Here is a 52,614-nt window from a genome sequence, read left to right as displayed (position 1 = left end):
CACCCGGATGTGCTCCGGGGTGGTGCCGCAGCAGCCGCCGACCAGCCCCACGCCGTACTCGGTGATGAACCGCTCCAGGGCCTCGGCCAGCTCCACGGGAGTCAACGGGAAGTACGCCCCGTCGGCGGTCAGCACCGGCAGGCCGGCGTTCGGCATCACCGACAGCGGGATGCGGGAGTGCTGCGACAGGTACCGCAGGTGCTCGCTCATCTCCGCCGGGCCGGTCGAGCAGTTGAGCCCGATCAGGTCCACCCCGAGCGGCTCGATCGCTGCCAGGGCCGCACCGATCTCGCTGCCCACCAGCATCGTGCCGGTGGTCTCGACCGCCACGTGGCAGATGATCGGCACCGACTGGCCCAGTTCGGCCATCGCCCGCTTCGACCCGACCACGGCCGCCTTGACCTGGAGCAGGTCCTGGCAGGTCTCGATGATCAGCGCATCCGCGCCACCCTCGATGAGGCCGGCGGCGTTCTCCTGGTACGCGTCGCGCAGGGTCGCGTAGGCGGCGTGCCCGAGGGTGGGCAGTTTGGTGCCCGGCCCGATCGACCCGAGCACGAACCGGGGCCGCTGCGGGGTGCTGGCCGCGTCGGCGGCCTCCCGGGCGATGCGGGCGCCCGCCTCGGACAGCTCCCGGATGCGCTGCGGGATGTCGTACTCGGCGAGGTTGGCCAGGTTGGCGCCGAACGTGTTGGTCTCCACGCAGTCCGCGCCGGCGGCCAGGTAGGCGTCGTGCACCCCACGCACCACGTCCGGCCGGGTGACGTTGAGGATCTCGTTGCACCCTTCGAGGCCGTCGAAGTCGTCGAGCGTGAGGTCCGCGGCCTGCAGCATCGTGCCCATCGCCCCGTCGGCGATGAGAATCCGGTCGGCCAGCACATCCATCAACGAAGTCCGCACCCGTTCAGGTTAGTGCCGTCCCCACCGCACCCAGCGCCCCTCGGCACCCGATCCCATATTGTGTCAGCGGGATCACCCTGTCTGGTTCGTTCGTGTATGACCGGTCGTCGGTCCGGTGGACCGGCGCGGCCGACGGGCCGCATCCCTGCCCGGCACGTAGGCTGGCGGACGTGAAGGACAACAGGGACGCCGCTGTGCCACACGGTATGACGACCGGGCGCGATCCCGGCGCCGACCGCGACGAGCAGGGTGAGGTGACGGCGTGACCGAGTTCGACGGACTGCCGGTGCTGCGGTCCCCGGTGGCCATCGCCGCCTTCGAGGGCTGGAACGACGCCGCCGACGCGTCCACCGCGGCCGTCGAGCACCTGGAACAGGTCTGGAACGCGCGGCAGATCGCCGAGCTGGACCCGGAGGACTTCTACGACTTCCAGGTCAGCCGGCCCACCATCACCATGGCCGACGGGGAGACGCGCCGCGTGGAGTGGCCGACGACCAGGTTCATGGTGGCCAGCCCGGAGGGCACCGACCGCGACGTGGTGCTGATCCGCGGCATCGAGCCGAGCATGCGCTGGCGGACGTTCTGCGAGCAGGTGCTGGAGATCTGCCACAGCCTCGAGGTCGAACGGGTGGTGCTGCTCGGCGCACTGCTGGCCGATGTTCCCTACACCCGGCCGCTGCCGATCAGCGGCAGTGCGTCCGACGCGCAGGCCGCCGAGCGCTACCAGCTCACCCCCACCCGCTACGACGGGCCGACAGGCATCGTCGGTGTGCTGCACGACGCCTGCACCCGCGCCGAGGTCGACGCCGTGTCGTTCTGGGTGCACGTGCCGCACTACGCCAACAACCCGCCCTGCCCCAAGGCCACCCTCGCCCTGCTGCACCGGGTCGAGGAGGTCGTCGACCTGCCGGTGCCGATGGCCGACCTGGCCGAGGAGTCCGCCGAGTGGGAGCAGCGGGTGCGCAGCGCCGCCGAGCAGGACGCCGAGCTGGGCGAATACGTCCGTGAGCTGGAGGAACGGGTCGGCGACGAGGGCATCACCCCGTTGACCGGCGACGAGATCGCCCAGGAGTTCGAGAAGTACCTGCGCCGACGGGGCGGTTCAGCCGGCCCGACCGCCGGCTCCTGGTAGCCAACTGTTCACTGCGGGCCCTCGGACCTTCTCTGGTCCGAGGGCCCGTTTTTTGGCGTGTCCGGGGTGGCGCCGTCACACCCGCTAGGGCATCCTAGGAACCTAGATGTGATCAAGGAGGCGGGTGTGCAGATCAATCCCGGGGCCGCCGAGTTCCCGCACCGACAGATTGCCACGCAGCTCAAGGCCCAGGTCCGCCGCGGCGACTGGGGACCCGGCGAGCGACTGCCGTCCATCCCGGCCATCGCCGAGATGTTCGGCGTCGCCAAGCAGACCGTGCAACGCGCCGTCGACCAGCTGCGGGTCGAGGGCATCCTGATCACCAAACCCGGCTCCGGTACGTACGTCCGGGGCACCCGCCGCCGACTCAACCGACTCTCCCGAGGGCGGTACGGCGGCTTCCGCGGCTACCACACCGACCTGGCCGCCCGGTACCGCCAACAACTCGTCTCGGTCGGCCACTCCCCCGCCCCCGCCGAGGTCGCCGACGCGTTCGGGGTGCCCGACGGCACCAACCTGCTCTGCCGGCGACACCTCGTCCGCACCGACGACTCCCCCGTCGAGGTCGGCGCGTCCTGGTTCCTGCCCCGCGACACCGCCGGCACCTCGCTGGAGCGCACCGAGGCCTTCGGCCGCCCCCTCTATCAGGAGGCGGAGGAAGCCACCGGGCGGCGGTACGTCTCCGCCACCGACACGATCAGCGCCCGCCAGCCCAGCCGGGAGGAGGCCGAGACACTCCAGATCCGGCCGGACACCCCGGTGCTGCACCTGCTGCACGTCGCGTACGACACGCACCACAAGCCGATCGAGGTGGCCCAGGCCACCTGGCCCGGCCCGATGACGACCCTCACCGAGGAATACAAGATCCCCGCCCCGACCCCCGACCCGGAGCCCGACCCCGGCCTGGTCCTGGGCTGACCCCACCAATCCCGCCCACGCCCCGCGCGATCCGCGCCCATCCCGTTGATCATGAGGTTGACGGGTCCGGCGGAGATCAAACCGCCCGTCAACCTCATGATCGACGGGGGCGTCGCGGTGATCGACTCTGGTTGCAGGAAATCGGGGCATCACACCGGCCCGGACACCGCGACTTCCTGAAAGCCGAGTCGATCACGCCCGCTGCGGCGAGGCGCGCGGCGCCGCAGCGAGTCGATCACGCCCGCCGCGGCGAGGCGCGCGGCGCTGCGGCACGCGTGCCGTCTGCCGGGAGAGGTGTCAGAGGCGGATGCCCAGGAGGGCGTCCACCGTGTTCGCGAAGAGGGCGGGCGCTTCGGCGTCGTCCGTGGCGCCGGCGAGGGTCGCCTCGACCCAGCGGTCGGCGACCGCCAGGGCACCGGGAGTGTCGAGGTCGTCGGCCAGGCGCTCGCGTACGCCGGCCAGCAGCTCGGCCCCGGACGGCCCGGCCGGCGCGGCGGCGGCCCGCCGCCAACGGTCCAGGCGCTCCTTGGCGGTCGTGAGCAGCTCGTCGGTCCAGGTGCGGTCGCTGCGGTAGTGCCCGGAGATCAACGCCAGGCGGACCGCCATCGGGTCGACCTTGTCGGCGCGCAGCCGGGACACGAAGACCAGGTTGCCGCGGGACTTGGACATCTTCTCGCCGTCCAGGCCGATCATCCCGGCGTGCACGTAGTGCTCGGCGAACGGCGCCTGACCGGTGAGCCGCTCGGCGTGCGCGGCGGACGCCTCGTGGTGCGGGAACAGCAGGTCGTTGCCGCCGCCCTGGACGTCGATCCGGTCGCCGAGCAGGTTCAGCGCGATGACCGCGCACTCGATGTGCCATCCCGGGCGGCCCGGGCCCAGCTCCCCGCCCGGCCAGGACGGCTCCCCCTCGCGGGCGCCACGCCACAGCAGCGGGTCCAGTGGGTCGCGCTTGCCGGCGCGGTCGGGGTCACCGCCGCGCTCGGGGAAGATCTCCAGCATCTGCTCGCGGGTCAGGTTCGACTCGTAGCCGAACCGGCCCGTGGCGGAGATGTCGAAGTAGACGTCGCCGGTGCCGTCGTCGAGGCGGTACGCGGCGCCGTCCTTGAGCAGCACCTCGACCTTGTCGGCGATGTCCGGGATGGACTCGACAGCGCCCACGTAGTGCTCCGGCGGGATGATCCGCAGCGCCTCCATGTCCTCGCGGAACAGCGCCGTCTCCCGCATCGCCAGGACCACCCAGTCCTCGCCGTCGCGGGCGGCCCGCTCCAGCAGCGGGTCGTCGATGTCGGTGACGTTCTGCACGTAGCGCACCGGGCGGCCGGCGTCCCGCCACATCCGCTGCACCAGGTCGAACGTGATCATGGTGGCGGCGTGGCCGAGGTGGGTGGCGTCGTACGGGGTGATGCCGCAGACGTACATGCTCCCCGCGTCGGCCGGTTCGCTCGGGTGGACACCCTGCCGCGCCGAGTCGTACAGCGCCAACGGCTTGCCCCTGCCCGGCAGCCGTGGCACCTCGTGTCCCGCCCAAGACTCCATGGGATCAGCCTAGCCAGCCCGACGACGAGGTCGGAGCGCCTCACGGGTGATCAAGATGACAACGGGTCACATGGGTGGCCAGGGGATCGCCGGCCAGTCCTCCGGTGGCTGCGGGAAGCGACCGGTCTCGCGCAACCGGTCGATCCGGGAGGCCACCTCGGTCACCTCACTGATGGTGAGGTGGTCGGCCAACTCCGCGCCGAGCGCGCCGGCGATCTGCCCGGCGAGCCCGTCGAGCATCTCCACGGCGTCCGCGGGCAGCTGCTTGCCGGCCCAACCCCAGAGCACCGTACGTAGCTTGTCCTCCACGTGGAAGCTCACCCCGTGGTCCACGCCGTAGATCCGGTCGTCGGCACCGACCAGCACGTGAGCGCCCTTGCGGTCCGCGTTGTTGATCACTGCGTCGAGCACCGCGAGGCGGGCCAGCCGCGGGTCGTCGGCGTGCGCGAGGGCGTACGCGGCGCCGTCGTCGTCGCGGGCCGCGGCGATCGGGAACCAGCGTGGCGGCAGCTCACCGGCCGGCAGGAACCCGACCAGCGGCTCGGCGTCCTCCGGCTCGTCGATCCACAGCTGGCAGGAGCCGGGGCCGAACGGGCCGTCGCGCAGCACGGTGGGCGGCACCAGGTCCCAACCGGTCGCCCTGGAGACCAGGTATGCCGAGACCTCCCGGCCGGCCAGCGTGCCGTCGGGGAAGTCCCACAGTGGGCGCTCGCCCCGGACCGGTTTGTAGACGCAGCGGGCGGTGACGCCCTCCAGGGTCAGGATGCCGCGCAGGGTCGTGTTGGACGCGTCGACCAGCCGACCTTCCAGGTCGAGCACGCCGTCACGCAGCAGCCGCAGCGCGGCGTCGCCGTCCTGGCGAGGCTGGAGGCCGGACGAGGTCACCGGTGATAACCGTTGTGCCGCGGGCACAGGTGCCCGGCGGGGTCCAACGGTTGGCCGCAGAGCGGGCACGGCGGCCGGCCCGCGTTGACCACTCGCCGGGCCCGCTCGATGAACTGGCGGGTCGCCTGCGGGGTGAGCCGGACCCGGAGCCGGTCCAGGTCCTCGTCCGGCTCTTCGTCCTCGTCGTCGTCTTCGTCCTCGTCGTCCTCGTCGCCCAGCTCGACCTCGGGCTCCACCTCGCCCGCGGCGATCGCCTCGATCACCACGGTCGCGGTGTCCACGTCGAAGGCCAGCCCGAGGGTCCCGACCCGGAACTCCTCGTCGACCGGAGTGTCCAGTGGCTCGTTGTCGCCGATCACCGGCGCCAGCTCGGGCAGATCCACCCCGAAGCGACGTTGTGCCTCGGTGAGCAGCTCCTCCAGCTTCTCGGCGAGCAGGGACACCTGGACCTTCTCCAGCGCGACGCTGACCAGCCGGCCGCCGCCGCGAGCCTGCAGGAAGAACGTGCGCTCCCCCGGCGGCCCGACAGTCCCGGCGACGAACCGCTCCGGCGGTTCGAAGGCGTGCACCTGGTGGGTCATACCCACGACCCTATCCGGCCCGCCATGGCACCGCGCACCCCACCGACCCGAATCACCGTGGTCCCCGCCACGCCCGGCGCACCGGCCCTTGCACCCGGGCGTGGCGCACTCCGGCTCACCGGCCGGCCCCCGCGCCGCCGCCCACCGGGGCGTCGGAGTCGGCCGCGCTCGTCGCCGCCCGCGCCGCCCGACGGCGCTTGCGTGGCGGCGGCGCGAGTGCGGCCAGGTCGCCCCCGGTGTCGTTGAGCCGCAGCAGGAACGGCCGCAGCGTCGTATACCGGATCGCCGTCACCGACGCCGGGTCGGCCACGATCCGCTGAAAAAGATCAAGGTGTACGCCGAGCGCGTCGGCCACGATCGCCTTGATCACGTCGCCATGGCTGCACGCCAGCCAGACCGCCTCCGGGCCGTGCTCGGAGGCGATCCGCGCATCCCATGCGCGCACCGCCGCGACCGCCCGTGCGGCCATCGCCGCCATCGCCTCACCCTGCGGGAAGACCACGGCGCTGGGGTGCTGCTGGACCACCGGCCAGAGCGGCTCCTTCGCCAGCTTCTTCAGTGGCTGTCCCTCCCAGGCTCCGTAGCCGCACTCGATCAAGCCCTCCTCCACGAGCGGGTCGGCGTCGGGCAGCGCGAGCTCCAGGGTCTGCCGGCACCGGATGAGCGGGCTGGTCACCACCGCGGCGAGCGGCACCGACCGCAGCCGCTCGCCGACCGCGGCCGCCTGGGCCCGGCCCGTCTCGTCCAGCTCGACCGGCTGGCGGCCGGCCAGGCCGCCGTCGGCGTTCGCGGTCGTCCGGCCGTGTCGCAAAAGCAGAAGGGTCGCCACGGGGACCACCCTATGACCTGCGCCCGACCGGCAGCATCGCCCTCCGGCCTGCCCGTGTCCGCGTCGCCCGAGGGGATCGGACGGGAAACGGATCGAGCCGCTGCCTTGGCGGTAAAATACCGAATGCCCGGGTTGTCCGGGCCCTCTGTCCGGAGGGTGTGAAAGGCGATGGGCGACCCGGCACCCGCGCAGGCCTCGGCCATCTCGGACCCGCAGGACGTGTACGGGGAGTTCCGGCGCCCGCTCCTGGTCCTCGCCCTCACCACCGGCATCGCCGGCTTCGTGGACGCGTTCGCCTTCCTGCGCTACGGAGCGTTCGTCGCCAACCAGTCGGGCAACGCCGTCCTCCTGGGCATCGGCCTGGCCGGACGACACGCCGCCTGGCCCGAGTCCGCGGCCTCACTGATCGCGTTCGCCGCCGGCACGGGCGTGGTCTCACAGGTACGCGCGGCACGGAGCCCGTGGTCGCCGTCCTTACGGGGACTCGCCTGCGCCGTGGCCACGCTGGCGCTCTGGGCGGTGCTCAACGTCCTGCTCCACCACGGCCGGCAGGGCGGGCCGCCGCGGATCGCGCTGGCCGCCGCGGGTGGCTTTGCCATGGGCGCGCTGGCGACCCTGTTCGTCCGCACGGCCGGGATCACCACCCACATCACCTACCAGTCGGGCACGGTGGCGAAGATCGGCGAACGCGTCGGGCGTTGGCTCGCCGGACCGGACACCCGCCGGAAGCAGGCCCGCCAGGGCACCTTCCTCGGGCTCCTGGCACTGCTCTGCTACGCCACCGGAGGCGGCATCGGAACGCTGGCGCAGCAACAACCACTCTGGGTGCCGGCCTGGGGAACGCTCGCCCTGTCCGCCCTGTCGTTCCTGCTCCGTTCCCGCCGGTCGAAGAGGTGACCGAGGCCCGCGCCGACGTGCACCAGCTCAGCGGACGTCCGTCGCGAGCTGGACGTCCTGCACGAAGCACTCCGAGCGCTCGGCACCGTAACGACCCAGCACGTCCAGCACGGCGGACACCGCCTCGCGTTCCACCACGACCTCGACCCGGGCGCGGCCCACGAGGTCCTGGTCCTGCCAGTAGCCCCGGGGCAGCGAACGGGCAGTCGGTTCGGCGGTGGAGACCGTGGCGTCGAAGAGCACGATCGAGGTGGCTCCCGCACCGACCAGGGCGTCGCGTAGCTCCCGGGTGGTCGGCAGCAGCGTCGGATTGACCGTCGCGGTGACCAGCCGGGCGTTCTGGGCCGGCCGGGCGGGCCGTTCGGCGCCGCGTTCCCGTCCGGGTTCGCGTCGACGCTGCGGTGCGCCAGTGCCGTTGAGGCCCGCAACACCGCCCAGGTGGTACGCGTCGGCGTCTTGCTGGGCGTGGTCGAGGTTGTCCTGCTCGTCGGCGGGGGCACGGAGCCCGAGGACGGCCTGCACGGCGGCGGCAATCGCCCAACTGAGCACGAAGGAGAAGGCCACCACGGCGACCACGCCGACGATCTGGTGCCAGAGCAGGGACCCGCCTCCGCCGAAGAGGAGACCGTCCTTGCCGAGCGGGTTGACGCCACTGTCGCCGAAGAAGCCGACCAGCAGCGAGCCGAGCATGCCGCCGACGAAGTGGACCGCGAGGACGTCCAGCGCGTCGTCGAGCCGGAGCAGATACTTCAACCGCAACGCGAAGTGGCAGACGATTCCGGCGATCGCTCCGATGGCGATGGCGGAGAGCGTGTTGACGTACCCGGCGGCGGGGGTGACCGTCGCGAGCCCCGCGACAGCTCCGGAGACGCCACCCACGACGGTGCTGTGGCCGTCCTTCAACCGCTCCGCCACCAGCCAGACGAGCATGCCGGCGGCGGCCGCGAGATGGGTGTTGATCAGCGCCTGGGCGGCGAGCCCGTTCGCCTGGAGTCCATCGCCGCCGTTGAAGCCGAACCATCCGAACCAGAGGATGCCCGCCCCGAGGATGGTCAGCGGGATGGAGTTGGGCGGGGACGCGGTGCGGGGCCAACCACGGCGGCGTCCGACGACCAGCAGGGTGCCGAGCACCGCGGCTCCCGCGGAGGCGTGGACCACCATCCCACCGGCCCAGTCCTGGGTGCCGAACCGCGCCAGCCAGCCGTCGGGGTGCCAGAGCCAGTGCGCGACCGGCGCGTAGACCACGATGGACCAGATCGCCAGGAACGCGACCCAGCCGGCGAACTTCAGCCGGCCCGCGGTGGCGCCGGTGACGAGCGCGGGCGTGATCACCGCGAACATCATCTGGTACGCCACGAACGCCAGGGTCGGGATCGTCACCTGGCCGGTGACCACGTGCAGGTGGGGCGCGGGCGGGACCCGGAGGTCGTTGAGCCCGAAGAGTTCGAGGTTGCCGAAGAGGCCGGTGCCGGCGTCGTCTCCGAAGGCGATGGTGTAGCCGACCAGCACCCAGGTCAGGCTGACGACCCCCAGCGCGACCATGTTCTGCTGCAACATCGCGAGCACGTTGCGGGTGCGGACCATTCCACCGTAGAAGACGGCCAGGCCCGGGGTCATGAACAACACGAGGCCGGCGCAAACCAGCACCCAGGCGGTGTCGCCCGAGTTCACCGCGTCCTGAGCGAGCACGGAAGCTCACCTCTCCTCTCGGTACGGTCAGACGGAGTGCTTCACCGTCGAGACGACGGTCTCCTTGGCGCGTTCGTGGTTGGGCACCGGCGCGAAGTGCCGTTTGGGCAGCAGCAGCAACCAGGTGGCGATGTTGAAGGGTCCGGTGAGCACCGGGATGGCCAGTGGGGTGAGCACTGTCGCCAGGGCCATCTGGACGAAGAGCGTCAGGGCGATGCCGAAGAGGGTGTAGAGGGTCACCAGCGCTCCGGGACGGTGCAGCACCGCACCAACGGCGATCGCCGTCAACACCGCGTTGAAGCCGAACAGGCCCTTGTCCAGGGAGGCCGCGTCGGCGCCGAACCAGAGCGCCAGCAGTGTCGCGCCGACCGCGCCGATCACCGCGAAGAGCGCCGACCAGCGGGAGTTGACCAGCAGCGCGACCAGGATGATCAGGCCGGTGACCCAGCTGTTGATCAGATAGATCTGGGAGACCCCGCGCAGGAAGGTGGGGACCAGGTCCCAGTCGAAGCGCCCACCGGTCAACTGCCCCTCGCCGGGAAACATCGGCTTCAGGTTGGTCAGCACGGTGAACCGGTCGAACTGGTACGCGGCCAGCAGCAGCACCCAGGTGGTCAGCACGAACGGCATGGTGAACGCGGTCAGGCCCCAGGTCTTGAAGATCGCGTTCAGGGCCAGGGTGACAACTGTCGTGGCGATCGCTCCGAGCACCAGGTAGAGCCACATCAACGGCCGGTCGTCGAGGAATGTCGGGACGGCGATCCCGGTCAGCAGTGGGCTGAAGCCGAACAGTCCCTTGCGCAACGAGGGCTCGTCCACCCGCAGGGCGACGGCCGTGGCGGTGCCGACGACGAGACCGAGGACCGCTCCCCCGAGGATCCGTGGTTGCCCGTTCTCGAACGCTCCCCAGGCGATCGCGACGAGGACGAGCAGCCCGGTGAGCGGGTTGTTCTGCAGGACGACCTGTGCCGGCCCGCGCAGGCAGGCGTCGACGAACCCGATCAGAGGGTTGTGGTCACTCAGCCTGTCCCAGCTGCGGGTCACGCTCGTCACGGCATTCTCCTCGGGGATCCGTCATCGCCAACTGAAGGCCGGCGGGAAGGTCCGGCCGGTCACCTCTTCGCGGGCGGCCACGCAGAAGGCACGGACAGCGGCACGGACCGGCTCCGTCTCCTGGCCGAGGACCTTGAAGATGAGGCCCGCGTCGTTCGGCAGTCGACTGACGGCGCTGGCCAGCGGCGTCTCCTCGTCCCAGACCGGCGTCGAGGTCCGTTCGTAGACGCGGGCGGCCCGCTCCGGGCTGGTGAGGAGTACGACGTTGCCGAAGATGTGGAAGCGATCCATGACGCCGAGCCGCGCCACTGGGAACTGCCCGGGAGCCACCACGAACTTCTCCACGAACAACTGCCGGCCGTCGGGCCGCTCCGCGCCCAGGGAGGAGGAGAAGAGGTCGTAGGCGAAGAGTTCCCCGTCGCGGTAGTACTTCCGGCCGGGTTGGAGGACCTCGCCGTAGAGCATGGTGGCGCTCTCCGGGAGCCGCACCCGGGTGTCGGTGACGAACCGGCTGCCCCGGTACGGGATCACGGGCTCCGGGAGGTATTCGAGATAGGTGTCCTCGGCCAGGGTGAAGCGCTGGATCTGCGAGCCGTAGTTCGCGTCCATCTCCTGGATCTTGGTGGCGGCCTGGGTGACCAGGTGCGCCTGGCTGCCCGGTGCCAGGTCGACGTCCATGTGCAGGCGGTCGCCCTGGAGCACACCGCCGGAGGTGGTGAGGATCATGACGCAGGGAAGCTGCGGCATCTCCTCGTCCCAGTAGAGCGCCCGCTGGACGAGCAGCGGTGACTGCCGGTAGAGGTCGTGCAGGATCGTCCGGTCACCGCGCCGTTCGAACCCGAGGCGCAGCACGCCGACCTTGCCGTTGGACGCGGCGGGCAGCTGTGCCGGTTGGTCCTGGTACGGTGCCAGTTCCCGCGCACCGTCCAGTGTGATCATGCGACCACTTCGGCGTCGAAGAGCGCGTTGCGGCGGATCAACGAGACGAGTTCGTCGATGCCCTCACCCGTCTTGCAGTTGGTGAACATGACCGGCTTGCCGTTGCGCGTCACGTCCGCGTCGCGGGCCATGAGATCGAGGTCGGCATCCACGTAGGGGGCGAGGTCCGTCTTGTTGATCACGAGGATGTCGGACTTGGAGATCCCCGGGCCGTTCTTGCGCGGGATCTTGTCGCCGGCCGCCACGTCGATGACGTAGATGAAGTAGTCGACCAGGGCGGGGCTGAACGTCAGCGTGAGGTTGTCGCCGCCGCTCTCGATCAGCACCACGTCGCTGTCCGGGAACCGGGACTCCATGTCCTCCACCGCCGCCAGGTTCATGCTCGGGTCCTCGCGCACGGCGGTGTGCGGGCAGGCCCCGGTCTCCACCCCGAGGATCCGGTCCTCGACGAGGACCCCGGTCAGGGCGCGCCGGACGTGTTTCGCGTCCTCGGTGGTGACGACGTCGTTCGTGATCACCAGTACGCGCAGCCCGTTGTCCACGAAACGGGGCACGACAGCCTCGATGATCGCGGTCTTGCCGCTGCCCACCGGGCCGCCTACGCCGATACGACTTGCCGACTTCATGATGTGACCAGTCCTTCTGGGAGACGTGTTGAGGGTCAGAAACGTGTGGATCGCGGAGGTCAGCTCTCAGCTCATGAACATCCGCACGTGGATGTGCTGGTGCGCGCCGGCCAGGACGTCGATGTGCGGTCCGAAGCTCTGCATGTCGTCGAGGTCGGCGGTGCGCACGTCGCGGTAGTCGTCGGTGACCTTCTCGTTGACCGCGAACAGGATCGACTGCGCGTCGAGGTGGTCGACCCGCATCAACCGGATGGCGGCGCTGAGCACCGTCGAGGCGGCGCCGTACTGGTGGGCCGCGAACGCGTCCTCCTCGGGCACCCCGAGGTCGGCGAAGACCACACCGAGCGCGACCGGGTAGGTGACCGGCGCGCCCGACGCCGACTCGCCGAGCCGCTTCTTGAGCAGGGTCTCCCCGACGATCCGGGTCGCGGCCTCCGCCAGCTTGCGCCCCATGCGTACGGACATCGTCCGCATCTCTTCGTTGATCTTGCGCAGGTGGACGGCCTCGTCGGCACACCGGATCCGGTCGAGGTCTCCCGCGACGGCGGCACGGTGCCCGGCGAGCAGGGCGACACCGTCCCCGGTGGCGGCGAGCCGGGTGACGGTCCGGACGTAGTCCTGGAGGGTCTCCCGATCGTGCACGACGCCGTGCTGGACGGCCATCTCCAGACCGCTGGAGAAGGAGAAGGCGCCGACCGGGAAGACCGAGTCGCCGAACTGCAGCAGCTTCAGGGTTTCCGCCATGGTGCGCACCGTCCGGCCCCGCTCAGTTGAGGTCGGCGGGGAGGTGGGAGTGCGGCGTCGAGTCGGCGCCACCGAACAACCGCCGCGACTCGTGCGGCGCGAGGTACGCGATGACCTCAGTGCCGGGAACGAACTCGTGGGTGATCCCGGTGAAGGCGTGGGTGCGCATCACCGAGTCCATGACCTTGCGGTCCACGGTCAACGGGACGTACATCTTCGTGCCCTTGACCACGGCCGGCCAGTGCTGGTTGCCGATGGCGTGACCGAGCTCGACGGCCGAGCGGATGAGCAGCTCGGCTGACTCGCCGCGCAGCTTGTCGAGGTGGACCACCATCACCTCGCCCAACTGCACCCGGGCCACCACCGCGGTGGCGGTCAGGTCGTCCCAGGCGAGGACGTCGCCGTCGCGCAGCCGGACGCCACGCGCCAGCGCCACCGACAGCTCCGACCCGGAACTGGTCATCTTGCGGATGCGGCTCTTCTGGGCGTCCCACTGGTCGAGGACCAGGTCGTCGATGCGCGCTTCCTTCAGGCGCAGCGTCCAGTCGGGCTCGTTCATGTTGCCCAGCACCGTCTCGACGAGCACGGGCCTCTCCTCTCGGTCGGTGTGCCGGGACCAGGCACGTACGAGACGGTCCCAACGGGGTCAGCTGAAGAAGTAGAGCTGGCTCAGGGGCAGGTTCCGGGCCGGCGGCACCGTCGCGTGGACGCCGTCCATCTTCACGGCGAACGTCTCCGGATCGACCTCGAGCTTGGGAAGCCGGTCGTTGCGGACCATGTCCCGCTTGGTGAGCCCCCGGGTCCGGTAGACCGGCATGACCTGCCGTTGCAGGCCGAGCTCCTCGGCGATGCCGGCTTCGTGCGCCGCCCGGGACACGAAGGTCACGCAGGTCTTGGCGAGCTGGCTGCCGTACGCGGCGAACGAGGGCCGGTAGTAGACCGGCTGCGGGGTCGGCAGTGACGCGTTCGGGTCACCCATGATCGACCAGGCGATCATGCCGCCCTTGAGGACCAGCTTCGGCTTCGCGCCGAAGAAGGCCGGCTCCCAGAGCACGAGGTCGGCCATCTTGCCCGGCGTGACCGAGCCCAGCACGTGCGAGATCCCCTGGGTGATGGCCGGGTTGATGGTCATCTTGGCGACGTACCGCAGCACCCGGAAGTTGTCGTTGGCGCTGGAGTCCTCGGCGAGCTTGCCGCGCGCGGTCTTCATCTGCCCGGCGAGCTGGATGGTCCGCAGCCAGGTCTCGCCGACGCGCCCCATGGCCTGCGAGTCGCTCTGCATCATCGAGATGACGCCCTCGTCGAGCAGGACGTCCTCGGCCGCGATCGTCTCGGTCCGGATCCGGCTCTCCACGAAGGCCACGTCCGAGGGGACCTGCGGGTTGAAGTTGTGACAGACCATGATCATGTCGTACAGCTCGGACTGGCTGTTGATGCCGTAGGGCACCGTCGGCGTGGTCGAGCTGGGCAGCACGTTCATCTGGCTGGCGACCTTGATGACGTCCGGCGCGTGCCCACCACCGGCGCCCTCGGTGTGGAAGGTGTGGATCGTCCGGCCCTCGAACGCGGCGATGCTGTCCTCGAGGTAGCCGCTCTCGTTGAGAGTGTCGGTGTGGATGCTGACCTGCACGTCGAACTCGTCGGCGACATCCAGGCAGGCCCGGATCACCGCCGGCGGGGCGCCCCAGTCCTCATGGATCTTGAAGCTCGGCGCGCCGGCCATGATCTGTTCGACCAGCGGCGCACGGCCGGTGCTGTTGCCCTTCGCCATCAGACCGATGTTGATCGGGATGGTTTCGAAGGCCCGCATCATCGCGTGGAGGTTCCACGGACCCGGGGTGATGGTGACGCCGTTGGTGCTGTCGGTCGGGCCGGTGCCGCCGCCCCACAGGGTGGTGACGCCGTTGCTCAGGGCGGCGTACGCCTGCAGCGGCGTCACCAGGTGCACGTGCGTGTCGATGCCCCCGGCGGTCAGGATGAGGTGCTCGCCGGAGATGGCCTCGGTGCCCGGACCGGTCACCAGCTCGGGGGTGACCCCGTCCATGATGTTCGGGTTGCCGGCCTTGCCGATGCCGGCGATCTTGCCGTCCTTGACACCGACGTCGGCCTTGATCACGCCGAGGGTCGCGTCGACGATCGTCACGTTCGTGATGACCAGGTCGAGGCCACCCTGCGCGTTGGTGTACTGGTTGTTGACCCCCATGCCGTCGCGCAGGGTCTTGCCCCCGCCGTACATCACCTCGTCGCCGAGGACCCGGAGATCCTTTTCGATCTCGATGTACAGGTCGGTGTCGCCGAGCCTGATCTGGTCGCCCGTCGTCGGGCCGTACATTCCGGAATATTCTTGCCGCGAAATCTGGCTCATCGAATCATCTCTCCTGCCCGAGGCTGGCAGCCCTGCGGGATAGCGGATCTACTTCTTCTTGTCCTTGGGGCTGTCCTGCTGCTCCGGGGCGAACTTGAAGCCCCGCGTCCTGGCGTTGTGGATCGCCTCGGTGCGGTCCGGCCGGTAGCTGGGGGTCGACTCGCTGCCGCTCCACCCCTGCACCAGGCCGTTGAATCCGTACACGCGCTGCTGTCCGCCGAAGGGGATGAGCTCGACCGTCTTCTTGTCGCCCGGCTCGAAGCGGATGGAGGTCGTCGCCGGGATGTTCAACCGCCGCCCGAAGGCCGCCTCGCGATCGAAGGCGAGCATCCGGTTGGCCTCGAAGAAGTGGAAGTGTGAGCCGACCTGGATCGGTCGGTCGCCGGTGTTCTGGACGACGACCTCGGTGACCGGCCGCCCCGCGTTCAGCTCCAACGGCTGGTCGCTCAGCACGTAGCCCCCGATGGGTCGCACGTGCTTCGAGTTGGGGCCGGGATGTTGCTTGGCCATTTCCTGCTCCACCTTCCTGGAGATCGCCTCTGGTTGGCTGCGCCTATCGGATCGGTGAGTGCACGGTGACCAGTCGCGAGCCGTCGGTGAAGACCGCCTCGACCTGGATCATGGGCAGCATGTCCGGCACGCCCGGCATCACGTCGTCGGCGCTGAGGGTGCTGCGGGCCTCGTTCATGACCTCTTCGACGGTCTTGCCCTCCCGGGCCCCCTCCAGGGCCGCGGCGCAGATCACCGCCACGGCCTCGGGGTGGTTCAGCTTGATCCCCCTGGCCTTGCGGGCGTTGGCGACGATGGCCATCGAGAGGATCGTCAGCTTGTCGAATTCCCTTGGTGTCAGATGCACGTCCTGGTCCTTCGCGACTGTCGGTCGGGAGCCGCCATTGCGCCGAGAGGACTCGCCACAGGGTGAGCGCTTACGCTTGACCCTAATGAGGTGCTTTGTCCTACTGATCCGTTTTGGGCGGCTTCGGATCGACCGTACGCCTCGCCCCTGCGTCGCGGGTCAGAAGGCGTGAATCACGCCGTACCGGTCGACCGGTCATCGGCACGGTGCGGACGCCGAGCACGAGCGTCGGTCTGCCACATCTGCTGGATCTGTTCGAGGGTCCTGCCCTTGGTCTCCGGCAGGTACCGCCAGACGAACAGAAAGCCGAGCACACAGGTGCCGGCGAAGAGGGCGAACACTCCCGATCTCCCCAGGGCATCCAACATGCTCAGGAAGAACTGCGTGATGAGGTACTCGGTGCCCCAGTGGGTGGCGGAGGCGATCGCCACGCACCGGCCACGGATGCGGCCCGGGAAGATCTCGTTGATGACCGTCCAGGCGGTCGGCCCGATCGACATCGCGTAGAACGCCACGAACATGACCACACCGATCAGCAGGAAGATGCCCGCGTCGGTGGGATGGTGCCCGGTCGCTCCCGCCGTCCGCGCCGCCGGGGCCATCCTGGCGAAACTGATGCTGACCACCACGAGCGAGACCGCCATGCCCAGCAGCCCGACCAGCAGCAGCGGCCGGCGACCCAGCCGGTCAAGGAAGGCGACCGCGACCAGCGTGAAGAGTGAGTCGACCCCGCCGATCGCCCAGGTGGTCGCCGCCAGTTGCGCCTGCGGGGTGTGGAACCCGGCGGACGAGAAGATCTCGTCGGCGTAGTAGATGATCCCGTTGATCCCGGTCAGTTGCTGGAACAGCGCCATGCCGACACCGAGCGCCAACGGGCGCCGCCACTGCGGCGACAGCACCTCCCGCCAGCCCGCCTTGCCGGCCGAGAGGCTCTCCTCGATGGCGTGCAGTCGCTGAGGCACGTTCCGCTCGGGCACTGTCGCCCGCAGGGACGCCTCCGCCCGGCGCCGGTCCCCCCGTCCGAAGTACCAGACGGCCGAGTCGGGGATCACTGTGGTGACCAGGGCGAGGGCCACACCCAGCAGCGCCGCCGCCACCAGCAGGTAACGCCAGGAGTTGCCGGCCTCGAACAGCTCGTCGGCCAGGTAACCGATGAAGATGGCGAACGTGGTGGAGAACTGGTAGACCGCCAGGAGGCTGCCGCGGATCCGTTCCGGCGCGGCCTCCGCCGCGTACATCGGCCCGGCGACCGAGGCCACCCCGATGCCCAGCCCCAGGATCAACCGCGCGCCGAACATGACCCCGATCACCGGTGCGGTCGCCTGCAGGATCGTGCCCACCGCGAACGTGGCGGCGGCGACCCACAGCGCCCCGCGGCGACCGATCCGGTCCGCGAGGTGGCCGCCGAGCAGCGCGCCCACCAGCGCCCCAGGGGTCACCCAGCTCGCCGCCACCTCGACGGCGAAGGTGTCCGCGTGGAAGGTCTGGCGAATGTCGCGGAGCGCACCGCTGATGACGCCCTGGTCGTAGCCGAAGAACGCACCGGAGAGCACGACGATCGAGACGACCGCGACGAGGTTGCGTCTCGGTGGCCGCCCCCGGCCACGCTTCGGGCCAGCGCTGGCAGTCACGGTCGCCCCCTCCGACGCGAGCCACCGACAGATCCCACCCGGGGAGACAGCCCGATATCAGGAGAATAGAACCGCTAAGTCCTCGTTGTGCGGACCAGCGGAAACGGCCCGCCTTGGCCACGGAAAGACCCCCGCCTCCTCTGCGAGGGGGCGGGGGCCGAAGTGCGGGCGGATCAGGTGGCGCTGATCGTGCCGGTCATCAGCAGAGCCAGGACCAGGGTGCCCAGCGCGACCCGGTACAGCACGAAGACGTACAGGGTGTGGTGGGCGACGTAGCGCAACAGCCACGCGATGGCCGCGTAGCCGATGGCGAAGGCGATGACGGTGGCCACGATCGTCTGCGCCACGGTGGGCACGGACGTGCCCGGGGCGGACGGCTCGAAGACGTCCCCGAGGCTGAACACGCCGGACATCACCACCGCCGGGATGGCCAGCAGGAACGAGTAGCGTGCCGCGGCCTCCCGGGTGAGGTTGAGCAACAGGCCGGCGGTGAGCGTGCCGCCGGAGCGGGACACCCCGGGCACCAGCGCCATGGCCTGGGCGAAGCCCATCACCACGCCGTCCTTCATCCGGAAGTTCTGCAGGGTACGCGTCTGCCGCCCCCAGTATTCGGCGAACGCCAGCACGAAGGCGAACACGATCAGCGTGGTCGCCACCACCCACAGGTTGCGCCCAGCGGTCTTGATCTGGTCCTTGAACAGGAAGCCGAACAGCCCGATGGGGATCGAGCCGACGATCACGTACCAGCCCATCCGGTAGTCGAGGCTGGAGCGCACCGACTTGTCCCTGATGCCGACCAGCCACGTCCGGGTGATCCGCCAGATGTCCTTGGCGAAGTAGATCAGCACGGCCGCTTCGGTGCCGAGCTGGGTGACCGCTGTGAACGACGCCCCGGCGTCACGGTCGAAGAAGATCGCCGAGGTGATCCGCAGATGCCCCGACGAGCTGACCGGGAGGAACTCGGTCAGTCCCTGGACGATGCCCAGGACGATGGCCTCGACCCAGGTCACTCGCCAACTCCGGAGAGGTCGAGCGCCTCGGCGACGGTACGCAGGGTCTGCACCCCGCTGTCCCGGTCCGCCACGAACAGGGTCACCGACAGCGTGGTGACGCCGGCGGCAGCGTACTCCCGCATCCGCTCGGCGATGCGCTCCTTCGGGCCGAGCAGCGAGGTGCGGTCGATGAACTCCATCGGTACGGCGGCGGCGGCGTCGCGCTGCCGCTTGGCCAGATACAGGTCCTGCACCTCGCGGGCGGCGTCGCCGTAACCCATCCGGGTGGCGAGCTGGTTGTAGAAGTTCTGCTGGCGGCTGCCCATGCCACCCACGTACAGCGCCGCGTACCAGCGCACCAGCTCGGCGCAGGAGGCCACGTCGTCACCGATCACCACGGGCACCGACGGCACCACGTCGAACCCGGCCAACTCCTTGCCGACCTTGGCCCGCCCGGCGCGGACCGAGGCGAGCTGCTCCTCGGCGAACTCCGGGGCGTAGAACACGGCCAGCCAGCCGTCGGCGATCTCGCCCGCCAGCTCCAGGTTCTTCGGGCCGACCGCCGCCAGGTAGATCGGAATGTGCTCGCGTGGCGGGTGGAAGCCCAGCCGCAAGGCCTTACCGGGGCCGTCGGGCAGCGGCAACGTGTAGTGCTCGCCGTCGTACGCCACCTCCTTGCGGGCGATGGCCAGCTTGACGATGTCGACGAACTCGCGGGTCCGGGCGAGTGGCTTGGCGAACCGCACACCGTGCCAGCCCTCGGAGACCTGCGGGCCGGAGACGCCCAGGCCGAGGCGGAACCGACCACCGGAGAGCGCGTCGATGGTGGCGGCGGTCATGGCGGTGGCCGCCGGCGTACGCGCGGGGATCTGCATCACCGCGGCGCCGACGTCGATCCGTTCGGTCTGGCCGGCCATCCAGGCGAGCATGCTGGGCGAGTCGGAGCCGTAGGCCTCCGCCGCCCACACCACCGAGTAACCCAGCCGGTCGGCCTCCTGGGCCAACGCCAGGTGGTCGGCCGGTGTGCTCCACGCCGTCTGGTATCCGAGACTGAGCCCGAGTCGCACTGGTCCTCCCCCATCCGTGGCACAGGTCGCACCAGGTTACGCAATGCCGATAACAGACTCGATCACCGGCTCGACACCTTTGGTCCCCCCTCCATCGGGGCAGCCCATGGCGGCGGAACCGGCAGAACCGGCAGAGATACGGGAGCGAGGATATCTCTGGCGGCAGGTTCGAAATAAGGTTCACCCATGCAACAGCGACCGCTCGGCCGAAGCGGGCTGGCGGTTTCCCGGCTCGCGCTCGGCACCATGACCTGGGGCCGGGACACCGACGCCGACGATGCGGCCGCCCAGCTGAAGAGTTACCTGGACGCGGGCGGCAACCTGATCGACACCGCCGACGTGTACGGCGACGGCGACGCCGAGTCGGTGATCGGCTCACTGCTGGGCTCCCTGGTGCCCCGCGAGGAGCTGCTGATCGCCACCAAGGCCGGTTTGCGCCCGGGCAGCGGCCGGCGCCGGGACGGCTCCCGGGGGCACCTGCTGCGGACGTTGGACGCGTCCCTGCGGCGACTGGGCACCGACCACGTCGACCTGTTCCAGGTGCACGGGTACGACCCGGACACCCCGCTGGAGGAGACCCTGGCCGCCCTGGACCACGCGGTGGCCAGCGGCAAGGTCCGCTACGTCGGGGTGTCGAACTTCTCCGGGTGGCAGACCGCGCGGGCCGCCGCCTGGCAGACCGCCTGGCCGGGGCGGGCGCCGGTGGTCGCATCCCAGGTCGAATACTCGCTGCTGGAGCGGGGTGTGGAGCGGGAGGTGCTGCCCGCCTGCGACGCGCTCGGTCTCGGCGTGCTGCCCTGGTCGCCGCTGGGCCGGGGAGTGCTGACCGGTAAGTACCGGCACGGCCGTCCGGCGGATTCGCGGGCCGCGTCGCCGCACTTCGAGCGGTTCGTCGCCACGTACCTGGACCCGCGTTGCTCCAGCATCGTGGAGGCGGTGGCGACCGCGGCCGGCGGGCTGGGTGTGTCGCCGCTGGAGGTGGCGTTGGCCTGGATCCGGGACCGGCCCGGGGTGACCGCGCCGATCCTCGGCGCCCGGACGGTGGGGCAGCTGCTCGGCGCGCTCCAGGTGGAACGGATCACACTGCCCGAGGAGATCACCACAGCGCTGGACGACGTCTCGGCGGTGCCGGTCGGCTACCCCGAGCGCGACGGCTGACCCACGCGCCGGGTCACGGGCAGACCCGTCGGCCAGCGCACCGCGCCCGACGCCGTCCCGGTCACGGCGTCGGACGCTGTCCGGGGAGGTCCTGGATCGCGGTCAGGAAGCGCGACTGGTCGTCGCGGAGCGCGGGCTGGGTGAGTCGGATCCACGAGCCGTCGTCGAACACGATGGTGGAGGCGAGCTGCACGAGCCCGCTCGCGCCACGCTCGGAGTCGACCCGGGCCACCCGGTCGCGGCGCACACTCCACAGCACCCGCGGTTGACGGCGGTCGGGCCGGTCGGCGTCCGGGCGGGGACCCATCCGCAGTAGGTGGAGGTGGGTGTCCGTCACCGCCAGCGGGGTACCCGTGTAGCGCTCCAGGAAGAGCAGGAGGCTCCCAGCGAGGGTGGCGAGGTCGCCGCTGAAGACGTACCGCCGGCGGTAGGCGATCTCGGCCAGCTGGTCGGCCAGCGGGCGGTACAGGCTGAGCCGGAACAGCGCCCGGAACGCCTCCTGCTCCTCGGTGAGCGGGATCGGCTCCCGTTGGGCGGGTTGCTGGGGCAGGCCCGGCTCCGGCGCCGCCAGCTCCGGCACACCGGCAGCGATGGCACCGGCCTTGCCCGGCAGCAGCAGTACGCCCGCGGCCAGCCGCACCGGCGTCAGCACGGCGTCCACCCAGACCACCGGGTTGACGATGTTGAGCAGCCCGAACAGCACCTTCGGGTCGAGCGAGTCGACCAGTTCGTTTGTCATCACGTCGGCGAGCTGCCGGCCAGCCTTGTGCGTGTCCGGGGCTCGGACCGGGCCGAGGCCCACGTAGCGGAGCTCCTGCCCGAGCAGGAGCGGCGCCACCAGGGCGCGCTCCGGCTCGTCGCTGGTGCGAAACTCGTCCCGCAGCTCGCGGGCCTTGTCCCGGGCTGCCCGCGCGCCGCCGAGCACCGCGTCGGTGAACCGACCCAGCCGACCCCGCTCCCCTGACATCACCCGTCGCCTCCCTAGCGGCCCGACGGCTGACCTGCCGGCGGCTGCCTGAAGACATTCTGGTCGATCCAGTCCGAGCCGCCCTGCACCGCTCGGTCGATCTGGTCTTCCACGGGCGATAGCCGCCTGCCCGACGAGGCAGTAGGGGTCGGCGCTCCAGCCGCCCGTCCGAGACCGGGCGGCGCGCACAGGGCGGCACGAACCGCCCACGCCAGCGTCGTTGGTCACCCCCGAGGGGGTGGCGAATGGCCGCTGGGCTGGGCAGCATGGATGGCATGGACTACGAATACGCGCCGCTGCGGCTGCCGCCGAACGTCGACCGGTTGACCGCCGCGGCGCAGTTGGCGATCCAGGCGGAGTTCTCAGGATGGGAGTTGGCCCGGGTGCGGCTGTACCGCGACGGCACGCGGCAGGTGGTGCTGCGTCGCCGGCGGGTCAACCAGCCGCAGCCGGGCCTGTCGTACTGAAGAGTCGGGCGGAAACGCCCGGGGCCCCGAACCGGGCCCCGGGCGTGATCCGACCTAGTGCTGGTGCCCGGCGTGGTCGTGGTCGTCGTCGAGCTCCAGGAACGGATGCTCGTCGAGCCGACCGACCAGCCGGTCGTCGGCCGCCGGCTGGAACGGGCCGACCGCGTCGTCGTCGTCGAACGACTCCAGGTCGACCGGGGTGCCCACCTCGCTGACCATGACCACCCCGTCGAGCGGTTCCAGCTCGGGGACGTCCAGCGCGCCGAGCGAGCCGTCGCCGCTCTGCAGCAGCTCCAGCACCGCCTCGCCGACGCCCTCCACCGGTGCCGGCTCGTCGTCCTCGGGAGTGCCCTCGCGCCGGGCCGCCTCGGCCACCCGCAGCAGCGCGGCGACGCTCGGCACCCGGTAGTCGCGACGCTGGCGTACCGAGATCACCCGCGGGTGCGGGTCGCTGGCCTCGGCCCCGTCGACGCCGCCGAAACGCTCGTCGGCCTCGTCCGGGTCGATCGAGTCGACATCCCACGGCGTCACCTCACCGAAGGCGTCGAGCAACCGCTCGTCGTAGGCGAAGGAGGCGTTGTTCAACGCCACGTACGCCTGCCAGACGTCGTCGTCGTCGACGCGGCCCTGAGCGGCGCGTACGGCGGCCAGGTGGTGGCGGGCCGCTTCGATCACGCGCTCGAGAGCGGCGTCCAGCTCACCGTGCTGGTCGGTCATGTGGGGCAGTCCCTTCACGATGGGGAGATTGCGTGCCGGCGGCAACTGCCGGACACGGCTAGCAGGTGCGGAGGAACCGGTCGAGCACCCGCACGCCGAACTGTAGTCCGTCCACCGGAACCCGCTCGTCGATGCCGTGGAACAACGCCGAGAAGTTCAGGTCGGCGGGCAGCCGGAGCGGGGCGAACCCGAAGCAGCGGATGCCGAGCTGCGAGAACGCCTTGGCGTCGGTGCCGCCGGAGAGCATGTACGGGACCGGCCGTGCTCCCGGGTCCTCCGCGCGCAGGGCCGCCGACATGGCCTCGACCAGGTCACCGTCGAAGGTGGTCTCCAGGGCGGGCTGCCGCTGGACGTACTCGATCGCGATGTCCGGGCCGACCAGCTCGCGCAGCTGCCGCTCCAGCAGCTCGGACTGGCCGGGCAGGCTGCGGCAGTCGATGGTGGCGGTGGCCCGGCCGGGGATGACGTTGTCCTTGTAGCCGGCGCTCAACCGGGTCGGGTTGGCGGTGTTGCGGATCGTCGCGCCGATGATGTTGGCGATCGGGCCGAGCTTGGCGATGGCCGTCTCCGGGTCGTCCGGGTCCAGCTCGATGCCGAGCAGGTCGGAGACCTCCGTCAGGAACGCCCGTACGGTGTCGGTGACGACCACCGGGAAGCGGTGCCGCCCGATCCGGGCGACCGCCTCGGCGAGCGCGGTGACCGCGTTGTCGTCGTGCATCATCGAGCCGTGCCCGGGGCGGCCCTTGGCGTGCAGCCGCAGCCAGTCGATGCCCTTCTCGGCGGTCTCGATGAGATAGAGCCGCTGGTTGTCGTTGACCGAGTAGGAGAAGCCGCCGACCTCGCCGATCGCCTCGGTGCAACCGTCGAACAGGCCACGGTGGTTGTCCACCAGGAAACGCGCGCCGTAGTCGCTGCCCGCCTCCTCGTCGGCGGTGTACGCGAGCACGATGTCGCGCGGGGGTCGTACGCCGGTGCGCTGCCAGTGCCGCACCACGGCGAGCACCATCGCGTCGAAGTCCTTCATGTCGATGGCGCCCCGGCCCCACAGGTAGCCGTCGCGCTGCTCGCCGGAGAAGGGGTGCACCGACCACTCGTCGGCGTCGGCGGGCACCACGTCCAGGTGGCCGTGCACCAGCAGCGCGCCCCGGCTCGGGTCGGTGCCCGGGATGCGGGCCACCACGTTCGCCCGGCCCGGTGCGGACTCGTGCAGGACGGACTCCACGCCCACCTCGGCGAGCTTCTCCGCCACGTACTCGGCCGCGCGGCGCTCGCCCACGCTGGTGTCGTTGTCCCCGGTGTTGGTGGTGTCGATGCGCAGCAGGTCGCGGCACAGGTCCACGACCTCTGCGGTGGGGTCGGGTCGGGCGGAGGCGGCATCGCTCGTCATCGCCTCTTCATACCAGCCCGCGCCGGTCGACAGGCCGGCGCACCGGCGCGGACCGGTCGGAGCGGTGGCGCGGCCAGGCCACGCACCCGTCGCGCACGCGCCGACACATCGACGGGTCGGTTTCGCCGTGAGCGCGTTCGGGTACCGCCGCCTGCGACCGTACGTCCCTGCCGGAGCTTCCGCCCGCCAGTCGAGGAGGGCACCATGTCCACCGTTCCCCTGCCGCCGTTGCCGCCCGCACCCGAGGACGGCTTCCGGCCCGGTGGTCGCAGCATCGCCGACATCGTGGACCGGGAGCACCGGCAACTAATGGCGCTGCTGGACCAGCTGACCGGCCCGGACGCCACGCCGCAGGGAGGGCTGCCGGTGCTCAGCGCCGCGCTGTCGCGGCACCTGTCCGCCGAGGAGCAGTACCTGCTGCCGGCGGTGCGTGCCGCGCTGCCGGCCGCGACCGAGCGCGTGGACGCCGAGATCGCGGCCGACGCCGGTCTGCTGAACGCCCTGAAGGGGCTGACGGATGATGCGTTGACCGAGGTCGCCGAGCGGGTCCGTCAGCACGTCGACGGGGTGGGCGGGCTTGTCACGGAGTTGCGCGCGGTCGCGACCGATGAGGAGCTGATCCGCCTGGGCAACCGACTGGAGATCGCCGAGGAGGCGGCGCCGACCCGGCCGCACCCGGGCACTCCGGGCACCCCTCCGTGGAACCGGATCGTGGAGCCGGCGGTCGGCGTGGTGGACAAGGTGCTCGACGTGGTGACCCGGCGGCCGACGTACCTGGCGGACCTGCCGGAGCCACCCCGCGACTGAGGCAAGGCCACGCTCGCCAATGCATTCATTATCACCGATCCGCTCGGGCTATTCCGCCGGCTGACCCGTGGTCCTACCGTCACCCTATGAACCTGGAGCTGCGTCACCTGCGGGTGGTCTGCGCGATCGCTGAGACGGGGAGTGTGACGAAGGCGGCGTCGGCGCTCGGCCTGGCCCAGCCGGCGCTCACCGCCCAGCTCCAGCGCATCGAACGGACCCTGGGCGGCCCGCTGTTCGACAGGGACCGGCGCGGCGCCCGGCCCACCGCGCTCGGCGAGCTGGTGCTGGCCCGGGCCCGGGTCCTGCTGCCGGCGATGAAGGGACTTCAGGACGAGGCGGCCCGGCTGGCCGGCGCCGGCGGGGCACCGCCGTGCTACCGGTTCGGCGGGGTCAACAGCCCGATCCTGGGCCGGCTGGTGCACCGGTTGGCGGCCGAACACCCGCCCGCCCAGATCACCACGTTCGCGTCCTGGTCGGTGGACGAGTTGGCGCAGTTGGTGGCCGGCGGCCGACTGGACTTCGCGCTCACCGGTGTGTGCGGTGACGCCATCCCGTCGGCCGGGTTCGGGTTGAGCTGGCAGGAGGTGGCCATCGACCCGGTGCTGGTGCTGCTGCCGGAGTCGCACCCCCTCGCCGAACGCGACGAGGTGCGCCTGGCCGACCTGCGCCACGAGCAGTGGGTGGCCGCGCCGGGCGACGGCTGCTTCGGCGACTGCTTCGCCGCCGCCTGCGCCCGCGCCGGCTTCACCCCCCGCAAGGTGTACGAGACCGACATCCGCGGCTGCGTCGACCTGGTGGACGCCGGCGTGGCGGTGGCGCTGTGTCAGGCGACCTTCCGCCCGGTGGCCGGGCTGGTGACCCGCCGGATCGCCGGCACACCGCTGCGCTGGCGGCTCCTGCTCGGCTGGCACCCGGACTCCCCCGCCGCTCAGGGCGCCGACCTGGTGTTGGAGACGGCCAAGGCGGCGTACGTCGACTCGCTGGCCCCGCATCCGGAATACCTGTCCTGGCTGCTGAGCAATCCCGGGTTCGGTGTGCGGCGACCCAGCGGGATCCGACCGGTCTGAGCCGGTATTCCCTGCCGGTGGCGGTGCGAACCGCCGTTGGCCGGGTATCTGGCGGACATGACCGACCTCTACCCGCCCGCCGACGACCGCGAACTGCTGCGCCAGGCGGCCGCCGCGCACACCGCCGCCACCCGCCAGGTGGAGGCGTTCCTGCGCCGCCTACCGGCGGTGCCCGACCCGGCCGACGTCACCGAGTACGCCAATCTGCTCACCCGGGAGGACCAGACCCGCGGTGACCGGGACGCCGCCGCCGACGCGGCCGGCCTGACCATCGGCAGCCTGGAACCCGACCAGGGCCAGTAGCAGGACGCCGAACGGTGCCGTCCCCGCCCGGGACGGCACCGTCGTGCGTTCGCTCAGTCAGCGTTCGATGAGCGGGTCGTGACCCAGGTCGAGCAACGAGTGCCGCCAGTTGTCGTCGGCGTTTCCGCGCGACGGCTTGGCGTCCATCAGCTCGCGGATGCGCTCGACCGCCTCCCGCATCACCTCGATGTCCTCCGGGGTGAGGTCCACCTTGCGCTTGTTCAGCACCTTGAGGATCTCCCGGCCCGGCTGGGGCAGGTCGAGGTTCGGGTTCGGGCTGAACGACTCCTCCCCGGAACCCCGGGTCAGCAGCCAGGTTCGCAGCTGCTCCGACGGGACGTTGACCTCGGCGTGGAAGTCCTCCCAGAGCACTTCCACCTCGGGGTCGAGCCTCGCTTCGCGTACCATCAGGTCTCCTCTCCGGGCGGCGGCCCGGACGTCTCCGGGTCGTCCTGGTCGGTCAACGGACGCAGGCCCTCGGCTGCCAGCCGCGTTCGGCGAGGGTTCGCGGTGGGCGGCGCCAGGATCGGGTCGGGATGGTCCTCCTCGTCCCGATGTTTCGCAGGCTCGCGCGGCTCCTCGTGCTCGTCTCGTCGCGCCGGCCCGCTCATCGCGGGTGGGTGGTCGTGGCGGCGGTGTACCCCCGCTCGCCTGCGGTCACGTCGAAGGTGAGCGCGCCGTCGCGGGCGTCCACAATGACCTTCTGCCCCGGTGAGATCGCCGACTCCAGCAACATCCGGGACAGGTGGTTGTCCACCTCCCGCTGGATCACCCGGCGCAGCGGTCGGGCGCCGAACTCCGGCTGGTAACCGTGCTCGGCGAGCCAGTCGATGCCGGCGGTGGTGAACTCCACCTGGAGGTCCTGGGCGTGCATGCGGCGGCGGGTCTCCTCGAGCAGCAGCGCGGTGATGTCGCGCAGCTGCTCGGCCTCCAGCCGGCGGAAGATGATGACCTCGTCGATGCGGTTGAGGAACTCCGGGCGGAAGTTCTCCTGCAGGCGGCGCATCAGCCTCTCCCGCAGTTCGTTGCTCTCCTGCTCGCTGCCCACGTCCCCGCTGCCGAAGCCGACCGAGCGCTGGGCGCCGGTGATCAGCTCCGAGCCGAGGTTGCTCGTCATGATCAGTACGGTGTTCTTGAAGTTCACCGTGCGACCCTGGCTGTCGGTCAGCCGCCCGTCGTCGAGCACCTGGAGCAGGATGTTGAACACGTCCGGGTGGGCCTTCTCGATCTCGTCGAGCAGCACCACCGCGTACGGGCGGCGACGCACCGCCTCGGTGAGCTGACCGGCCTCCTCGTAGCCGACGTATCCGGGTGGCGCGCCGACCAGCCGGCTGACCGTGTGTCGTTCCTGGAACTCGCTCATGTCCACCCGGACCATCCGGTCCGCCTCGCCGAAGAGCGCCTCGGCCAGCGCGCGGGCCAGCTCGGTCTTGCCGACGCCGGTCGGGCCGAGGAACAGGAAGCTGCCCATCGGCCGCTCCGGGTCGGCCAGCCCGGCCCGGGAACGACGGACGGCCTCGGCGACCGCGGTGACCGCGTCGTCCTGACCGACCACCTTCTGGTGCAGGTACCCCTCCAGGCGCAGCAGCCGGTCCCGTTCCTCCTCGGTGAGCTGGCTGACCGGGATGCCGGTGGCCCGGGAGACCACCTCGGCGATCTCCTTCGGACCCACCTCGGGCACCTGCGAGGACGACCCGTCGTCGCCGTTCGCCCGACGGATCTCCTCCTCCAGCTCGGAGATCCGGTCGCGCAGCGCGGAGGCCCGCTCGTACTGCTCGTCGCTGACGGCCTGCTCCTTGTCCCGGCGTACCTCGTCGAGCTCCTGCTCCAGCTCCCGCACGTCGGAGGCGGGCGTGCGGGTACGCAGCCGCACCCGCGCGCCGGCCTGGTCGATGAGGTCGATGGCCTTGTCCGGCAGGAACCGGTCGGTGACGTACCGGTCGGACAGCTCGGCGGCCGCGACCAGCGCCTCGTCGGTGAAACGCACCTGGTGGTGCGCCTCGTACCGGTCGCGCAGACCACGCAGGATGGCGATGGTGTCGTCGACGCCGGGCTCAGGCACCAGCACCGGCTGGAAGCGCCGGGCCAGCGCCGCGTCCTTCTCGATGCTCTTGCGGTACTCGTCCAGCGTCGTCGCGCCGATCACCCGCAGCTCGCCGCGGGCCAGCGCGGGTTTGAGCATGTTGGACGCGTCCATCCCGCCCTCGCTGCCGGCGCCACCCGCCCCGACCAGGGTGTGGATCTCGTCCATGAAGATGATCAGCTCGTCCCGGTGCGCCCGGATCTCGTCGATCACCTTCTTCAGCCGCTCCTCGAAGTCGCCCCGGTAGCGGGTGCCGGCGACCAGACCGGCCAGGTCGAGTTGGACGACCCGTTTGCCGAGCAGGGTCTGCGGGACGTCACCGTCGCAGATCCGCTCGGCCAGCCCCTCGACGATGGCGGTCTTTCCGACACCGGCCTCGCCGATCAGCACCGGGTTGTTCTTGGTACGCCGGGACAGGATCTCCACGGCCTGCTCGATCTCGTCGGCCCGTCCGATCACCGGGTCGATCTGATCGTTGCGGGCCAGGTCGGTGAGGTCCTGCCCGTACTGGTCCAGGGTGGGCGTGCCGCGATCCGGCTTCGGGCCGTTCATCGGCCCGCGCTCGGCGTTGGCCGCCTGCAACGACTCGGGTTGGATCCGCCCGGCGGCCAGCATCCGCCCGGCCGGCGACTCCGGGTTGAGCGGCAACGCCATCAGGATGTGCTCAGGGCCGATGTAGTTGGCGCCCATCGCCCGGGACAGCTGGTGGGCGTCGAGCAGCGCCCGCTTGGCGGCGGGGGTCAACGACAGGTTCGGCGGCACCTCCCCGCGCGGTGCGCCGTCGCCCTTCCCCCCGAGCGCGTTGAGCAGGGTGTCCGGGTCGGCGCCGGCCCGGCGTACGAGGTCCCGCAGGGGTTCGCGTTGCAGCGCCGCCCAGAGCAGGTGGTCGGTGTCCAGGTCGCTGCTCTGACGCTGGGCGGCCCGCCGGGCGGCGTCGGCCAGCATCTCCCGGGCGTCGGCCGTCATCAGACGGGTGATGTCGACCCGGTGCGGTGGCCGGCGCCCTCCCTCGCCCCGGCCGAAGTATCTGGCCAGGAATTCGTCCCACGGGTCGGAGCCGATGTCACCGGGTCCCATCATGTCTGTCCTCCGCAGTCGGGCGCGGCACGGTCGGCAGGGGCTACCCGGCGCGCGCCCCGACAAACGCCGCAGGTGGTGGAGCACCGGCATTCCGGGAGTGGCGTCCGGCCGGGGCCGGCCGTTTGGTGGCAGGCTGAGGGGATGACTGAGACCCCGCTGCTGATCGTGGACGGCGCCAACGTTGTCGGCTCCCGCCCGAACGGGTGGTGGCGTGACCGCGCCGGCGCCGCGGCCCGGCTACGCGACTCGCTCGCCCCGGTGGCGACCGTCGGGCTGCCGGCCCGGCTGCCCGCCCCGGTCGAGGTGGTGCTGGTGGTCGAGGGTGCGGCGCGGGACGTGCCGGGCACCGAGGGCGTGCGGGTGGTCTCCGCCGCCGGCTCCGGCGACGACACAGTGGTCGAGCTGGTTGCCGACGCGCCCGAGCGCCGTCGGCTGGTGGTCACCGCGGACCGGGAGCTGCGCGGGCGGGTGACGGCGCTGGGCGCCGAGGTGTACGGCCCGCGTTGGCTCCGCGAGGCTCCCGCCAGCAACTGAGAAATTCTCGCACTGGGACTCCCACAGAACGGACTCCCGGCACTTCCGGGTGCCTTCCGGACAGGCGGGCAGGAACACCGACAGGGCGGATGTTCTTTCGCGGCCCCCGATAGGCTCTAATGGAGATCTCCCCGCCCCCAGGAGGTTCCGCCGTGGCGAGCGTCGCCGAGTTGAAGGCTGCCATTGATGTTGCCCTCCAACAGATCGGGGACGGGCAGACAGCCGTGCAGGCGGCCGGCGAGAAACTGTCCGAGGCGCAGCAGACCCTCGCCGGCGCGCTCGAGGGCAGCGGGCACGAGACGGTGGAGGCGGCCCAGTCGTCGCTGACACAGGCCAGCCAGGAGCTGGAGGAGTGTCTCGCCGCGACACTGGTCGCGGTGGAGCAGGCGCAGCTCTACGTCGCCACCCTGTAGGCACCATGTCCATCATCGAGGACGTCGGTGGGCAGGTCCGTGCCGCCAGCGAGGAGTTCCCGGTGGCCCTGCTCGGGCAGGCGCTGGAGAAGTTCGGCCTGGCAGCGGAGAGACTGCGCTGGGTACGCCAGGAGTCGGCCAACCCGATGGGGGTGCCGGAGCTGTCCGCCGCGACCGAGCACGCCGAGAGCGCCGGCTACGCGTTGCGGGTGGCACAGGAGCAGCTCTCGGCGTACCTGACCGCGATCGGGCTGGGCGCGGACGGCACCCCGGCGCCCCGCCCCGAACAACGCGCTCCCCGACACGACACGCCGCCGGCCGCCGGGCCCACAGCGGTCGCGCCGGAGCCGGCGGAGCAGGTGCGAATGAGCCGCTGGTGGTCGGTGCGGGTGGCCGAGCTGACCGGCGGGCGCGAGGGCACCGACGACGAACCCGACGAGCGGGTGGACGACTCCCAGGAGTTGCTGCGCCGAGTGGTGGGTGGTGTCCGCTCCGGCGACCGGGACCGGCTCCGCAAGGAGCTGCGCCGGGCTCCGGCCGACGTGGGGCTGGGCATGGCGGCGCTGGCGCCGCCCCTGCTGCGCGAGCTGGCCGGTGAGCTGCTGGGGCACCCGCCCCGCGCCACCGACCTCGGGCGGCTGCGCGGTGAGCTGGACGGGCGGGTACGCGACCTGCTGCCCGGGCTGCCGCCGCCGGTGCTGGAGACACTGCTGACCCGGGTGTGCCGAATGCCGCCACCGCGCGCCTCCGGGGAGCCGCCGCACGCGGCCGACTCCGCGGTCACCGCCGGGGTGGCGACCGGGCTGCTGCTCGCCCGACTCGGCCGGGACCTCCCCGCAGGCGGCGTGAAAGAGCCAGTGGGCGCGGGACAAGCGAACGGGGCCGAGCAACGAGGCGGTGCGGGGCAACCGGCGCGGGCCGGGCGGCCGGCCGGCGCGGGGCAGTCGGGCGGGGCCGGACAGTCGGCGGGCGCGGGCGCGCGCGTCAGCGGTGCTGTTCAGCGGCCGGGTGCGCAGCGCTCCGGTGGCCTGCTGCCGCACCCCGGTGGCCTGCCGCCGCGCACGGATGGTGTGCCGCCCCGCTCCGGTGGTGTGCCGCCGCGCTCGGGTAGCCCGTGGCGGGACGCGCCGGCTCGACGGAGCTCCGATGGCTGACCGGCGCGGCCAGTTGGCCAGCCGGGTCCGGGACACCCTCGCCGAGGCGTTGGGCGCGACCCGTACCCGCCTGTCCGCCGCCCAGGCCGAGCTGACCGCCGGGCGCGAACGGCTGGCCCGGGTCGAGCGGGCGGCTGCGGCCGTACCGGCACGGGTGGGCGCCCAGCGGGACCGCCGCGTCGCCGAGATCGACGCCCGCTACTCGACCCGGATCGCCGAGCTGGCCCGGCGCGCCGCCGACGCGGCCCGGCAGGAGGCGCCGGGCTGCGCGGGGGCCGACTGGGCGGGGTGGGCCCCGACGCCCGCCCGCCGCGCGGAGCCACCCGGCGCGCTACGGGTCGGCACGGTCCGGATCGACGGCGTCGACCCGGTGCCCGCGCTGGTGCCGCTGCTCGACGCCGGGCACGTACACCTGTCCGGGGACGATCGCGCCGGCTGCGACGCCGTGGTGTCCGCGTTGCTGCTGCGGGCCGCCGGCCGCGCCGACCCGGGCGCGGTACGCCTGGTCGGGTACGACCCGGAGCAGCTCGGCGGTGGCCTGGCCGGGTTCGCGCCGCTGGGCACGGCGGGGCTGCTCACCTTCGTCGGCCCCGGCGGCCTGGGCCCACTGCTGGACGACCTGGTGGAGCAGATCCGCCGGATCAACGAGACGGTGCTCGCCGGCGAGTACGCGTCGTTGCGCGAGCTGGCCGCGGCGACCGGCCGACGACCCGAGCCGTGGCGGGTGGCGGTGCTGCTCGGCGGTGATGAGCTCAACCGGCACGAGCGCGGGCAACTGGACCGGGTGGTACGCGCCGGCGCGGCCTGCGGGGTGCACCTGGTGGTCCACGGTGTGCCGCTGCCGGAGGACCCGACGGTGACCCGGGTGGTGGCCGGGGTGTCCGGCGCACGCATCGGCGGGTCGGCCGGGCTGCCCGTCCGCCTCGATCCACCGCCACCGGCGACGCTGGTCACCGAGACGTGCCGGGAGATCGCCGCCCGGGTGAACGCCGGCCCACCGCCGACCCCGTTCGCGGACCTGCTTCCCCCGCCGGAGCTGATGTGGCGGGAGGACTCATCCGACGGGCTGACCGCGCCGATCGGCGAGGGGCCGCAGGGCCGGCCGGTGCGGCTGACGCTGGGCGACTATCCACCGCACGCGCTGATCGGCGGACCGTCCGGCACCGGCAAGACCAACCTGATCTTCGCGTGGATCGGCGCCCTCGCCGCCCGCTACTCCCCCGCCGAGCTGGAGTTCTACCTGCTGGACTTCAAGGAGGGCGTGTCCTTCGCGCGGTTCGCGCAGGGCCGGCGCGACCCGAGCTGGCTGCCGCACATGCGCCTGGTCGGGATCAACGTCAACACCGACCGGGAGTTCGGCCTGGCGCTGCTGCGCTTCCTCGCCGAGGAGCTGCGTCGGCGCGCCGACGCGGCCAAGAAGCACGAGGTGACCAAGCTGGCCGAGCTGCGGGCCGTCGACCCGACCGGGCACTGGCCACGGATCGTCGCGGTGGTCGACGAGTTCCAGATGCTGCTGGCCGGTCGGGACGTGGTCGCCCGGGAGTCGGCCGACCTGCTGGAGGACCTGGCCCGACGCGGCCGGTCCCAGGGCATCCACCTGGTGCTCGCCTCACAGGACGTGCGGGGCATCGAGGCCCTGTGGGGCCGCCCCGCGCTGGTCGCCCAGTTCACCCTGCGCATCGCGTTGCCCAAGGCGCTGCGGATCCTCGCCGAACGCAACGACGCGGCACAGTCGCTGCCTCGCTGGCACGCGGTGGTCAACGCCGAGTCGGGCATGGTGGAGGGCAACGAGGTCGCCCGGATCCCGTCGGCCAGCGACTGGGAGACGTGGAGCGGTTTGCAGCACCGGCTGTGGCGGATGCGCCCGGCCGACGCCGCACCGGCCCGGCTCTTCGACGGCGACGCGATTCCCCGACTGGCGGACGCCCCGGACTTCCGTACGCTCGCCGCGCCCGCGGACGGGAGCGTGCCGCGCAGCCCGGTGGCGCTGCTCGGCGAGATCATCGACGTGCAGTCCCGCTCGGCGGCGCTGCGGCTGCCGCGCGCCCCCGGGCGCAATCTCGCCGTGCTCGGCACCCGGGTGGACGAGGCCTGCGCGGTGCTGGACGCGGCGGCCCGCTCACTGGCCCGCCAGCACCCGCCGGGGACCGCCCGGTTCTCCATCGCCTGCCTCGACGCCGACGCTGACCCGATCGCCCGTGCGCTCTACGACGACCTGGCCGACGACGCCGCCTGGTACGACGAGGAGACCGTCGGTGAGCTGATGGCCGAGACGGCCGACGGGCTGACCGGCCCGGGGAGCCCGCACTACCTGCTGCTGTTCGCTGTCGACGCGGCAGCCGGCGCGCTGGCCGCCCGAGCCGGCCGACGCACCGGGCTGGAGCAGCTGCGGCGGATCCTGCACGACGGGCCGGAACGACGGACGCACGTGCTGGCCTGGTGGCGGGGAGTGGCACGGATGCGTGCCGACCTCGGCGGGCCGGCCGCGCGTACCGACCAGATCGGCGCCTGGGTGGCGCTGGACACCCACGGCGGCGAGCTGGGTTCCTCGCTCTACCCGGGCACCGGCGGCCCGGACTGGTATCCCCGCCCCTGGCGGGGCCTCTTCTTCGACCGGGCGGTGCACCGCACCGGACAGGTGATCATCCCTTATGGTCCGTCGCGATGAACGAACCGGTGGCCAGCGAGACATACACGGCCCAGCTCCGACGATTGGCTGACCTGACCGCACGAGTGGGTGAGCAGCGCGCCGAGGCGCACACCTGGTACGAGCGGCAGTGCGCCGCTGCCGAGCGGGCCGTCGCCGACGCCGCCGAGCAGCTCCAGTACGCCGAGGAGGAGCTGGTCGCCGCCCGCGAGCAGCAGGAACGCGTCGACGCCGAGGTGGCCCACCTGTGGCAGCAGGTCCGCTCGCGCCTCGGCGCCCGTCGCCTCGGTGGCCCGCCCGCACCCGCGAACGGCACCACGGCCACCGATCCGGTGCTGCTGCTCGGCAAGGCCCGTGACCTGCTCGACCGCGCCGGGCAGCCGGGTGAGCTGCCCGGCTCGGTCAACCCGCTGCTGGCGCTGTGCGGGGTAGCCGGCGCCGTCCTGGCGTACGCCCTGGGGGTTGGGGCACGGGCGTTGGGCGTCGGGTACGGCGGCGATCTCGCGGTCGGGATGCCGGTGCTGGCGCTGGTGGTGACCCTGTTCGGGCCGTTGATCGGCCTGGTGCCGGCGCGGGTGCTGGCCGACCGCCGGCACGCGATGCTCGGCCCCCGGCCGATCACCGTGGTCCTCGGCGCCGGGGTGGTCACCACGGTGCTGCTGCTGGTGCTCGGCCGCTGAGCCGGTCGGGGCGTCCACAGAGGGTTGTCGAGTAGCCGACCGCAGGCGCGGCGACAATCAGAGCGCGGTCTTCGATACGGTACGTGAAATGGTCAGCTTCCTCATGAGTTACCGCTCCGACGACGATCACGCCGTCGCGCGCCTGCTCGATGACGCGCTGACCGCTCGATTCGGCAACGTGGGCGTCGTTCGCGACGATCCCCGCGCGATCCCGCCCGTCGCCGAGCTTCGACGCCGCCTGTCCGCCTCGGCGGCGCTCATAGTCGTGATCGAACCTCGCTCACGCGGCGAGTCGGCGGGCCCCGTGGAGCGCCTACCGGGTTTCAGCCTCCGGACGATCGCCGCCGCCTTCGCTCAGCAGGTCCCGGTCATTCCGGTGCTTGTGGACAACGCCGAACTGCCATCCGCCAGGCACCTGCCCGAAGCGCTCAGACCGCTTGGCGAGCAGCACTACCGGCGGATCCACACGGGCAGCGTCCAGGCGGACATCGGGCACCTGGTCGACGACCTCGTGACGGCCTTCGGTCGGGAGACCGCAACGGCCGGACCGCCGATCCCCCTGATCCTCAATGCGGAGCCGGTGCGGTGGTTCATGCCGCCCCCCAGCCACGGGCCCTCGGTGGCGGTCGTCTACTCGACCCGCCGAGGTGGTCTGGAGGCCGCCCACAGTGACCGGCTGATGTGGTGGCGGCACCCCGGGTTCGTGGCCCGCTACTCGACGCGCTACGAGGTGGACACCAGCGACCACTCGGTCGTCGTCAACCTCCGACTGCCGGCCAAGACCGGCGCGTACCACTTCGAGGCGTCGATCACCGTCGGCCTCCGGGTGACCGACCCGGCGCGGATCGTCCGACACGCAATCACGGACGCCGGGGTCCTGGTTCGCGAGTTCCTGCTGCACACCTGCCGGCTGATCACGGCGCGGTACGCCATCGACGAGATCAGGCGGGCCGAGGTCGCCGTCGACCGACGGCTTGCTGAGGACGCCTTCAAGCTCGGCGGCATCACCCTTCGGCGGAGCGACACCCGGCTGTCCCTCGACGAACGTACCCTCCGGTATCTGCGCGAGCGCGAGCCAAAGCGGCAACCAGGTGACCTGCGCGAACGCGCCGAGCACCGGCCGGCGTGGCCGCGCAGGCTGAGCATTTCGGCAAACGACGAGGACTACGATACGGCGCTCGGCGAGGACAGGGCGACACCGACGTTGAGCGAACCTCCGACCTGGCCCGGAACCCCGACCCGGCCCACCGCTACAGCGGGAGTTCCCTGGGACATGCAACCGACACCCCAGGCGAGACCTCCCTCCTCGGAGACTATTCCGACATCAGACCGGCAGCTGGTGGTCCGGGCTCCCACGCGAGTCCCGGCGGGTCGGGACCTGAGCGTCGAGGTGCGGCTCGTCTCCGAGGGACGATCGGTTCCTGCAGACGCCGTGTCGGCACGCATGCGGAGTTTTCTCGTCGCCGAGGCCGGCACACCGGTGACCGTGACCGTCCACGCGCCCGCCGGCCTGCACGCCGACGGCCCGCTCCAGCAGACCGTGCTGGTGATCCCGCACGAGGATCCGGATCCGATCCGGTTCGGTTTCGGGGCGGGTACCCCTGGTCTGCATCGTGTCGACGTGACCGCCTGGGCCGGCGGCACGTTCCTCACCGAGGTCTCGGTGGAGGTCTCGGTCGCGGACGGAGGGCCGTTCCGCGAGGGCCAGCCGAAGACGGCGCCGATGGGTGCCCCGCGGGCACGGCCGGGCGAGGTCACCATGGAGGTCCGGGTCGACGGGGGCCGGTACACCTTCCAGTTGCGCTCCGACTCGGCGCTGTTCGCCCCGGTCGTGGCGTCGGCCACGAACACACCGGACGCCGCGGTGGAGAACGCAATCCGGCAGATGCAGCAGTTGGCCGGCGGCGGTTCCCGCTACAGCGCGACGATGACCCGCGAGGTCATCCGGTCGACGGGCATCCAACTGTGGTCGGAAATGGTGCCGGACGACGTACGTAACCAGTTCTGGCAGGTCGGCACCGACATGAGCGCGTTCACGATCGCGACCGACCACGACGTGGTGCCGTGGGAGTTGCTCTACCCCCTCAGTGACAAGCGGGATGCCGGTTTCCTTGTCGAGCAGGTCCCCGTGGTCCGCCGCACCTACGGGCAGCACCGCACTGCGAAGGTCGGCCTGCGCAACCCGCACTTCGTGGTGCCGCCGAAGGCGCCGACCGGGGCGCACGAGGAGATCGCCGCCATCCGGGCGATCCTCGGCGCGGCCGAGCACCAACCGATCACCAGTGCGGACGTGCTGCTTGCTTTGATCAGATCTGGCGCCTTGGGCGCGACACACTTCGCCTGCCACAACACGTTCTCGTCGGACGGCTCGTTCATCGACATGGACGATGGCCGGTTCGCGCCATTCCTGCTTGCCGATGCGTGCGCCCGGAAACTGCTGGCGGAGACCAGCCCTCTGGTGTTCATCAACGCGTGCCGGAGCGCGGGCGTGGCCCCGACGTACACCAAAATGCTCGGCTGGGCGCAGCAGTTCATGTCGTCCGGAGCGGGCGCCTTCGTCGGCACGCTCTGGGCGGTGCGCTCGGACAGCTCGGCGCGCTTCGCGACCGCGTTCTACCGTTCCCTCGCCGACGGCGCCACGCTCGGCGCGGCGGCCCTCGCCGCCCGGGTCGAGCAGCAGGACGACCCGCTGGACCCGACCTGGCTGGCCTACACCGTGTACGGCGACCCGTTCGCCACCGCCGCCGTCTGAGCGGCCGGCACCTCAACCCGTGGAAAAGGATGGTGCGGCATGGACGTGACCGACTACAGCGTGCCCGTCGAGGAACTGGTGGCGGCGGTGAAGTACGCGGTGGAGCAGGCCGGCATCTCCACCACCGACGAGGGTCGGGACCTGCGGGTCGCCTCCGTTCAGCTGGTCCTGAGCGCGGTGGTCACCACGAAGGCCGGCGGTGGCGTGGACTTCCGGGTCCCGGTGATCGGCTGGAAGGTCAGGGTCGGTGGCACCCGCTCCCACCAGCGGACCCACACGATCGACATCACCCTCGTCGCCGAGGATCTCCAGGATCGGCACGAGCTGCGGCACAGCGCGGTCGCGGCGACCCTGGTGGACGCGATCACCACGATCCGCGCGGTGGTCGCCACCGCCGGTGGTGGTGACGACCCGCTGGTGTTGCGGACCGGCAGCGTCGAACTCGTCTTCGGCGTCACCGAGCAGGGCACGATCTCGCTCGGCGCGGAGGGCGAGCTGACCGACGAGATCACGAACACGCTCCGGATCGAGCTGGTCGCGGCGACCGCCGGGTAGCTCAGGCCGGGACCAGGACGGCCTCGCGCAGCAGCCGGCGGGTCAGGGTGACCCGGTCGGCGTCGTCGGGCAGGCCGGGCAGGTCACCGACCCGGGTGACCGCGCCGCTGAGCAGGACACGAGCCGCCGGCTCGCAGTCACCAGGCAGGGTGATCGTCCGGTCGAACAGCCGCAGCGCCACCGAGTCCGACCCGTGCGGCACCAACTGCCAGCGCAGGCCCGGCCGCAGGGTGACCCGGGAGTCGGCGTCCAGCGCGGCCACCGCGTCGGCCTGGGCGAGCGGCCGGATGGGTGCAGGGCGGGCGGCCGGCCAGGCACGTTGGCGCAGGCGCGCGGCGACCGCACCGGGGTCGGCACGCAGTAGCCAATCCCGCAGTGCGTCGACCGTCTCGGTCAGCTCCGGCTCGATGGCGTCCGGGTCGGCGACGTCGGTGCCGAACGGCAGGCTGGCCCGCAGCCGTTGGTCCTCGGCGGCCAGCGCCAACAGCTCCTCGACCAAGGCGTAGCGGGTGAGCGCACGGATGCCCACGGTCAGGTGCAGCGAGCTGGCGTCCTGCGCCTGCGCGCTGTGCAGCCAACCCCGGGGCAGGTAGAGGGCGTCGCCGGGGGCGAGCACCACGTCCAGCGCGGCGGGGCCCTGCGCGGTGGCACCAACCTCGTCGGCGCGGCCACCCCACGGCTGCTTCTCCAGCGGGTCGGGCAGCACCGGCGGGTGGATCCGCCAGTGTTTGCGGCCGTCGACCTGGAGGACGAACACGTCGTGGGTGTCGTAGTGGGTGGCGAAGCCCTGGCTGCCCGCCGGGGTGAGGTAGGCGTTGATCTGTAACGGCTGGTTGAGCGCGAGGCCCAGGTCACGGGCGAAGTCGACGAGCGGTGGCCAGATCCGGTGCAGACCCTGCAACACGAGCGTGGCGCCGGAGGCGTACTGCTCCAGGACCCGCTCGTCGAGCACCTGGTCGCCGATCTCGGCGCCCGCGCCACCACCGCCGGTCCAGCGCGCCGCCGGCACCAACTGGCCGTCCTTGGCGACGCGCAGAAAGGGGGTACGCAGACCGCGCCGGCTGAGCAGCTCGTCGGCGTCGGCGGGGCTGAGCAGGTCGGCGAAGCCGGATGCGTTGGGCAGCTCGGCGGCGCGGGAGAGCAGCGGGGTGTGTCCCCAGTGCGCGGCGGCGAACTTGGCCGGCTCGACCGAGACGCAACGGGCCAGTGCCTCGGCGGCGTTCGCGGACGGAACCGCCGGGCGGCCGTGGCCGCCCGGCGGGTCGAGGTGCGTCATGATGTGCCGCTACCGGGCGCTGCCGTCAGCGCCGCCGTCCTGCTGACCCGGGGTGGCACCACCGTCGGCGGGACCCTCCGCGCCACCGTCGGCGCCACCGTCGTGCTGACCCGGGGTGGCACCGCCATCGGCGGGACCCTCCGCGCTGCCATCGGCGCCGCCGTCGTGCTGACCCGGGGTGGCACCACCGTCGGCGGGACCTTCCGCGCCACCGTCGGCGCCACCGTCGTGCTGACCGGGGGTCGCGCCACCGTCGGCCGGGCCCTCCGCGCCGCCGCCGCCCATGGTCTGCATGTCGTCATCGTTGAGTGCCATCGGTACTCCCTTGGGTGTGCCGCCCCGCCGTGCGCCGGGGTCCGTCGTGCTGCGGGTGGTACCCCACGCGCGATCTTCTCTAACCCTCACCGTAGACGCCGAACCGGGGCGACACGGGCAGTTCGCGAGCGGCGGCCGAGAGTGCCAGGATGGGGTGGTGATCCTGGTGGGCACGTCCGGCTGGCAGTACCGGGACTGGCGGGGCCGCTTCTACCCGCAACAACTGCCGCAGCGGCTCTGGCTGGAGCACTTCGCGGCCGGGTTCGCCACGGTCGAGGTCAACAACGCCTTCTACCGGCTGCCGGAGCGGGAGACCTTCGCCGCCTGGCGGGCGCGCACACCGGCGGATTTCTGCGTGGCGGTGAAGATGAGCCGCTACCTCACCCACATCAAGCGGCTGCGCGATCCGGACGAGCCGGTGGCCCGGTTCCTCGGTCGCGCCACCGCGCTCGGTGACCGTCTCGGCCCGGTGCTGCTGCAACTGCCGCCGAACCTCCGGGCGGACGTCGACGCGCTCGACGCGACCCTGCGGCTGTTCCCGGCCGAGGTGCGGGTCGCCGTCGAGCCCCGGCACCCCTCCTGGTGGACCGACGCCACCCGGGCGGTGCTGGAACGGCGTCGGGCCGCGCTGGTCTGGGCCGACCGGCTGGGGCGCCCGGTCGCTCCGCGCTGGCGCACCACGGACTTCGGGTACCTGCGCCTGCACGAGGGGCGGGCACGGCCGTGGCCCCGCTACGGCCGCGCGGCGCTCACCTCATGGGTGCGGCGGCTGACCGACGCCTTCGGCGAGGACGAGCCGGCGTACGTCTATTTCAACAACGACCCGGGCGGCGCCGCCATCGTGGACGCTGTCGCGTTCGCCGCGCTGGCCCGGGCGGCCGGGCACCCGGTGTCGCGGGTGCCGACGCCGGCCGAGGCGGACACCTCCGGCGACTGAGCCCGCCCGAGGCGTTCCTCGGGCGGGCTCACGAGCGTCAGGCCGTCACGGCATCATCTTGGCGAGGTCCTTGGGCATGGTGTCCTTCACGTCCTGCCACTCGCCCTGGGTGACGTGTCGGCGCAGGGTGTCCAGCACCACCTGCGTCACCCGTTCCGGGCCGCCCTCCGCGTCGTACGGGAAGCCCTGACGGACCTCGTAGAGGAAGTCGTCCCGGTTGAGCTTGATCGGCACGTCGGACGGCACCCAGCCGTCGAAGTAGATCCCCCGCACGAGCACCGGCAACTGCTGGGCGAACTCGACGCTCTCGTCCACGGGCAGCCGGTCGCGCAGCAGGTGCAGCACCGTGCGCAGAGCCGCGTACGACTGGTTGCGCCGTTCCTTCGGCCAGCCGTAGGCGTTCTCGATGTCCTTGAGAATGAGGTTCGTCTTGTCCAGCGAGGACTCGAACGCTGAGATCATCGAGTCAGCCATCGGTCGACCCCCGTTCCACGCTGTCCCACCGTCGGTCATCGGCGCGGCGAGGCGGCCCCGATGGGCCGCGGCGTGCCCGCACCGGGCTGCCCTGCGGCGCGCGGCGGGCGTTGTCCGCCGTACCGACCACGTGCAGGACGGCACCGCGCCGTCGATCCGTCACCACTCGAACCGTCATCCCCGTCACCTCCGTGTCGTCTGCGGCGTCGACCACCCCCGGGCGGTCGTACCCACCGTCCCCAGCCTGCCGGCGCTGCGGGTGACCCGGCCCCACCCGGATCGGGTGAGGTCAGTTGGCGTCAAGGAGGCCAGCGAGGGTCTTCGCGTTGGTCTGCGCGTAGTCGCGGTAGCAGTTGTTCATCAACACGTGCGTCTGGCCGGCCTCGTCGGCCAGCTCGCGCAGCTTCGGCGCCCAGTCGGCCAGCTCCCGCTTGGAGTAGTGGTAGCCGAACTTCTCGTGGATGTCCTTGCTGGTCCACTTGTCACTGTGACCGTGGAAACGCACCACGGCGAGGTCCGCGGTGGCGGCCAGGATCGGGGGCAGCGACGAGCGGTGGCCCTGCGGCATGTCCACGCAGACGTACGGCAGTTTGTGCTCGCGCAGGAAGGCCAGGGTCTCGTCGGCGTTGTCGCCGTCGAACCAGGAGGCGTGCCGGAACTCGTAGACCGGGCGCAGCGGCGCGCAGCGCTTCGCCACCTCCAGCAGGTACTGCTTGTTGGCCCGCTTGATGGTGAACCAGGGTGGGAACTGGAACAGCAGCGCACCCAGCTTGCCCGCCTCGACCAGCGGGTCCAGGGCGGACAGGAAGCGCGTCCAGACCTCCTCGTACGACTGCGCGGGCAGGTCGTCGGGGTAGACGTTCTTCTTGTCGGTCTCCGGACGCAGGTCCTTGTAGAGGGCGCTGACCCGGGTGGGATGCCCGGTCAGTAGACTGAACGCCTTGATGTTGAAGGTGAAACCGGCCGGCGTGCGCTCGGCCCACAGCTTCGCGGTCGCCTCGGCGGGCGGCGAGTAGTAGGTGGCGTCCACCTCGACCAGCGGGAACTGCCGCGCGTAGTAGGCCAGCCGCTTCTCCGGGGTGTCCGCCGTCTGCGGGTACCAACCCGAGTCCAGCAAGGTGCGGTCGGTCCAGGACGCGGTGCCCACGAGGATGTCACCCATGGTTCAAATCCATCGCGTCACGGACCGACCGGCAACCGCTGACGTCGCTCAGGCCGCCCGCCGTTCGCGGGTCTGCTTGCAGGTCACACATGTGGTGGCGGCCGGGAAGATCTCCAGTCGCTCCACCGGGATCGCCGCCGAGCAGCCCTCGCACCAGCCGTAGGTGCCCTCGGCGAGCCGGCCGAGCGCGTGCTCGTACTGGGCGCGGCGGTCGAGGATGGTGCGCAACAGGGACTGCGCGGTGTCCCGCTCGGCGGTCTTGGTGCCGCTGTCGGCCTGGTCGTCGCCGGCGGTGTCGCCGACCTCCACCAGCCGCAGCACCTGGCTCTGGAGCACGGCCTGGTCGTACTCGGCGGTCAGCTCGTCGTAGCGCGCCTGCAGGGAGAGCCGGATCTGGTCGATCTCCGTCTGGGAACGGGTCGTACCGACCGTGTCGTGGACGAGCATCGCTGCCTGCCTTTCCTGGGCCTGTGGCTCACTGTGAACCGGGTGCCGGCGGCGTGAAGCCCCGGTCACGGTCGCAAACGGTGCGCGGGCGATCACCTGCGCTCTGTGAGCCGGGCGATTACCCACGGGATCGGCCGGGCAAACCGGCGAATTCCCGGGGCTTGTCAGCCGTCTCCGCCGGGCTCCACGAGCGCGGGGCGGCGGGGGTCGTCGGCTCGTACCACCACGTCGGCGAAGCTCGCCGGTACGACCTCCTCGGCGTAGCGGTCGAAGGCGGGCAGCGCCCACTTTTGGGCCGGTTCGGTGCGTCGCCGCAGCGCCGCCGGGGACAGCTCCAGGTGGACGGTGACGTCGAAGGGCAGACCGCCGCCGAGCAGCAGCGGGCCGCTGACGAGGACGACGCCTCCGGGTGGCAGGTCGACGTAGTGAGCACGGCTGGCCCGGTCGGCGTCGGCGTCCCAGAGCGACGGGAGCACCCGCCCGGTGCCGCCCGGGCCGGCCGGGTCGAGCACCTCCCGGCGCAGGCCGGCCTCGTCGACCCAGTTCTCGTAGAAGGAGTCCGGGTTGGTGCGGCCCAGCTCGTAGCGCAGGGACGCGGGGCGGAGGAAGTCGGTGGCGCGTACGTGCAGCACCGGACGGCCCCGAGCGCGTAGCGGGTCGACGAGCGCGGCGGCCAGCTCGTCCGGGCCGGCGGCGGGAGCACCGTCCACCGCCACCCGCAGCCGGGTGGGCCCGGTGGTCGCGGCACGGGTGGCGGCGTCGGCCAGCCGGCCGGTCAGCTCGGTGACGAGCAGGTCGGGCGAGATGGGACGGATGCGCACCGGACCATCCTGCCCCGCGTCGGGTGGGCGGGTGACGCCGGTCAGCTGCTGCGGTCGATGGTGACCCGGGCGTCGTCGGCCAGCCGGTAGCCCACGCCGTAGACGGTGGTGACCAGGGGTACGTCCACGCCGACCTTGCCGCGCAGCCGACGCACGTGCACGTCGACGGTGCGTACGCCGGCGTGCTCGTAGCCCCAGACGGCGTTGAGCAGTTGCAGCCGGGTGAACACCCGGCGCGGGTGGGCGACCAGGTGCAGCAGCAGGTCGAACTCCAGCCGGGTCAGCGGCAGCGGCTCGTCGTCGCGCAGCACCGAGCGGGACGAGGCGAGGATGTGCAGGGCCGGGATGGTCGGGCTGAGGGCCCGGGTCGGTGACCGGTTGGCGGGCGCCTGGTCGGGGCGGCGTTCGGTCGGAACGGACCCGATGATCACGCCCTCGCCGCGCTCCAGCATCTCCCGGGCGGCTTCGAGCAGCCGACGTGCCGCTGGGGTCAGCGACTCCTCACAGGCCAGCGGGATGGACAGCGTCACGGTGAGCACGGGCGTCGCGGTGTTCGCCGGGCGACGCTGACCGCCGGGCGGTCGACCGGGCACCGCGGGTTGCGACGTATGCCATCCGGCGCGCGACGAGGCAGGGCTGACCGACATGGTCCTCCTTGGGCTGGTCCGGGTATCTCCCCACGGCCCGGGACGCCGCTTCATCGATGCTTCCCGGCACCCGGGCGAGAATCAAGAGGCGGCTGCGTTGCATGAATGTGACAATTGACGAACACATCGGAGCCAGACGCTCGCTCTGCGTACGAAGCCTGATGATTACAGCAGAGTCGCCGAGATGCCCCGATACGGGGGTCCCCGCCCGGTTCACCGGGATGCTCGCAGGCCGCCGGACCAGGGCTTATCGGCTGTGGTCCACGCTGATCCGCGCCTCGTCGGCCAACCGGTAACCAACCCCGTAGACGGTGGTTACCACCTCCGAGCCGTCCAGCTTGGCGCGCAGCCGTCGAACGTGCACGTCCACGGTCCGGGCCACCGCGTGCTCGTACCCCCACACACTGGACAGCAGCTGGAGGCGGGTGAAGACCCGGCGCGGCCGCTCGGCCAGGAACAGCAGCAGCTCGTACTCGATGCGGGTCAGCGGGACGACCCGGTCGCCCTGGCGGACCATCCGCGAGCCGGCCAGGATGCGGACGTGGGCGGTGTCGGCGGACGGCGCGCCGGCGGCGGGGCTCGCGGCCGGTCGCGGCGCGGGCACCACGTCCTCTACGGTACGCAGCTGACCCTCCCCCGACTCGGCCAGCTCGCCGAGCAGCTGCACCAACCGGGCCAGCCGGGGGCTCAGCGGCCCGGGGACGAGGTCGATGGTGATGGTGAGGGTCGGACCGGTGCGCGGGCGGGCCGGGCGGGTGCCCGGGTGGCGGCGCGTGGGGATGGCGACGACGGACATGGTGCCTCCTGAGTGGCGGTACGCCCGCCACGCCGGGTGCGGCGTGACGGTCAGCGGCGCGCCCACCCGGTCTTGACGGGGGACGCGAGTGGGGAGGTGTGCAGCGGGGTCGGGCCGAGGGCTGGCAGGCCGGCGATCCGCCAGGCCGCGAAGCCGCCGACCACGTCGGTGGCCCGGTGCAGGCCGACGTCCTGCAGGGCGGCGGCGGCCAGCGACGAGGTGTAGCCCTCCTGGCAGAGGATCATCACCGGTACGTCGTAGTCGACCGCCTGCGGCAGTCGGGCCGGGCAGCGTGGGTCGAAGCGCCATTCCAGCACGTTGCGCTCGACAGTGAGCGAGCCCGGCACCACGCCGTGCGCGGCCCGCTGCGCTGCCGGTCGGATGTCGACCAGCAGTGCTCCGGCCCGGTACGCCAGGTGCGCGCGCTCCGGGTCCAACCGGTGGAGCCGGGCACGCGCGGCGGCCAGGATCTCGTCGATGCCCCGGGAGCCCGGCGGCGGCACGGGGGCCGGACAGTGCTCGGCGGTTACCTGCATGATCGGTTCCTTCCGGTGACAGGGAGTGGATCGTGGGCTCGCCGCGGTCACCAGGACCGGCCGGCTTCGGCGACCTCGGCGACCCGCAGCCGCCCGTCCACCAGGTGGTAGCGGGTCATCCGCAGCAACGCCGGCCGGTAGACGTGCACGCTGACCGCCGGCGCCGGCCCCTGGTTGGTCACCTGGTGCACGTGTCGGGGGCCGAAGCGGCGACCGGCGCCGGCGGGCAGCAGTCGTGGGCGCAACCGGCCGGCGGCGACCGTCTCCTCGGTGAGCGTGCCGCTGACGACCCGGAACCCTCCGGCCGAACCACCGTGGTCGTGCAGGTCGGTGCCCTGCCCGGGCAGCCAGCTCAGTGCCCACACCTCGTGGTCGTCGCCGACGTCGAGGCGCGCGTACCAGCGCTCGGCCGGGTCGAAGCGCAGCGCGACCGGCCAGCCGGCCGGGTCGGCCCACCGGGCGGCGACGGTGAGCAGGTCGGGCTCCGGGCGGCGGTGCGTCATGGCGGTTCCTCGCGGGTCGTTCGGCGGGGTGCCCTCGTACTCTAGACGGCAAAGCCTATAGGTTTAGTAGGTAATTCCACCTGCTGGGACGCAGGTCAGACCCGGTGTCGATCAGCGCAGCACCGGCGGGTCCACCCGGTAGCCGGGCAGCGAGGGCCACCGCACGGTCAGGACCACCGACGCGCGCTCCGCGAACCAGGAGTGGTCCACTCCCCGACCCCACACCACGTAGTCGCCCGGCGCGGCCAGCCGTACCGTGCGGTCCGGCAGCTCCACCCGGAAGCACCCCTCGATGAGTACGAGCAGAGTGGTGCGCCGCTCCCCGGTCGCCCACTGGGACCGGGCCTGCCCGGGCGGGTGCACTCCCCACTTCACCTCGACGTCGGCGCTGTGCCGGATCTCCCCCGGCGGCGCGAAGTGCCCGAGCAACCAACCGGCATTGGTGGCACCGTCGACACCCGCGTTGCCCACGTACACCGTCTCCGCCATCGGACCCCTCCCCCAGCACACCGGCCGAGCAACGTATCAGGACCGCTGCGACTAACCTGGACCGGTGACCGACCACCTCGACGCCGAGACGCTGGCGTTCGCGCACCGGATGTTCGACCTGGCCCGGGCCGGCTCCACCGAGGAGCTGGCCGCACAGCTCGACGCCGGCCTGCCCGTCAACCTCACCAACGACAAGGGCGACACGCTGCTGATCCTGGCCGCGTACCACGCCCACCCGGACACGGTGGCCGCCCTGCTCAGTCGCGGCGCCGACCACTCCCGGGCCAACGACCGGGGTCAGACCGCGCTGGCCGCCGCGGTGTTCCGCAGCAGCACCGAAGCGGTCCGCGCGCTCCTCGCCGCCGGCGCCGACCCGGCACACGGCAACCCCTCGGCGCTGGAGACCGCGCAGTTCTTCGACCTGCCGGAGATGACGGAGCTACTGCGCGCCGGCTGACACCAGCGCCGACGGGCCGGTATACAGGGTCGGTGGAAGATCCCCTGCCCGAGCAGATGCGGGCCGCCGGCACCACGCTGCTGGCCGCGCTCGACCCCGCCGCCCGCGACAGCGCCGTGCACCCGTTCGACGACGAGTCGTCCCGACGCTGGCTGGAGTACCGGCCTCGACCCCGGCCCGGCGTCTGCCTCGCCGAGCTCGACGTCGCCGGCCGCAAGGCCGCGCACCGGTTGCTGGCCACCGCGCTCAGCCCTTCGGCGTACGCCCAGGCGATGGCGATCATCGCGCTGGAGGAGGTGCTGGACCGCGCCGAAGGCTGGCACCGCGGGCGGCACAGCGGTGACTACTGGGTGGCCGTGTTCGGTGACCCGGCGCGCGACGACCGCTGGGCGTGGCGACTCGAAGGGCACCACCTGTCGGTGAACATGACAGTGGTGGACGGTCAGGTCTCCCCCGCACCGATCTTCTTCGGCGCCAACCCGGCAGCCGTCCGCTACGCCGGCCGCCCGGTCTCCCGCCCACTCGGCATCGAGGAGGACCTGGGCCGGGCACTGCTCGACGCGATCGGGCCGGCCGAGCGATCCGCCGCGATCATCGCCGACGAGGCGCCCGCGGACATCATCAGCGCCACCCGCGGGCAGGTCGACGCCCCGCTGGAGCCGCTCGGCGTGCCGTCCGACCGGTTGGGGCCGACCGGGCGCGCACTGCTCGACCAGGTGGTCGCGCTCTACCTGGACCGGCTGCCGCCCGAGCTGGCCATCCGCGAGGCGCGCCGACTGGACGCCGGCCGGCTGCACTTCGCCTGGGCCGGGCCGACCCATCCCGGGCAGCGGCACTACTACCGGGTGCAGGGCGACGACCTGCTGATCGAGTACGACAACACGAGCGCCGACGGCAACCACGCCCACACAGTGCTACGCCGCCCCGCCAGCGACTTCGGCGCCGATGTCCTGGCAACCCACCACAAGGACCACCACTAGTCTGCCCTGCCCTGCCCCGCCCCGCCCCGCCCCGCCCCGCCCCGCCGGTCGATCATGGACTTGTGGTGGGCGGCTTGGCCCGGTGCACCACTTTTGCGGGGCACCACAAGTGCATGATCGCCGCGGTCAGGGGTCAGGGCCGGGTCGCCTCGATGAGGAAGCGTTGGGCGTGGGCGGTGAAGGGGCCCTCGGTGGTGATGCGATCGTGCAGGGCCAGGAGTTGTTCGCGGTAGCGGTCCACGGTGAACCCGGGCACCGTCCAGATCACCTTGCGCAGGAACCAGACCACCGCACCGATGTCGGAGAAGGTCGACCGCAGGGTCGCCCGACGCAGGTCGACCACCCGCAGACCAGCGTCTTCGGCGGCGGCCGCCGCGTGTTCGGGATGCCGGTGGGCCGGCGGCGGCAGCGGGCCGAGGATCGCCTCACTCAACTCCCGCATGGTGCCCGCCCCGATCTGCTGGGACAGGAACGTCCCGCCCGGCCGCAGCACCCGAGCGGTCTGCACCCAGTCGGTCCGCACGGGATGCCGACTGACCACCAGGTCGAACGAGGCGTCGCGGAAGGGCAGCGGCCCGTCCGGGTCGACCGCCACCACCGTCGCGCCCACCCGGCGCAGGGTGCGCCGGGCAACCTCCACGTTGGGCGGCCAGCCCTCGGTGGCCATCAGCAGCTTCGGCGGACGCGGCACCTCGGCGAGCACCTCGCCGCCGCCGGTGTCCACGTCCAGAGCGGCGGTGGCGCGCGCCATCCGATCGGCGACCAGTCGGGCGTACGCCCACTGTGGACGCTCCTCGGTAGCCCGGCCGGACAGCCAGTCGAAGCCCCAACCGTCGATCGGCGCGGCTGCTGCCTCGGCGATCAACTCCTCGGCGTTCCGTAGATCGGTCATGGCGGTCAGCCTCACCGGCCGGCCACCCGACCGGCAACTCATTTGCGCCCGCCACCGCCACGGTCCGCCCGGGCGGGTCGGATCAGGGCCGACCGGCCGGACCGGTCACCGCCCGTCCAACCGGGTCACAGGTCGGACGAACCAGGCGGGTCGGATCAGGGGCCGGCAGGCGCGGGGCCGGCAGCGTGGGGCCTGTAATGCTCTGCCGGCAGTGCGCATCAGGGGCGCGGGCGGACGATCTCGACGGTGCCGTTGGCGAGTGCGTCGAGGCCGCCGGTCTCGGAACGGCCGGCGTCGAACTGGCGCATCAGCCGGGCGCCCAGGTGCACGCCGATGCCACCGGCGGCCAACGCGACCAGCTCGGTGATCAGGATCGCGGCCGACGCGCCGTGCTCCGGTGACTGCGACCGGACCAGGCAGGTAAGCAGGAACATGCCGGCCATCACCGCGTTAACCAGGTTGAACGCGACCGCCGTGCGGCGGGTGCGGTCGACCGGCACGTCCCACAGATCGACCATGCCGGCCACCGCGGTCAGTGCCGCGGCGACGAGGGCGGCGACGCCGGTCCAGTAGCCGACCTCGCCGAGGAACGCCGGCCCGCCGATGACATCGGTGAGGTCGAAGACGGTGGCGCTGACGAAGAGCCCGAGCGGGAACGTCACCAGCATCGGTTGGATCGGGTGGCCCTGCACGCGCAGCCGGCTCTGCATCGGTCCTCCCCCAGGTCGGCGCAGCTCACCTGACCAGAGTGCTACCCGAGACCGGCTGGGACGAAACGATGCCGCCCGACTCGCCGCCGAGAGGGAGAACGGGCACCGCGCGGAAACGGGCACCCGTCTTCCCTGTCACGTCCCCGCGTGTTGCGGCGGCGATCCGGCCGATCGAGCTTGCCGACGGGTTCTGGCGTGCGCTACTGCTTCAGCGCCGTCGACGACGAGCGGCCAGGGGGCACCTTTGCCCTCCTGCTCGGTCGACAGCGCGAGGAGGACGACCAGGTGTTGCTGTTCAGAACGTTGGTGACGGCGCGTAGTGGTGGGCAAGGTTGGTGGCGAGGTCGCGGAGGTGAGCCCTGGCTTCGGTGGGGCCGTGCACAGTGACGGCGTTCCCGAACGGCAACAGTGCTCGCACGTCCTCCAGATGCAGGAAGCGAATCGTCACCTTGTGGCCGGTGGCGGATTCTTCATCGTCGTCCCGGACGAGTCGTAGGCCAAAGATCCGTTGCGCTCGCTCGATCTGGGTCTGGTCGATGGTGGCGCTGACCTCTATCGCGTGGTTACGTTCCCACTGATCAATGAGCGCTGCAGCGACGGTGGCCAGGGTGTGGTTTTCGCGGAGCCGTCGTGGCTGGTCGACTTCCTTCCACGTGGTGATCCGTTCGAGTCGGTACATCCGTGGCACTCGGGCACAGTCGGCGACGAGGTACCAGATGCCGGCCTTGGCGAGCAGCCCGTAGGGATCCACGACCAGGTCCCGTGGGCATGGCTCGCGAGGGCTGTCGTACTCAATCCGTAGCTGGCGACCTCGCCGCACGGCGCCGATCAGTGAAGCCGGAGTCGTGCCGGAAGCTCGTGTCTGGTGCCAGGGACGGCTGTCCACGTGCACGACGTCGGTGAGCGGCAGGTGCTCATGAACTCGACGTGACTGTGTCGCGGCGAGCTTGGCGAGCGCGCGTCGGCTTTCGGCCGATGCGTTGAGCTCCGCGCGTTGCTTCTCATCCAGCCCGATGAGCGAAAGATGATCATGCTCGCCAGGCGTGAGTCGCGTGAGGTCGAGCCCGGACCCGGGCAGCATGGTCACGCCGCCGAGGCGGCCCCGGTGTGCGGTCACCGGCAGACCTGCGTCGCGGAGCCAGTTCAGGTCCCGGGTGATGGTTCGGAGGGAAACCCCGAGCGCCGAGGCAAGTTCCTGGGTGGTCGCGCCATCCCTCGATTCGAGCAGCAGCATCAGTGCGAAGAAGCGGTCCGGGTTCACACGCGGAGTTTTCCAGGAAATTGCGACACGATACGGCGCATATTCCGGCCAGGCTGGCGGGTGCGCACCTACGACCAGCGAGAAGGAACAACCATGACCAGATCCGTCGTGTCCATCGTCTACGTGAACGACGCTCCCGCCGCAGCTCGTTTCTACGGCGACCTCCTTGACATGAACCCCTCGTTCGAGACTCCGGGATACATCACCTTTGACCTCGGGCCGGGCGCTGACCTCGCTGTGTGGTCTGGCCAGTTCGAGGATCTGTCGCCGGACGTCCCGCGTACCAGTGAGGTTTGCCTGGCCATCGGCGGCGGTGGACCCGACGAGGTCGTCGCGATCTTCAAGCAGTGGCAGTCCAAGGGGGTCACGATCCTGCAGGAGCCGCATGATGCGGGGTTTGGGCTGACCTTCCTCGCAGCCGATCCCGACGGGAACCGCATCCGGGTCGCACCGCGGGGCTGAACGGCCACAGTGCAGTTTCGCCTGGTCTCCCGGGCCAGCCGGGCGAACGAGGAACGCGTCAGGTACAACCTCAGCCGAGCGTCAACCCGCTGGTCCGGATCGACCAGCAAGACGTCGCCGGGGTCGATCCGGCACGCTGCCTCACGCTCACGGAGATCGGTCCACCGATGGAGCACGGGGTGATCACTTGCTACTACGGTGCCGGTCCTCGGCACCCAACGCACCCGCCAAAGGGGATCGACGGGGCAACACTGAGGGTCGTCACCCGAAGATCTAACAGGGAAGAACCCACACGCCTGATCGACTCGGGATTCAGGAAACCGGGCCATCCAAGAGCCCCGGATACCCCGGTATCAAGGAACCCGAGTCGATCAGCGCGGTGCCGCCAACGCCGAGCAGGCTGCGCGACACGTGGTCGGTCAGGCGTCGCGAGGGCGGGAGACCGTCCGGACCAGTCGCTCGGCCACCTCGCGCAGCGGAATGTCCAATGACGACGCGGCGGTGCGCAGCACGTCGAGGGCCTCAGCTGGCGGGCACCCGCGCTGAGTCATGATCACCCCGACGGCCTGGCCCACCACCCCGTCGTGCAGCAGCGAGGCGTCCCGCTCGCCGGCGAGCGTGAGTTGCCGCTTGCGGTCACGGACGGCCGCCAGCAGCAGGCCGGCGTGTTCGGCGAGCAGCATCGCGGTCAACTGGTGTTGCGGGGTCAGCAGCTCCGGCGAGGCGGCGTAGAGGTTGATCGCGCCGATCACCTGGTCGTCGATGTCCACCGGCGCGGAGATGACCCCGCGCACGCCGAGATCCCGGGCGCGCGCCGTCCAGACCGGCCAGCGGGTCTCGCCGGCCAGATCGGCGGCGAGGATCATCTCGCGGAGTTGGATGGCGCTCATCGCCGGCGAGTCCGGCCCGTGTCGCAGGTCGTCCAGCCCGGCCAGCCGCTCGTCGGAGGCGGCCACACCGGCGGGTTCGCCGGCGCGCAGGGCGGTGAACCCGCACCAGCGCACTCCGGCCACGGCGTCCCGGGTGACCCGGACCAGCGCC

56 protein-coding genes and 1 pseudogene are annotated in these 52,614 nt (G+C 71.6%); 19 read left to right on the top strand and 38 right to left on the bottom strand.

Annotation, left to right across the window (positions count from 1 at the left end; translation table 11 throughout):
* The coding region (locus tag KBX34_RS24915; RefSeq protein WP_247672195.1) for a homocysteine S-methyltransferase family protein at positions 1 to 882 on the bottom strand (882 nt) is incomplete at its 3' end.
* Between the two features lie 277 nt (positions 883 to 1,159).
* Here KBX34_RS24915 and KBX34_RS24910 point away from each other — a divergent pair.
* Together KBX34_RS24910 and KBX34_RS24905 are read left to right on the top strand one after the other, a co-directional pair.
* On the top strand, positions 1,160 to 2,029 hold the full coding sequence (locus tag KBX34_RS24910; protein ID WP_030332815.1) for a PAC2 family protein: 870 nt from the start codon (positions 1,160 to 1,162) through the stop codon (positions 2,027 to 2,029).
* 126 nt (positions 2,030 to 2,155) lie between these two features.
* Entirely contained in the window at positions 2,156 to 2,947 is a 792-nt protein-coding gene (locus tag KBX34_RS24905; protein ID WP_088948070.1) for a GntR family transcriptional regulator, read from the top strand.
* Between the two features lie 297 nt (positions 2,948 to 3,244).
* Here KBX34_RS24905 and mshC read toward each other — a convergent pair whose 3' ends face one another.
* From mshC to KBX34_RS24885, 4 genes are all read right to left on the bottom strand, one after another.
* Positions 3,245 to 4,483 carry a cysteine--1-D-myo-inosityl 2-amino-2-deoxy-alpha-D-glucopyranoside ligase gene (gene mshC / locus KBX34_RS24900; protein ID WP_210927220.1) on the bottom strand — a complete coding sequence of 413 codons (1,239 nt, stop codon included), beginning with the start codon at positions 4,481 to 4,483 and terminating at the stop codon, positions 3,245 to 3,247.
* A gap of 66 nt (positions 4,484 to 4,549) precedes the next feature.
* On the bottom strand, positions 4,550 to 5,368 hold the full coding sequence (locus KBX34_RS24895; RefSeq protein ID WP_210794119.1) for an SCO1664 family protein: 819 nt from the start codon (positions 5,366 to 5,368) through the stop codon (positions 4,550 to 4,552).
* The gene (locus tag KBX34_RS24890; protein WP_088948067.1) at positions 5,365 to 5,949 is read right to left on the bottom strand and encodes a DUF3090 domain-containing protein; all 585 of its coding nucleotides are present in this window, start codon (positions 5,947 to 5,949) and stop codon (positions 5,365 to 5,367) included. The genes KBX34_RS24895 and KBX34_RS24890 overlap by 4 nt, the downstream gene beginning before the upstream one ends.
* A gap of 115 nt (positions 5,950 to 6,064) precedes the next feature.
* Positions 6,065 to 6,787, bottom strand: a complete 723-nt coding sequence (locus KBX34_RS24885) for an MSMEG_4193 family putative phosphomutase (protein ID WP_210927218.1) — start codon at positions 6,785 to 6,787, stop codon at positions 6,065 to 6,067.
* Positions 6,788 to 6,946: 159 nt separating this feature from the next.
* On the opposite strand from KBX34_RS24885, the gene KBX34_RS24880 reads away from it, so the two are divergent.
* Positions 6,947 to 7,675, top strand: a complete 729-nt coding sequence (locus KBX34_RS24880) for a YoaK family protein (protein WP_210927216.1) — start codon at positions 6,947 to 6,949, stop codon at positions 7,673 to 7,675.
* A gap of 27 nt (positions 7,676 to 7,702) precedes the next feature.
* On the opposite strand, the gene KBX34_RS24875 is transcribed toward KBX34_RS24880, so the two are convergent.
* The 12 genes and pseudogenes from KBX34_RS24875 to KBX34_RS24820 all read right to left on the bottom strand — a co-directional run bounded on the left by KBX34_RS24875 (position 7,703) and on the right by KBX34_RS24820 (position 19,637).
* Positions 7,703 to 9,364 (bottom strand): ammonium transporter, encoded by a 1,662-nt coding sequence (locus KBX34_RS24875; protein WP_307871487.1) that lies wholly within the window; start codon positions 9,362 to 9,364, stop codon positions 7,703 to 7,705.
* 27 nt (positions 9,365 to 9,391) lie between these two features.
* Entirely contained in the window at positions 9,392 to 10,417 is a 1,026-nt protein-coding gene (gene yut, locus KBX34_RS24870; RefSeq protein WP_210794121.1) for an urea transporter, read from the bottom strand.
* Between the two features lie 21 nt (positions 10,418 to 10,438).
* Positions 10,439 to 11,356, bottom strand: a complete 918-nt coding sequence (locus KBX34_RS24865) for an urease accessory protein UreD (protein ID WP_210794122.1) — start codon at positions 11,354 to 11,356, stop codon at positions 10,439 to 10,441.
* Positions 11,353 to 11,982 (bottom strand): urease accessory protein UreG, encoded by a 630-nt coding sequence (gene ureG / locus KBX34_RS24860; protein WP_210794123.1) that lies wholly within the window; start codon positions 11,980 to 11,982, stop codon positions 11,353 to 11,355. Before ureG ends, KBX34_RS24865 begins: the two co-directional genes overlap by 4 nt.
* A gap of 66 nt (positions 11,983 to 12,048) precedes the next feature.
* The gene (locus KBX34_RS24855; RefSeq protein ID WP_247672187.1) at positions 12,049 to 12,726 is read right to left on the bottom strand and encodes an urease accessory protein UreF; all 678 of its coding nucleotides are present in this window, start codon (positions 12,724 to 12,726) and stop codon (positions 12,049 to 12,051) included.
* A gap of 22 nt (positions 12,727 to 12,748) precedes the next feature.
* On the bottom strand, positions 12,749 to 13,312 hold the full coding sequence (gene ureE / locus KBX34_RS24850) for an urease accessory protein UreE (protein ID WP_210794125.1): 564 nt from the start codon (positions 13,310 to 13,312) through the stop codon (positions 12,749 to 12,751).
* Positions 13,313 to 13,372: 60 nt separating this feature from the next.
* On the bottom strand, positions 13,373 to 15,091 hold the full coding sequence (locus tag KBX34_RS24845) for an urease subunit alpha (RefSeq protein ID WP_088948059.1): 1,719 nt from the start codon (positions 15,089 to 15,091) through the stop codon (positions 13,373 to 13,375).
* Between the two features lie 174 nt (positions 15,092 to 15,265).
* Positions 15,266 to 15,601: pseudogene (locus KBX34_RS24840) on the bottom strand (urease subunit beta); the annotation flags it as partial.
* Between the two features lie 43 nt (positions 15,602 to 15,644).
* A complete protein-coding gene (locus tag KBX34_RS24835; RefSeq protein ID WP_088948057.1) occupies positions 15,645 to 15,947 on the bottom strand; it encodes an urease subunit gamma in 303 nt (100 codons plus the stop codon).
* Positions 15,948 to 16,120: 173 nt separating this feature from the next.
* Positions 16,121 to 17,578 (bottom strand): sugar porter family MFS transporter, encoded by a 1,458-nt coding sequence (locus KBX34_RS24830; RefSeq protein WP_210794126.1) that lies wholly within the window; start codon positions 17,576 to 17,578, stop codon positions 16,121 to 16,123.
* A gap of 173 nt (positions 17,579 to 17,751) precedes the next feature.
* Positions 17,752 to 18,588 carry an undecaprenyl-diphosphate phosphatase gene (locus tag KBX34_RS24825; RefSeq protein ID WP_088948055.1) on the bottom strand — a complete coding sequence of 279 codons (837 nt, stop codon included), beginning with the start codon at positions 18,586 to 18,588 and terminating at the stop codon, positions 17,752 to 17,754.
* Positions 18,585 to 19,637, bottom strand: coding sequence for an LLM class F420-dependent oxidoreductase (locus KBX34_RS24820; protein WP_030332780.1), 1,053 nt, complete (start codon positions 19,635 to 19,637; stop codon positions 18,585 to 18,587). Before KBX34_RS24820 ends, KBX34_RS24825 begins: the two co-directional genes overlap by 4 nt.
* 186 nt (positions 19,638 to 19,823) lie before the next feature.
* Here KBX34_RS24820 and KBX34_RS24815 point away from each other — a divergent pair, with 186 nt between their 5' ends.
* Positions 19,824 to 20,795 (top strand): aldo/keto reductase, encoded by a 972-nt coding sequence (locus KBX34_RS24815; RefSeq protein WP_088948054.1) that lies wholly within the window; start codon positions 19,824 to 19,826, stop codon positions 20,793 to 20,795.
* A 61-nt stretch (positions 20,796 to 20,856) separates the two neighbouring features.
* Here the strand turns inward: KBX34_RS24815 and KBX34_RS24810 are convergent, their stop codons facing one another.
* The gene (locus tag KBX34_RS24810; protein ID WP_210794127.1) at positions 20,857 to 21,765 is read right to left on the bottom strand and encodes a hypothetical protein; all 909 of its coding nucleotides are present in this window, start codon (positions 21,763 to 21,765) and stop codon (positions 20,857 to 20,859) included.
* A gap of 272 nt (positions 21,766 to 22,037) precedes the next feature.
* Here KBX34_RS24810 and KBX34_RS24805 point away from each other — a divergent pair, with 272 nt between their 5' ends.
* The gene (locus tag KBX34_RS24805) at positions 22,038 to 22,229 is read left to right on the top strand and encodes a DUF5703 family protein (protein WP_013734349.1); all 192 of its coding nucleotides are present in this window, start codon (positions 22,038 to 22,040) and stop codon (positions 22,227 to 22,229) included.
* 54 nt (positions 22,230 to 22,283) lie between these two features.
* Here KBX34_RS24805 and KBX34_RS24800 read toward each other — a convergent pair whose 3' ends face one another.
* Together KBX34_RS24800 and KBX34_RS24795 are read right to left on the bottom strand one after the other, a co-directional pair.
* The gene (locus KBX34_RS24800; RefSeq protein ID WP_141909300.1) at positions 22,284 to 22,946 is read right to left on the bottom strand and encodes a hypothetical protein; all 663 of its coding nucleotides are present in this window, start codon (positions 22,944 to 22,946) and stop codon (positions 22,284 to 22,286) included.
* A gap of 58 nt (positions 22,947 to 23,004) precedes the next feature.
* A complete protein-coding gene (locus KBX34_RS24795; RefSeq protein ID WP_099853237.1) occupies positions 23,005 to 24,333 on the bottom strand; it encodes a M20/M25/M40 family metallo-hydrolase in 1,329 nt (442 codons plus the stop codon).
* Positions 24,334 to 24,537: 204 nt separating this feature from the next.
* Here KBX34_RS24795 and KBX34_RS24790 point away from each other — a divergent pair, with 204 nt between their 5' ends.
* The 3 genes from KBX34_RS24790 (at position 24,538) to KBX34_RS24780 (ending at position 26,510) form a co-directional block, all read left to right on the top strand.
* Entirely contained in the window at positions 24,538 to 25,140 is a 603-nt protein-coding gene (locus KBX34_RS24790) for a hemerythrin domain-containing protein (protein WP_210794128.1), read from the top strand.
* A gap of 86 nt (positions 25,141 to 25,226) precedes the next feature.
* Positions 25,227 to 26,207 carry a LysR family transcriptional regulator gene (locus KBX34_RS24785; RefSeq protein WP_088948045.1) on the top strand — a complete coding sequence of 327 codons (981 nt, stop codon included), beginning with the start codon at positions 25,227 to 25,229 and terminating at the stop codon, positions 26,205 to 26,207.
* A gap of 57 nt (positions 26,208 to 26,264) precedes the next feature.
* Positions 26,265 to 26,510: a hypothetical protein gene (locus tag KBX34_RS24780; RefSeq protein ID WP_088948044.1), complete on the top strand. Its 246-nt coding sequence runs from the start codon at positions 26,265 to 26,267 to the stop codon at positions 26,508 to 26,510.
* A gap of 57 nt (positions 26,511 to 26,567) precedes the next feature.
* Here KBX34_RS24780 and KBX34_RS24775 read toward each other — a convergent pair whose 3' ends face one another.
* The 3 genes from KBX34_RS24775 to KBX34_RS24765 are packed head-to-tail and all read right to left on the bottom strand — an operon-like array spanning position 26,568 to position 29,673.
* A complete protein-coding gene (locus tag KBX34_RS24775) occupies positions 26,568 to 26,918 on the bottom strand; it encodes a DUF3140 domain-containing protein (protein ID WP_210794129.1) in 351 nt (116 codons plus the stop codon).
* A complete protein-coding gene (locus tag KBX34_RS24770; RefSeq protein ID WP_210794220.1) occupies positions 26,918 to 27,121 on the bottom strand; it encodes a hypothetical protein in 204 nt (67 codons plus the stop codon). The genes KBX34_RS24775 and KBX34_RS24770 overlap by 1 nt, the downstream gene beginning before the upstream one ends.
* Positions 27,118 to 29,673, bottom strand: coding sequence for an ATP-dependent Clp protease ATP-binding subunit (locus tag KBX34_RS24765; protein WP_088948041.1), 2,556 nt, complete (start codon positions 29,671 to 29,673; stop codon positions 27,118 to 27,120). The genes KBX34_RS24770 and KBX34_RS24765 overlap by 4 nt, the downstream gene beginning before the upstream one ends.
* 141 nt (positions 29,674 to 29,814) lie before the next feature.
* On the opposite strand from KBX34_RS24765, the gene KBX34_RS24760 reads away from it, so the two are divergent.
* The 7 genes from KBX34_RS24760 (at position 29,815) to KBX34_RS24730 (ending at position 38,408) form a co-directional block, all read left to right on the top strand.
* A complete protein-coding gene (locus KBX34_RS24760; RefSeq protein ID WP_088948040.1) occupies positions 29,815 to 30,207 on the top strand; it encodes a hypothetical protein in 393 nt (130 codons plus the stop codon).
* Positions 30,208 to 30,359: 152 nt separating this feature from the next.
* Positions 30,360 to 30,620, top strand: coding sequence for a hypothetical protein (locus KBX34_RS24755; protein WP_088948039.1), 261 nt, complete (start codon positions 30,360 to 30,362; stop codon positions 30,618 to 30,620).
* A 5-nt stretch (positions 30,621 to 30,625) separates the two neighbouring features.
* A complete protein-coding gene (locus tag KBX34_RS24750) occupies positions 30,626 to 31,774 on the top strand; it encodes a hypothetical protein (RefSeq protein ID WP_210927212.1) in 1,149 nt (382 codons plus the stop codon).
* Entirely contained in the window at positions 31,767 to 34,442 is a 2,676-nt protein-coding gene (locus tag KBX34_RS24745) for an FtsK/SpoIIIE domain-containing protein (protein WP_088948037.1), read from the top strand. Before KBX34_RS24750 ends, KBX34_RS24745 begins: the two co-directional genes overlap by 8 nt.
* On the top strand, positions 34,439 to 35,101 hold the full coding sequence (locus KBX34_RS24740) for a hypothetical protein (RefSeq protein ID WP_141909295.1): 663 nt from the start codon (positions 34,439 to 34,441) through the stop codon (positions 35,099 to 35,101). Before KBX34_RS24745 ends, KBX34_RS24740 begins: the two co-directional genes overlap by 4 nt.
* A gap of 88 nt (positions 35,102 to 35,189) precedes the next feature.
* A complete protein-coding gene (locus KBX34_RS24735) occupies positions 35,190 to 37,853 on the top strand; it encodes a CHAT domain-containing protein (RefSeq protein ID WP_210927210.1) in 2,664 nt (887 codons plus the stop codon).
* A 39-nt stretch (positions 37,854 to 37,892) separates the two neighbouring features.
* Entirely contained in the window at positions 37,893 to 38,408 is a 516-nt protein-coding gene (locus KBX34_RS24730; RefSeq protein ID WP_210927208.1) for a trypco2 family protein, read from the top strand.
* Position 38,409: 1 nt separating this feature from the next.
* Here the strand turns inward: KBX34_RS24730 and KBX34_RS24725 are convergent, their stop codons facing one another.
* Together KBX34_RS24725 and KBX34_RS24720 are read right to left on the bottom strand one after the other, a co-directional pair.
* Positions 38,410 to 39,684 carry a cupin domain-containing protein gene (locus KBX34_RS24725; protein ID WP_210927206.1) on the bottom strand — a complete coding sequence of 425 codons (1,275 nt, stop codon included), beginning with the start codon at positions 39,682 to 39,684 and terminating at the stop codon, positions 38,410 to 38,412.
* A 9-nt stretch (positions 39,685 to 39,693) separates the two neighbouring features.
* Complete coding sequence (locus KBX34_RS24720) at positions 39,694 to 39,999, bottom strand: hypothetical protein (RefSeq protein WP_099853213.1); 306 nt, start codon at positions 39,997 to 39,999, stop codon at positions 39,694 to 39,696.
* 157 nt (positions 40,000 to 40,156) lie between these two features.
* Between KBX34_RS24720 and KBX34_RS24715 the strand changes: the two genes are divergently transcribed.
* Positions 40,157 to 40,936 carry a DUF72 domain-containing protein gene (locus tag KBX34_RS24715; RefSeq protein WP_210927204.1) on the top strand — a complete coding sequence of 260 codons (780 nt, stop codon included), beginning with the start codon at positions 40,157 to 40,159 and terminating at the stop codon, positions 40,934 to 40,936.
* Positions 40,937 to 40,981: 45 nt separating this feature from the next.
* On the opposite strand, the gene KBX34_RS24710 is transcribed toward KBX34_RS24715, so the two are convergent.
* The 9 genes from KBX34_RS24710 to KBX34_RS24670 form a co-directional block, all read right to left on the bottom strand.
* Positions 40,982 to 41,410 carry a DUF2267 domain-containing protein gene (locus KBX34_RS24710; protein WP_088948032.1) on the bottom strand — a complete coding sequence of 143 codons (429 nt, stop codon included), beginning with the start codon at positions 41,408 to 41,410 and terminating at the stop codon, positions 40,982 to 40,984.
* Between the two features lie 289 nt (positions 41,411 to 41,699).
* A complete protein-coding gene (locus KBX34_RS24705; protein WP_099853209.1) occupies positions 41,700 to 42,572 on the bottom strand; it encodes a DUF72 domain-containing protein in 873 nt (290 codons plus the stop codon).
* Between the two features lie 48 nt (positions 42,573 to 42,620).
* Positions 42,621 to 43,019, bottom strand: a complete 399-nt coding sequence (locus tag KBX34_RS24700; RefSeq protein ID WP_088948030.1) for a TraR/DksA C4-type zinc finger protein — start codon at positions 43,017 to 43,019, stop codon at positions 42,621 to 42,623.
* Positions 43,020 to 43,183: 164 nt separating this feature from the next.
* On the bottom strand, positions 43,184 to 43,840 hold the full coding sequence (locus KBX34_RS24695) for a uridine kinase (RefSeq protein WP_210927202.1): 657 nt from the start codon (positions 43,838 to 43,840) through the stop codon (positions 43,184 to 43,186).
* 41 nt (positions 43,841 to 43,881) lie between these two features.
* Positions 43,882 to 44,487, bottom strand: coding sequence for a winged helix-turn-helix domain-containing protein (locus KBX34_RS24690; RefSeq protein ID WP_088948028.1), 606 nt, complete (start codon positions 44,485 to 44,487; stop codon positions 43,882 to 43,884).
* A 247-nt stretch (positions 44,488 to 44,734) separates the two neighbouring features.
* Complete coding sequence (locus KBX34_RS24685; protein ID WP_210927200.1) at positions 44,735 to 45,283, bottom strand: winged helix-turn-helix domain-containing protein; 549 nt, start codon at positions 45,281 to 45,283, stop codon at positions 44,735 to 44,737.
* 50 nt (positions 45,284 to 45,333) lie between these two features.
* Positions 45,334 to 45,819 (bottom strand): rhodanese-like domain-containing protein, encoded by a 486-nt coding sequence (locus KBX34_RS24680; RefSeq protein ID WP_088948027.1) that lies wholly within the window; start codon positions 45,817 to 45,819, stop codon positions 45,334 to 45,336.
* 47 nt (positions 45,820 to 45,866) lie between these two features.
* The gene (locus KBX34_RS24675; RefSeq protein ID WP_210794161.1) at positions 45,867 to 46,322 is read right to left on the bottom strand and encodes a cysteine dioxygenase family protein; all 456 of its coding nucleotides are present in this window, start codon (positions 46,320 to 46,322) and stop codon (positions 45,867 to 45,869) included.
* A 111-nt stretch (positions 46,323 to 46,433) separates the two neighbouring features.
* Positions 46,434 to 46,811 (bottom strand): signal peptidase I, encoded by a 378-nt coding sequence (locus KBX34_RS24670; RefSeq protein ID WP_088948025.1) that lies wholly within the window; start codon positions 46,809 to 46,811, stop codon positions 46,434 to 46,436.
* 64 nt (positions 46,812 to 46,875) lie between these two features.
* Here KBX34_RS24670 and KBX34_RS24665 point away from each other — a divergent pair, with 64 nt between their 5' ends.
* Positions 46,876 to 47,268 (top strand): ankyrin repeat domain-containing protein, encoded by a 393-nt coding sequence (locus KBX34_RS24665; RefSeq protein ID WP_088948024.1) that lies wholly within the window; start codon positions 46,876 to 46,878, stop codon positions 47,266 to 47,268.
* Between the two features lie 32 nt (positions 47,269 to 47,300).
* Complete coding sequence (locus tag KBX34_RS24660; protein ID WP_210927198.1) at positions 47,301 to 48,248, top strand: DUF3500 domain-containing protein; 948 nt, start codon at positions 47,301 to 47,303, stop codon at positions 48,246 to 48,248.
* A gap of 133 nt (positions 48,249 to 48,381) precedes the next feature.
* Here the strand turns inward: KBX34_RS24660 and KBX34_RS24655 are convergent, their stop codons facing one another.
* The 3 genes from KBX34_RS24655 to KBX34_RS24645 form a co-directional block, all read right to left on the bottom strand.
* Positions 48,382 to 49,140: a class I SAM-dependent methyltransferase gene (locus tag KBX34_RS24655; RefSeq protein ID WP_210927196.1), complete on the bottom strand. Its 759-nt coding sequence runs from the start codon at positions 49,138 to 49,140 to the stop codon at positions 48,382 to 48,384.
* A 218-nt stretch (positions 49,141 to 49,358) separates the two neighbouring features.
* The gene (locus tag KBX34_RS24650) at positions 49,359 to 49,850 is read right to left on the bottom strand and encodes a DUF2231 domain-containing protein (RefSeq protein ID WP_210927194.1); all 492 of its coding nucleotides are present in this window, start codon (positions 49,848 to 49,850) and stop codon (positions 49,359 to 49,361) included.
* 295 nt (positions 49,851 to 50,145) lie between these two features.
* Positions 50,146 to 51,111: a YafY family protein gene (locus KBX34_RS24645; protein WP_210927192.1), complete on the bottom strand. Its 966-nt coding sequence runs from the start codon at positions 51,109 to 51,111 to the stop codon at positions 50,146 to 50,148.
* A gap of 93 nt (positions 51,112 to 51,204) precedes the next feature.
* Between KBX34_RS24645 and KBX34_RS24640 the strand changes: the two genes are divergently transcribed.
* A complete protein-coding gene (locus KBX34_RS24640) occupies positions 51,205 to 51,573 on the top strand; it encodes a VOC family protein (RefSeq protein WP_210927190.1) in 369 nt (122 codons plus the stop codon).
* Positions 51,574 to 51,992: 419 nt separating this feature from the next.
* Here the strand turns inward: KBX34_RS24640 and KBX34_RS24635 are convergent.
* A partial coding sequence (locus KBX34_RS24635; RefSeq protein WP_210927188.1) for a GAF and ANTAR domain-containing protein occupies positions 51,993 to 52,614 on the bottom strand: 622 nt, incomplete at its 5' end.

The sequence above is a fragment of the Micromonospora sp. M61 genome (assembly GCF_018070245.1).
Lineage (GTDB): Bacteria > Actinomycetota > Actinomycetes > Mycobacteriales > Micromonosporaceae > Micromonospora > Micromonospora zamorensis.
The sequence above is the reverse complement of the archived record's forward strand: the minus strand, read 5'-3'. Positions and strand labels throughout refer to the sequence as shown.

Bases quoted from the DNA above. Each gene is read 5' to 3' on its own strand.
- mshC (WP_210927220.1), bottom strand. From the start codon at position 4,483: ATGGAGTCTTGGGCGGGACACGAGGTGCCACGGCTGCCGGGCAGGGGC.
- KBX34_RS24890 (WP_088948067.1), bottom strand. From the start codon at position 5,949: ATGACCCACCAGGTGCACGCCTTCGAACCGCCGGAGCGGTTCGTCGCC.
- KBX34_RS24880 (WP_210927216.1), top strand. From the start codon at position 6,947: ATGGGCGACCCGGCACCCGCGCAGGCCTCGGCCATCTCGGACCCGCAG.
- KBX34_RS24865 (WP_210794122.1), bottom strand. From the start codon at position 11,356: ATGATCACACTGGACGGTGCGCGGGAACTGGCACCGTACCAGGACCAA.
- ureG (WP_210794123.1), bottom strand. From the start codon at position 11,982: ATGAAGTCGGCAAGTCGTATCGGCGTAGGCGGCCCGGTGGGCAGCGGC.
- KBX34_RS24855 (WP_247672187.1), bottom strand. From the start codon at position 12,726: ATGGCGGAAACCCTGAAGCTGCTGCAGTTCGGCGACTCGGTCTTCCCG.
- KBX34_RS24845 (WP_088948059.1), bottom strand. From the start codon at position 15,091: ATGAGCCAGATTTCGCGGCAAGAATATTCCGGAATGTACGGCCCGACG.
- KBX34_RS24815 (WP_088948054.1), top strand. From the start codon at position 19,824: ATGCAACAGCGACCGCTCGGCCGAAGCGGGCTGGCGGTTTCCCGGCTC.
- KBX34_RS24805 (WP_013734349.1), top strand. From the start codon at position 22,038: ATGGACTACGAATACGCGCCGCTGCGGCTGCCGCCGAACGTCGACCGG.
- KBX34_RS24800 (WP_141909300.1), bottom strand. From the start codon at position 22,946: ATGACCGACCAGCACGGTGAGCTGGACGCCGCTCTCGAGCGCGTGATC.
- KBX34_RS24795 (WP_099853237.1), bottom strand. From the start codon at position 24,333: ATGACGAGCGATGCCGCCTCCGCCCGACCCGACCCCACCGCAGAGGTC.
- KBX34_RS24790 (WP_210794128.1), top strand. From the start codon at position 24,538: ATGTCCACCGTTCCCCTGCCGCCGTTGCCGCCCGCACCCGAGGACGGC.
- KBX34_RS24785 (WP_088948045.1), top strand. From the start codon at position 25,227: ATGAACCTGGAGCTGCGTCACCTGCGGGTGGTCTGCGCGATCGCTGAG.
- KBX34_RS24780 (WP_088948044.1), top strand. From the start codon at position 26,265: ATGACCGACCTCTACCCGCCCGCCGACGACCGCGAACTGCTGCGCCAG.
- KBX34_RS24775 (WP_210794129.1), bottom strand. From the start codon at position 26,918: ATGGTACGCGAAGCGAGGCTCGACCCCGAGGTGGAAGTGCTCTGGGAG.
- KBX34_RS24770 (WP_210794220.1), bottom strand. From the start codon at position 27,121: ATGAGCGGGCCGGCGCGACGAGACGAGCACGAGGAGCCGCGCGAGCCT.
- KBX34_RS24765 (WP_088948041.1), bottom strand. From the start codon at position 29,673: ATGATGGGACCCGGTGACATCGGCTCCGACCCGTGGGACGAATTCCTG.
- KBX34_RS24760 (WP_088948040.1), top strand. From the start codon at position 29,815: ATGACTGAGACCCCGCTGCTGATCGTGGACGGCGCCAACGTTGTCGGC.
- KBX34_RS24750 (WP_210927212.1), top strand. From the start codon at position 30,626: ATGTCCATCATCGAGGACGTCGGTGGGCAGGTCCGTGCCGCCAGCGAG.
- KBX34_RS24745 (WP_088948037.1), top strand. From the start codon at position 31,767: ATGGCTGACCGGCGCGGCCAGTTGGCCAGCCGGGTCCGGGACACCCTC.
- KBX34_RS24740 (WP_141909295.1), top strand. From the start codon at position 34,439: ATGAACGAACCGGTGGCCAGCGAGACATACACGGCCCAGCTCCGACGA.
- KBX34_RS24735 (WP_210927210.1), top strand. From the start codon at position 35,190: ATGGTCAGCTTCCTCATGAGTTACCGCTCCGACGACGATCACGCCGTC.
- KBX34_RS24730 (WP_210927208.1), top strand. From the start codon at position 37,893: ATGGACGTGACCGACTACAGCGTGCCCGTCGAGGAACTGGTGGCGGCG.
- KBX34_RS24725 (WP_210927206.1), bottom strand. From the start codon at position 39,684: ATGACGCACCTCGACCCGCCGGGCGGCCACGGCCGCCCGGCGGTTCCG.
- KBX34_RS24720 (WP_099853213.1), bottom strand. From the start codon at position 39,999: ATGGCACTCAACGATGACGACATGCAGACCATGGGCGGCGGCGGCGCG.
- KBX34_RS24710 (WP_088948032.1), bottom strand. From the start codon at position 41,410: ATGGCTGACTCGATGATCTCAGCGTTCGAGTCCTCGCTGGACAAGACG.
- KBX34_RS24705 (WP_099853209.1), bottom strand. From the start codon at position 42,572: ATGGGTGACATCCTCGTGGGCACCGCGTCCTGGACCGACCGCACCTTG.
- KBX34_RS24700 (WP_088948030.1), bottom strand. From the start codon at position 43,019: ATGCTCGTCCACGACACGGTCGGTACGACCCGTTCCCAGACGGAGATC.
- KBX34_RS24690 (WP_088948028.1), bottom strand. From the start codon at position 44,487: ATGTCGGTCAGCCCTGCCTCGTCGCGCGCCGGATGGCATACGTCGCAA.
- KBX34_RS24685 (WP_210927200.1), bottom strand. From the start codon at position 45,283: ATGTCCGTCGTCGCCATCCCCACGCGCCGCCACCCGGGCACCCGCCCG.
- KBX34_RS24680 (WP_088948027.1), bottom strand. From the start codon at position 45,819: ATGCAGGTAACCGCCGAGCACTGTCCGGCCCCCGTGCCGCCGCCGGGC.
- KBX34_RS24675 (WP_210794161.1), bottom strand. From the start codon at position 46,322: ATGACGCACCGCCGCCCGGAGCCCGACCTGCTCACCGTCGCCGCCCGG.
- KBX34_RS24670 (WP_088948025.1), bottom strand. From the start codon at position 46,811: ATGGCGGAGACGGTGTACGTGGGCAACGCGGGTGTCGACGGTGCCACC.
- KBX34_RS24655 (WP_210927196.1), bottom strand. From the start codon at position 49,140: ATGACCGATCTACGGAACGCCGAGGAGTTGATCGCCGAGGCAGCAGCC.
- KBX34_RS24650 (WP_210927194.1), bottom strand. From the start codon at position 49,850: ATGCAGAGCCGGCTGCGCGTGCAGGGCCACCCGATCCAACCGATGCTG.
- KBX34_RS24640 (WP_210927190.1), top strand. From the start codon at position 51,205: ATGACCAGATCCGTCGTGTCCATCGTCTACGTGAACGACGCTCCCGCC.